56 protein-coding genes and 2 other annotated features (2 of these 58 running past the window's edge) are annotated in these 57,671 nt (G+C 38.5%); of the genes, 50 read left to right on the top strand and 6 right to left on the bottom strand.

The window, feature by feature from the left end; genetic code table 11:
• From SAZ04_RS01365 to SAZ04_RS01355, 3 genes are all read left to right on the top strand, one after another.
• A protein-coding gene (locus tag SAZ04_RS01365) for an acetate kinase (protein ID WP_332689854.1) crosses the window boundary here: on the top strand, nucleotides 1-1,114 show its 3' portion. 74 nt of this gene lie to the left of the window's left edge; the window shows 1,114 of its 1,188 coding nt (coding positions 75-1,188); its start codon lies off the left edge, out of view; its stop codon occupies nucleotides 1,112-1,114.
• Between the two features lie 131 nt (nucleotides 1,115-1,245).
• A complete protein-coding gene (locus SAZ04_RS01360; protein WP_332689851.1) occupies nucleotides 1,246-2,202 on the top strand; it encodes a 3'-5' exoribonuclease YhaM family protein in 957 nt (318 codons plus the stop codon).
• A 3-nt stretch (nucleotides 2,203-2,205) separates the two neighbouring features.
• Entirely contained in the window at nucleotides 2,206-3,039 is an 834-nt protein-coding gene (locus SAZ04_RS01355) for an EcsC family protein (RefSeq protein WP_332689848.1), read from the top strand.
• A 292-nt stretch (nucleotides 3,040-3,331) separates the two neighbouring features.
• Here the strand turns inward: SAZ04_RS01355 and SAZ04_RS01350 are convergent, their stop codons facing one another.
• Nucleotides 3,332-3,556: a hypothetical protein gene (locus SAZ04_RS01350; RefSeq protein ID WP_332689845.1), complete on the bottom strand. Its 225-nt coding sequence runs from the start codon at nucleotides 3,554-3,556 to the stop codon at nucleotides 3,332-3,334.
• A 338-nt stretch (nucleotides 3,557-3,894) separates the two neighbouring features.
• Between SAZ04_RS01350 and SAZ04_RS01345 the strand changes: the two genes are divergently transcribed.
• From SAZ04_RS01345 to SAZ04_RS01310, 8 genes are all read left to right on the top strand, one after another.
• Nucleotides 3,895-5,106, top strand: coding sequence for an argininosuccinate synthase (locus SAZ04_RS01345; RefSeq protein ID WP_332689842.1), 1,212 nt, complete (start codon nucleotides 3,895-3,897; stop codon nucleotides 5,104-5,106).
• Complete coding sequence (gene argH, locus SAZ04_RS01340) at nucleotides 5,106-6,494, top strand: argininosuccinate lyase (protein ID WP_332689839.1); 1,389 nt, start codon at nucleotides 5,106-5,108, stop codon at nucleotides 6,492-6,494. Before SAZ04_RS01345 ends, argH begins: the two co-directional genes overlap by 1 nt.
• A gap of 75 nt (nucleotides 6,495-6,569) precedes the next feature.
• On the top strand, nucleotides 6,570-6,716 hold the full coding sequence (locus SAZ04_RS01335) for a hypothetical protein (protein WP_332689836.1): 147 nt from the start codon (nucleotides 6,570-6,572) through the stop codon (nucleotides 6,714-6,716).
• Between the two features lie 149 nt (nucleotides 6,717-6,865).
• Complete coding sequence (locus SAZ04_RS01330; protein ID WP_332689944.1) at nucleotides 6,866-7,630, top strand: SDR family oxidoreductase; 765 nt, start codon at nucleotides 6,866-6,868, stop codon at nucleotides 7,628-7,630.
• An 87-nt stretch (nucleotides 7,631-7,717) separates the two neighbouring features.
• A complete protein-coding gene (locus SAZ04_RS01325) occupies nucleotides 7,718-8,098 on the top strand; it encodes a hypothetical protein (RefSeq protein ID WP_332689833.1) in 381 nt (126 codons plus the stop codon).
• A gap of 295 nt (nucleotides 8,099-8,393) precedes the next feature.
• A complete protein-coding gene (locus tag SAZ04_RS01320; RefSeq protein ID WP_332689830.1) occupies nucleotides 8,394-9,077 on the top strand; it encodes a metal-dependent hydrolase in 684 nt (227 codons plus the stop codon).
• Between the two features lie 191 nt (nucleotides 9,078-9,268).
• Nucleotides 9,269-9,508, top strand: coding sequence for a hypothetical protein (locus SAZ04_RS01315; protein WP_332689827.1), 240 nt, complete (start codon nucleotides 9,269-9,271; stop codon nucleotides 9,506-9,508).
• Between the two features lie 100 nt (nucleotides 9,509-9,608).
• Nucleotides 9,609-10,916 (top strand): CBS domain-containing protein, encoded by a 1,308-nt coding sequence (locus SAZ04_RS01310; RefSeq protein ID WP_332689824.1) that lies wholly within the window; start codon nucleotides 9,609-9,611, stop codon nucleotides 10,914-10,916.
• 107 nt (nucleotides 10,917-11,023) lie between these two features.
• Here the strand turns inward: SAZ04_RS01310 and SAZ04_RS01305 are convergent, their stop codons facing one another.
• Nucleotides 11,024-11,308: a YtpI family protein gene (locus SAZ04_RS01305; RefSeq protein ID WP_332689821.1), complete on the bottom strand. Its 285-nt coding sequence runs from the start codon at nucleotides 11,306-11,308 to the stop codon at nucleotides 11,024-11,026.
• A gap of 196 nt (nucleotides 11,309-11,504) precedes the next feature.
• Here SAZ04_RS01305 and SAZ04_RS01300 point away from each other — a divergent pair, with 196 nt between their 5' ends.
• Entirely contained in the window at nucleotides 11,505-12,428 is a 924-nt protein-coding gene (locus SAZ04_RS01300) for a DHH family phosphoesterase (protein ID WP_332689818.1), read from the top strand.
• A gap of 201 nt (nucleotides 12,429-12,629) precedes the next feature.
• Here the strand turns inward: SAZ04_RS01300 and ytrI are convergent, their stop codons facing one another.
• Both ytrI and ytrH read right to left on the bottom strand, forming a co-directional pair.
• Entirely contained in the window at nucleotides 12,630-13,133 is a 504-nt protein-coding gene (gene ytrI / locus SAZ04_RS01295) for a sporulation membrane protein YtrI (RefSeq protein WP_332689815.1), read from the bottom strand.
• Nucleotides 13,133-13,468, bottom strand: coding sequence for a sporulation membrane protein YtrH (ytrH, locus tag SAZ04_RS01290; RefSeq protein ID WP_332689812.1), 336 nt, complete (start codon nucleotides 13,466-13,468; stop codon nucleotides 13,133-13,135). The genes ytrI and ytrH overlap by 1 nt, the downstream gene beginning before the upstream one ends.
• Before the next feature lie 193 nt (nucleotides 13,469-13,661).
• Here ytrH and dnaE point away from each other — a divergent pair, with 193 nt between their 5' ends.
• The 33 genes from dnaE to SAZ04_RS01125 all read left to right on the top strand — a co-directional run bounded on the left by dnaE (nucleotide 13,662) and on the right by SAZ04_RS01125 (nucleotide 52,135).
• Nucleotides 13,662-17,003: a DNA polymerase III subunit alpha gene (gene dnaE, locus SAZ04_RS01285; RefSeq protein ID WP_332689809.1), complete on the top strand. Its 3,342-nt coding sequence runs from the start codon at nucleotides 13,662-13,664 to the stop codon at nucleotides 17,001-17,003.
• A gap of 200 nt (nucleotides 17,004-17,203) precedes the next feature.
• Nucleotides 17,204-18,445, top strand: coding sequence for an NADP-dependent malic enzyme (ystJ, locus tag SAZ04_RS01280; protein WP_332689805.1), 1,242 nt, complete (start codon nucleotides 17,204-17,206; stop codon nucleotides 18,443-18,445).
• Nucleotides 18,446-18,478: 33 nt separating this feature from the next.
• Nucleotides 18,479-19,144: a FadR/GntR family transcriptional regulator gene (locus SAZ04_RS01275; protein WP_332689802.1), complete on the top strand. Its 666-nt coding sequence runs from the start codon at nucleotides 18,479-18,481 to the stop codon at nucleotides 19,142-19,144.
• A gap of 71 nt (nucleotides 19,145-19,215) precedes the next feature.
• Nucleotides 19,216-20,061, top strand: a complete 846-nt coding sequence (gene accD / locus SAZ04_RS01270) for an acetyl-CoA carboxylase, carboxyltransferase subunit beta (protein WP_332689799.1) — start codon at nucleotides 19,216-19,218, stop codon at nucleotides 20,059-20,061.
• Nucleotides 20,062-20,076: 15 nt separating this feature from the next.
• A complete protein-coding gene (accA, locus tag SAZ04_RS01265) occupies nucleotides 20,077-21,060 on the top strand; it encodes an acetyl-CoA carboxylase carboxyl transferase subunit alpha (RefSeq protein WP_332689796.1) in 984 nt (327 codons plus the stop codon).
• A 191-nt stretch (nucleotides 21,061-21,251) separates the two neighbouring features.
• Nucleotides 21,252-22,211 carry a 6-phosphofructokinase gene (pfkA, locus tag SAZ04_RS01260; RefSeq protein ID WP_332689793.1) on the top strand — a complete coding sequence of 320 codons (960 nt, stop codon included), beginning with the start codon at nucleotides 21,252-21,254 and terminating at the stop codon, nucleotides 22,209-22,211.
• A 112-nt stretch (nucleotides 22,212-22,323) separates the two neighbouring features.
• The gene (gene pyk / locus SAZ04_RS01255) at nucleotides 22,324-24,078 is read left to right on the top strand and encodes a pyruvate kinase (protein WP_332689790.1); all 1,755 of its coding nucleotides are present in this window, start codon (nucleotides 22,324-22,326) and stop codon (nucleotides 24,076-24,078) included.
• A 138-nt stretch (nucleotides 24,079-24,216) separates the two neighbouring features.
• On the top strand, nucleotides 24,217-24,612 hold the full coding sequence (locus SAZ04_RS01250) for an FxsA family protein (RefSeq protein WP_332689941.1): 396 nt from the start codon (nucleotides 24,217-24,219) through the stop codon (nucleotides 24,610-24,612).
• Nucleotides 24,613-24,785: 173 nt separating this feature from the next.
• Nucleotides 24,786-25,259: a DUF441 domain-containing protein gene (locus SAZ04_RS01245; RefSeq protein ID WP_332689787.1), complete on the top strand. Its 474-nt coding sequence runs from the start codon at nucleotides 24,786-24,788 to the stop codon at nucleotides 25,257-25,259.
• Nucleotides 25,260-25,544: 285 nt separating this feature from the next.
• The gene (citZ, locus tag SAZ04_RS01240; RefSeq protein WP_332689784.1) at nucleotides 25,545-26,660 is read left to right on the top strand and encodes a citrate synthase; all 1,116 of its coding nucleotides are present in this window, start codon (nucleotides 25,545-25,547) and stop codon (nucleotides 26,658-26,660) included.
• A 113-nt stretch (nucleotides 26,661-26,773) separates the two neighbouring features.
• The gene (gene icd / locus SAZ04_RS01235) at nucleotides 26,774-28,042 is read left to right on the top strand and encodes an NADP-dependent isocitrate dehydrogenase (protein WP_332689781.1); all 1,269 of its coding nucleotides are present in this window, start codon (nucleotides 26,774-26,776) and stop codon (nucleotides 28,040-28,042) included.
• Nucleotides 28,043-28,342: 300 nt separating this feature from the next.
• Nucleotides 28,343-29,287 (top strand): malate dehydrogenase, encoded by a 945-nt coding sequence (mdh, locus tag SAZ04_RS01230; protein WP_332689778.1) that lies wholly within the window; start codon nucleotides 28,343-28,345, stop codon nucleotides 29,285-29,287.
• A 224-nt stretch (nucleotides 29,288-29,511) separates the two neighbouring features.
• Nucleotides 29,512-30,237: a response regulator transcription factor gene (locus SAZ04_RS01225; protein ID WP_332689775.1), complete on the top strand. Its 726-nt coding sequence runs from the start codon at nucleotides 29,512-29,514 to the stop codon at nucleotides 30,235-30,237.
• Nucleotides 30,230-32,005 (top strand): two-component system histidine kinase PnpS, encoded by a 1,776-nt coding sequence (gene pnpS / locus SAZ04_RS01220; RefSeq protein WP_332689772.1) that lies wholly within the window; start codon nucleotides 30,230-30,232, stop codon nucleotides 32,003-32,005. The genes SAZ04_RS01225 and pnpS overlap by 8 nt, the downstream gene beginning before the upstream one ends.
• A gap of 419 nt (nucleotides 32,006-32,424) precedes the next feature.
• The gene (gene hflK, locus SAZ04_RS01215; RefSeq protein ID WP_332689769.1) at nucleotides 32,425-33,378 is read left to right on the top strand and encodes an FtsH protease activity modulator HflK; all 954 of its coding nucleotides are present in this window, start codon (nucleotides 32,425-32,427) and stop codon (nucleotides 33,376-33,378) included.
• A complete protein-coding gene (hflC, locus tag SAZ04_RS01210; protein WP_332689766.1) occupies nucleotides 33,378-34,310 on the top strand; it encodes a protease modulator HflC in 933 nt (310 codons plus the stop codon). Before hflK ends, hflC begins: the two co-directional genes overlap by 1 nt.
• A gap of 123 nt (nucleotides 34,311-34,433) precedes the next feature.
• Nucleotides 34,434-37,058 carry a DNA polymerase I gene (polA, locus tag SAZ04_RS01205; protein ID WP_332689763.1) on the top strand — a complete coding sequence of 875 codons (2,625 nt, stop codon included), beginning with the start codon at nucleotides 34,434-34,436 and terminating at the stop codon, nucleotides 37,056-37,058.
• Between the two features lie 11 nt (nucleotides 37,059-37,069).
• Nucleotides 37,070-37,894 carry a DNA-formamidopyrimidine glycosylase gene (mutM, locus tag SAZ04_RS01200; protein WP_332689760.1) on the top strand — a complete coding sequence of 275 codons (825 nt, stop codon included), beginning with the start codon at nucleotides 37,070-37,072 and terminating at the stop codon, nucleotides 37,892-37,894.
• Between the two features lie 64 nt (nucleotides 37,895-37,958).
• Nucleotides 37,959-38,594: a sporulation membrane protein YtaF gene (ytaF, locus tag SAZ04_RS01195; RefSeq protein ID WP_332689757.1), complete on the top strand. Its 636-nt coding sequence runs from the start codon at nucleotides 37,959-37,961 to the stop codon at nucleotides 38,592-38,594.
• Nucleotides 38,595-38,619: 25 nt separating this feature from the next.
• The gene (coaE, locus tag SAZ04_RS01190) at nucleotides 38,620-39,216 is read left to right on the top strand and encodes a dephospho-CoA kinase (protein ID WP_332689754.1); all 597 of its coding nucleotides are present in this window, start codon (nucleotides 38,620-38,622) and stop codon (nucleotides 39,214-39,216) included.
• Nucleotides 39,217-39,391: 175 nt separating this feature from the next.
• Nucleotides 39,392-40,426, top strand: coding sequence for a glyceraldehyde-3-phosphate dehydrogenase (locus tag SAZ04_RS01185; RefSeq protein WP_332689751.1), 1,035 nt, complete (start codon nucleotides 39,392-39,394; stop codon nucleotides 40,424-40,426).
• A gap of 525 nt (nucleotides 40,427-40,951) precedes the next feature.
• Nucleotides 40,952-41,335 carry an adenosylmethionine decarboxylase gene (gene speD, locus SAZ04_RS01180; protein ID WP_332689748.1) on the top strand — a complete coding sequence of 128 codons (384 nt, stop codon included), beginning with the start codon at nucleotides 40,952-40,954 and terminating at the stop codon, nucleotides 41,333-41,335.
• A gap of 312 nt (nucleotides 41,336-41,647) precedes the next feature.
• Nucleotides 41,648-42,103 (top strand): transcriptional regulator NrdR, encoded by a 456-nt coding sequence (nrdR, locus tag SAZ04_RS01175; RefSeq protein ID WP_332689745.1) that lies wholly within the window; start codon nucleotides 41,648-41,650, stop codon nucleotides 42,101-42,103.
• A gap of 212 nt (nucleotides 42,104-42,315) precedes the next feature.
• A complete protein-coding gene (locus tag SAZ04_RS01170) occupies nucleotides 42,316-43,767 on the top strand; it encodes a replication initiation and membrane attachment family protein (protein ID WP_332689742.1) in 1,452 nt (483 codons plus the stop codon).
• Nucleotides 43,768-43,769: 2 nt separating this feature from the next.
• The gene (gene dnaI, locus SAZ04_RS01165; RefSeq protein ID WP_332689739.1) at nucleotides 43,770-44,696 is read left to right on the top strand and encodes a primosomal protein DnaI; all 927 of its coding nucleotides are present in this window, start codon (nucleotides 43,770-43,772) and stop codon (nucleotides 44,694-44,696) included.
• Between the two features lie 102 nt (nucleotides 44,697-44,798).
• Nucleotides 44,799-45,911 carry a cyclic dehypoxanthinyl futalosine synthase gene (mqnC, locus tag SAZ04_RS01160; protein ID WP_332689736.1) on the top strand — a complete coding sequence of 371 codons (1,113 nt, stop codon included), beginning with the start codon at nucleotides 44,799-44,801 and terminating at the stop codon, nucleotides 45,909-45,911.
• A gap of 317 nt (nucleotides 45,912-46,228) precedes the next feature.
• Nucleotides 46,229-47,089 carry a putative sporulation protein YtxC gene (gene ytxC / locus SAZ04_RS01155; RefSeq protein WP_332689733.1) on the top strand — a complete coding sequence of 287 codons (861 nt, stop codon included), beginning with the start codon at nucleotides 46,229-46,231 and terminating at the stop codon, nucleotides 47,087-47,089.
• Between the two features lie 419 nt (nucleotides 47,090-47,508).
• Nucleotides 47,509-49,440: a threonine--tRNA ligase gene (gene thrS, locus SAZ04_RS01150; protein ID WP_332689730.1), complete on the top strand. Its 1,932-nt coding sequence runs from the start codon at nucleotides 47,509-47,511 to the stop codon at nucleotides 49,438-49,440.
• A 179-nt stretch (nucleotides 49,441-49,619) separates the two neighbouring features.
• Nucleotides 49,620-49,742 (top strand) — a sequence feature (ribosomal protein L20 leader region).
• 106 nt (nucleotides 49,743-49,848) lie between these two features.
• A complete protein-coding gene (infC, locus tag SAZ04_RS01145) occupies nucleotides 49,849-50,352 on the top strand; it encodes a translation initiation factor IF-3 (protein ID WP_332689727.1) in 504 nt (167 codons plus the stop codon).
• Between the two features lie 39 nt (nucleotides 50,353-50,391).
• Entirely contained in the window at nucleotides 50,392-50,592 is a 201-nt protein-coding gene (gene rpmI / locus SAZ04_RS01140) for a 50S ribosomal protein L35 (RefSeq protein WP_332689724.1), read from the top strand.
• 36 nt (nucleotides 50,593-50,628) lie between these two features.
• On the top strand, nucleotides 50,629-50,988 hold the full coding sequence (gene rplT / locus SAZ04_RS01135) for a 50S ribosomal protein L20 (protein ID WP_332689721.1): 360 nt from the start codon (nucleotides 50,629-50,631) through the stop codon (nucleotides 50,986-50,988).
• A 213-nt stretch (nucleotides 50,989-51,201) separates the two neighbouring features.
• A complete protein-coding gene (locus tag SAZ04_RS01130; RefSeq protein ID WP_431308942.1) occupies nucleotides 51,202-51,525 on the top strand; it encodes a DUF1294 domain-containing protein in 324 nt (107 codons plus the stop codon).
• A 34-nt stretch (nucleotides 51,526-51,559) separates the two neighbouring features.
• Nucleotides 51,560-52,135 (top strand): TVP38/TMEM64 family protein, encoded by a 576-nt coding sequence (locus SAZ04_RS01125; RefSeq protein WP_332689715.1) that lies wholly within the window; start codon nucleotides 51,560-51,562, stop codon nucleotides 52,133-52,135.
• Between the two features lie 46 nt (nucleotides 52,136-52,181).
• Here SAZ04_RS01125 and SAZ04_RS01120 read toward each other — a convergent pair whose 3' ends face one another.
• Nucleotides 52,182-52,562 (bottom strand): sigma-w pathway protein ysdB, encoded by a 381-nt coding sequence (locus SAZ04_RS01120; RefSeq protein ID WP_332689712.1) that lies wholly within the window; start codon nucleotides 52,560-52,562, stop codon nucleotides 52,182-52,184.
• 170 nt (nucleotides 52,563-52,732) lie between these two features.
• On the opposite strand from SAZ04_RS01120, the gene SAZ04_RS01115 reads away from it, so the two are divergent.
• A complete protein-coding gene (locus SAZ04_RS01115; RefSeq protein WP_332689709.1) occupies nucleotides 52,733-53,221 on the top strand; it encodes a dUTP diphosphatase in 489 nt (162 codons plus the stop codon).
• 82 nt (nucleotides 53,222-53,303) lie between these two features.
• Nucleotides 53,304-54,395: a M42 family metallopeptidase gene (locus SAZ04_RS01110; RefSeq protein WP_332689706.1), complete on the top strand. Its 1,092-nt coding sequence runs from the start codon at nucleotides 53,304-53,306 to the stop codon at nucleotides 54,393-54,395.
• Nucleotides 54,396-54,626: 231 nt separating this feature from the next.
• On the opposite strand, the gene sspI is transcribed toward SAZ04_RS01110, so the two are convergent.
• Nucleotides 54,627-54,833, bottom strand: coding sequence for a small acid-soluble spore protein SspI (sspI, locus tag SAZ04_RS01105; protein WP_332689703.1), 207 nt, complete (start codon nucleotides 54,831-54,833; stop codon nucleotides 54,627-54,629).
• Between the two features lie 127 nt (nucleotides 54,834-54,960).
• On the opposite strand from sspI, the gene SAZ04_RS01100 reads away from it, so the two are divergent.
• The 3 genes from SAZ04_RS01100 to pheT all read left to right on the top strand — a co-directional run.
• A complete protein-coding gene (locus SAZ04_RS01100) occupies nucleotides 54,961-55,716 on the top strand; it encodes a TrmH family RNA methyltransferase (RefSeq protein ID WP_332689700.1) in 756 nt (251 codons plus the stop codon).
• A 62-nt stretch (nucleotides 55,717-55,778) separates the two neighbouring features.
• Nucleotides 55,779-56,005, top strand: a binding site (T-box leader).
• A gap of 185 nt (nucleotides 56,006-56,190) precedes the next feature.
• The gene (gene pheS / locus SAZ04_RS01095; protein WP_332689938.1) at nucleotides 56,191-57,225 is read left to right on the top strand and encodes a phenylalanine--tRNA ligase subunit alpha; all 1,035 of its coding nucleotides are present in this window, start codon (nucleotides 56,191-56,193) and stop codon (nucleotides 57,223-57,225) included.
• Between the two features lie 13 nt (nucleotides 57,226-57,238).
• Nucleotides 57,239-57,671, top strand: the 5' portion of a protein-coding gene (gene pheT / locus SAZ04_RS01090; RefSeq protein ID WP_332689697.1) for a phenylalanine--tRNA ligase subunit beta. The gene runs 1,994 nt beyond the window's last position; the window shows 433 of its 2,427 coding nt (coding positions 1-433); its start codon is at nucleotides 57,239-57,241; the stop codon falls past the right edge of the window.

Below are 57,671 nucleotides of genomic sequence, written 5' to 3'. Positions count from 1 at the left end.
AATAATAACAAAAGGTTTAGTGGAACGTATTGGATTAGGTGATGGAGTTTTCACAATTGAAGTTGAAGGTGAGAAAAATACAGAAACATTAGATATTCCTGATCATGCTTTTGCTGTAAAAAAGCTACTTGAAAAGTTAACAGATCTAGGAATTATTCAGTCATTAGATGAAATTGATGGAATTGGCCATCGTGTCGTTCACGGTGGGGAGAAATTCAATGATTCAGTTTTAATTACTGATGAGATATTAGCAGGAATTGAAGAGGTAACTGAGCTTGCTCCGTTGCACAACCCAGCGAATATTGTAGGAATCAAAGCTTTTAAAGAAGTATTACCTAATGTACCGGCGGTCGCTGTATTTGATACGGCGTTTCATCAAACAATGCCTGAAGCTTCTTTTTTATATAGCTTGCCTTATGAGTATTATGAAGATTTTGGAATTCGTAAATATGGTTTCCATGGTACATCACATAAGTACGTATCAGAACGTGCAGCCGAGTTATTAGGACGTCCGCTTGAGCAACTTCGTCTCCTATCTTGTCATTTAGGAAATGGGGCAAGTATTGCAGCAATTGAAGGTGGAAAATCAATTGATACATCAATGGGCTTCACTCCACTTGCGGGTGTAACAATGGGTACGCGCTCAGGTAATATTGACCCTGCATTAATTCCATACATTATGGAAAAGACGGGACAAAACGCAAAAGAAGTGTTAGATACTCTTAATAAGCGTAGTGGGTTATTAGGTGTATCAGGCTTTTCCAGTGACTTGCGAGATATTGTAGGAGAAGCAAAGGGCGGTAATGAACGTGCAGAGCTTGCTCTTGAAGTGTTCACTTCTCGAATTCATAAGTATATTGGCTCATACGCAGCACGTATGAGTGGGGTAGATGCGATTATCTTTACTGCGGGGATTGGTGAAAATAGTGACGTGATCCGTGAGCGTGTCTTAAAAGGTCTTGAATTTATGGGTGTTTATTGGGATCCAGCATTAAACCAAGTTCGTGGAAAAGAAGCGTTTATTAACTATCCACATTCTCCAGTTAAAGTTATTATCATTCCGACAAATGAAGAAGTGATGATTGCACGAGACACCGTTCGTCTATCTATGTAATATCATAAAGAAGCACTGCTCAAGCTGAGTAGTGCTTCTTTGCTTTTACAAGGTAAGCGCGCTATCATTAGACTGAAAACTTTCTATGTCGCATAGAATGAAGTAAGAAGCGATAAGAGGGGGGATTGTAATTGTTGCAATTGCAAGAGGGAGAAACGATTACAGATTTTTTTCTAATAAAGGAACGAGAGATAAAACAGGCTTCTAATGGGAGCGATTATGCAAATTTCATGTTGGAACGAAATTTAGAAGTCATTCCTGCAAGATTATGGGATGTCACAGCTGAACAAAAGGAGAAACTTACGCGTAAGGCGATTGTGAAAGTCGAGGGAAGTGTTCTTACATACCGGGGGAAGTTACAATTAACGATTCAAAGAATTCGCTTAGCTACTGAAGAAGATCAAGTAAATGTTTCTGAATTAATATCGAGAAAAGGTGTTCAGCGCGAGGCCTTATGGCAGGAGCTAAGGTTCATGATGGAAGAAGTACAATCAGAGACACTAAGAGCTATTATGAAGCAGCTTTTTAGTAAGCGTGTTTTAAGAGAACGCTTAACGACTATTCCCGCTTCTAAGAGTTATCATCATACGTATTATGCGGGCTTACTCGATCATATTGTTCATGTAACTCAAGCTGCATTGCAACTTCTTCCACTTTACCCAAAAGTGAATAAAGATATTGTCGTAACAACGTGTTTGGTTCATGATTTGGGTAAGACAGAGGTTTTTACAGAGGCAGTAGCTCCTGAATACTCGACAACAGGAGAATTAATGGGGCATATAACTCTTGGTCTAGAACTCGTTCATGATGCAGCGAAAGAAGCAGGAATTTCTAGTCATCATGACGAATTAATTGGCTTAAAGCATTGTATAGCAAGTCAGTTTGGTGAGGTTAGTCAAGGATTTGGAAGTACAGCCTCTCCTAAAACTGCAGAAGCCATTTTCTTTCAACATGTAAAACAGATGAATACGATGTTGCATGCGTTTGAAATCATGCAAGAGAGAACAACTGAAACGTGGACGTATTCGCCAATGTTTAAAAGAAGGATGTATACAAAGGGAAATGATCATTGTAGTAAAGAGGGATGATTTATGAATAACACAAATCAATTGAAAACTCGCTGGAACGAGATCAAAGAATGGGAAGAGGCTTTTTTTATTTCAGAGTCAACCGATATCATTAGCACGTATAGTCGGTTAACAGAACGCGCTTTTGACCAACTAGGTCAAAAGCGCAAACAGAAGTGGCTAACTATGATGGATACGTGTTTATTACATTTACAAGCGTGGCTTCAACATACGCGGTCATATGAAGAAACGAAGCGAAGAGTCATTTCTCACGCTAGAATGTTTGATCCTCATGTAGCGACAATTGATGATTTGCAAAGCCTTCCTTTAGAGCAATTAGATTACTTAGCGGAGCAGCTTATGGCCAAACAACGCCTACTGGCTTTAGGTCAAGGTGGATTGACAGGAATGGGAGGGGCATTCCTTCTCCTTTCTGATTTGCCCGCACTTGCCGTAATTCAATTACGTTCGTTGCAACATCTTGCTCTTGTATATGGCTACGATGTGAGGCGCCCGATTGAGATGATGAATATGTTAAAACTTTTTCATGTAGCAACGATTCCGAAATCATATCAAGCAGACGAATGGGACAAGTTAATAAGAGAGGTGGAAGAGCAAGATCGAGATCATGTTTTTTATCAAGGGGACGATTCGATCGTTGGCGACTCAATCTTTGAGCAATTAATAAAACAAATTGTAAAAAGTTTTGTTCTAACTATGTTACGAAAAAAAGTCATCCAAGGTGTACCGCTTGTCGGAATGGCTATTGGTGCAGGACTGAATTACCGTTTTTCTCAACAGGTGATTGATATTGGTCAACATTTTTATCAAAAACGTCGCTTATTAGAGGAAATGTAAGAAACCTGTACAAGTGATTGTTGAATAAAACAGGTGAGCAACGCTCATTTCTGTTAGAGGATGTGTCAAATGGTTCATACAACCTAAGATTCATCCTCTTTTGTTATAAAAGCGTGTTGAAAAAGTGCAACGGCTTAAAACCGAGGCACTAAAAATAAAAAACACCTTAAAAAGATCACGAGTGAGCGGCAATGACTCCGCACGTTGCTTAGAGGATCCTGAAAAAGGTAAAAACCAATCTTTTTTCAGGATCCTCTTTTAAAGAAACAGGCAACAAAATCACTTGTCATACTTATGATGGTACTAAGCTACTGTTGCTTGACACAGTGGGGGAAATGCGGAACCAAATCCAAAGGTCATTAATAATAGAAGCAAGCTCAGCCATTTCAAGGTTTAACTCACAAGAACGTTCAAAATCTTCTTCATTCGTTAATTGCTCATGCACTAATTCAATTTCATGTTCAATTTCTTTTACACGATCTGGAATAGTTCCTCTAATCGTTTCCCATTTCGCCACCAAGTACTCTTGTGTAGTACGTTCAAGTACATTCCAAGAGAGATCTAGAGTGGGGATGGGAAGTCTAAGACGGGGGTCATAAACAAATTCTATGCTCACTTAATTCACCTCAACATAGATGATAACGAATGAAGAGAAGATTGAAAACAAAAACAACATAAAAAAAGCAAAAAAATGACTTGCCAAAACCAAGCACCCCTGTTAAAGTAATGAATATTAATAAGAATTGTGTTTGGTTTTATGCAATGGTGCGTGAGTCATGACAGCACTCATTTTTTTGAATAATTATGTATAAAAATAATATTTGAAGTATTAATATTCATTGGAGGTAATGAGAAATGAGTAAAGAGAAAGTAGTATTAGCATATTCAGGTGGTTTGGATACATCAGTAGCAATTAAATGGTTAGCAGATAAAGGGTATGACGTAATTGCGGTAGGATTGGATGTTGGTGAAGGGAAAGATTTAGACTTTGTAAAACAAAAAGCATTAAATGTTGGTGCAATTGAATCATATTCGATTGATGCTAAAAAAGAGTTTGCTGAGGACTTTGTTTTACCAACATTGCAAGCACATACGATGTATGAAGAAAAGTATCCGTTAGTATCAGCACTTTCTCGTCCTCTTATTTCTAAGAAGTTAGTTGAAATAGCTGAACAAACAGGTGCTTCAGCTGTTGCGCATGGTTGTACTGGAAAAGGGAACGACCAAGTTCGTTTTGAAGTATCGATTCAAGCATTAAATCCGAATCTTAAAGTATTAGCTCCTGTTCGTGAGTGGGGTTGGTCTCGTGATGAGGAAATTGCTTACGCAGAACAAAACAATATTCCAATTCCAATTAATTTGGATAATCCTTACTCAGTTGACCAAAACTTATGGGGACGTGCAAACGAGTGCGGGATCCTTGAAGATCCATGGGCAACTCCACCAGAAGGTGCTTACGAATTAACAGCTGCTATTGAAAATACACCAGATCAAGCTGAGATTGTTGAAATTGGTTTTGAGCAAGGAGTACCGGTTACATTAAACGGGAAGTCTTATCAGCTAGATCAATTAATTTTAGAACTAAACCAAGTTGCTGGAAAACATGGGGTTGGACGTATTGACCATGTAGAAAACCGTCTTGTTGGTATTAAATCTCGTGAAGTATATGAGTGCCCGGGTGCGATGACGTTAATTAAGGCGCATAAAGAGCTTGAAGATATTACGTTAACGAAAGAAGTAGCTCATTTTAAGCCAGTTATTTCTAAGAAACTATCTGAAGTGATTTATGATGGTCTTTGGTTTTCACCAATCACAAAAGCACTACAAGCTTTCTTACAAGAAACGCAAAAAACAGTCACAGGTGTTGTACGTGTGAAACTCTTTAAAGGGCATGCGATCATCGAAGGACGTAAATCACCGTACTCTTTATATAATGAAAAACTTGCAACATATTCAACAGATGATGAATTTGATCACAATGCTGCAGTTGGTTTCATCTCTTTATGGGGCTTATCAACAAAAGTAAACAGCATGGTGAACAAAGAGAAGAAGGAGGTCACACAGTAGTGACAAAGCTCTGGGGGGGACGTTTTACAAAAACAGCAGAAGAGTGGGTCGATGCATTCGGTGCATCGATCGGCTTTGATCAAGCGCTTGTTGATGAAGACATTGAGGGAAGCCTCGCACATGTAACAATGCTCGGTAAATGTGGAATTTTGCCATCTGAAGAGGTAGAGCAAATTAAAGCAGGACTAACGAGATTGCGTGAAAAAGCTAAAAAAGGTGAGCTTGAATTTTCAGTTCAACAAGAAGATATTCATTTAAATCTCGAAAAAATGCTTATCGATGAAATCGGACCAGTTGGAGGCAAGCTTCACACGGGACGGAGCCGGAATGACCAAGTTGCAACAGATATGCATCTTTACCTACGCAATAATACGAATGAAATTATGGTTCTTGTCAAAAAGCTTCAACGAGCTTTGTATAATCAAGCAACCTCTCATGTAGAAACATTAATTCCTGGTTACACGCATCTACAAAGAGCTCAACCGGTCTCTTTTGCGCATCACCTTCTTGCTTATTTTTGGATGCTTGAGCGTGATTATGGTCGGTATGAGGATAGTTTGAAACGGTTAAACATCTCTCCTCTAGGAGCTGGCGCTTTAGCTGGAACGACATTTCCAATTGATCGCGCTTATGCTGCTGAATTACTAGGCTTTGATGATATATATAATAATAGCCTAGATGCAGTTAGTGACCGTGACTTTATTGTCGAGTTCTTAAGTGCATCGTCTGTTTTAATGATGCATTTGTCGCGTCTTTGTGAAGAATTGATCCTATGGTCGACTCAGGAGTTTCAATTTATTGAAATCGATGATTCATTTGCAACAGGTAGTAGCATTATGCCGCAAAAAAAGAATCCTGATATGGCAGAACTCATCCGTGGAAAAACAGGACGAGTGTACGGCAATTTGTTTTCGTTGCTAACAACACTTAAAGGCTTGCCTCTTGCTTATAACAAAGATATGCAAGAAGATAAGGAAGGCATGTTTGATACTGTAGAAACGGTTAAAGGGTCATTAAATATTTTTGCAGGTATGATTGAAACGATGACAGTAAAAGAAGCAACGATGGAAAAAGCGGTTCATCAAGACTTCTCAAATGCAACAGAGCTAGCAGATTATTTGGCAACAAAAGGAATGCCGTTCCGCCAAGCTCATGAAGTAGTTGGAAAACTGGTTCTTGTTGCGATTCAAAAAGGTGTCTTTCTTCTTGATTTACCATTTTCAGATTACAAAGAAGCAAGTGAGCTTTTTGAAGAAACTATTTTTGATGTTCTCCATCCTAAAACAGTAGTGGCACGTCGCAATAGTGCTGGTGGTACTGGATTTGAACAAGTGAAAGTTGCATTAGTAAAAGCAAATAACTGTTTGAATATTCAGACAAAAAGCTAATATATAACACATAAAACCAATCGTTGTGCCAATACTAAGTAGGCAATGGAATACTTAGAATGGGGGCACACGAAAATGAAAGAACACAAATTAACAAATATGACGTATGTTGCAGAAGGCGAAATGTCTGTTCATCAACAAATTATGGATTCCTATAGCCAAGGGACGCATGAAGAGCGTCACCAAGACGAAATGGAACATCAATACGACAAAATGAAATAATAAAAAAGAGACTGATATTCATATGGATCTAATTGAACCTGATAATTAATGGGTTACAGTAGATCGTTTATGAAGTCGTCTCTTTTTTTACTATCTTGTGAAAACATAGTATGATTTACAGATAAAGATGTACATATGGGTGAGGAGGAATAGACGTGCGTCATGCCTTCATAACGGCTGGAACGAAAGGGTTAGGAGTCCGAGTGACGGAAGCATTACTTGTAAAAGGCTATTCTGTTACTATTACATTTAAAAGTGACGTGGAAGCTGTAAAGACCTTACAAGAAAGGTGGCTGGAGCATGCTGATCACATGCAATTCGTTCGTGCTGATATAACAAAAAAAGAAGATATCCATTATGCTGTAGATTTAGCGTTGGCCAAATTTAAAAGAATTGATTTATTAATTAATAACGCTGGACCTTATGTATTTGATCGTAAAAAGCTTGTGGACTATGAAGAAGAAGAGTGGTACAACATGGTGGAAGGAAATTTAAGCTCTATCTACCATTTATTAAAAAAGATTGTTCCTATTATGAGAAAAGGACAATTCGGGCGTATTATTACATACGGGTTTCAAGGAGCAAATAGCGCACCGGGATGGATCTATCGCTCAGCTTATGCGGCTGCTAAGGTCGGTCTTGTGTCGTTGATGAAGACAGTCTCGATCGAAGAAGCAGAATATGGCATTACGGCCAATATGGTTTGTCCAGGAAATATATTAGGAACGATGAAAGAAGCAACGATTGAAGAAGCAAGACAACAGTCTGATTGCGATACGCCAATAGGACGGTCTGGAACAGGCGAGGACATCGCAAGAGCAATCCTTTTTTTATGTGAAGAAAATGCTGATATGGTAACGGGAACGGTTCTTGAGGTGACCGGTGGAGTCGATGTTATACACCGTTATCGGTAGCAATGATAAAGTAGTAAGAGGGATATAAAATAGCAAATCATGTATAATCTTCCATTTCTGTTGCATCATAAGAATGAGGTGATTCTTATGAAAAAATGGAGTATATTTCTTATCTTACTTTTCCTACTCGTAATCCCACCAGCTGCTATCGGCAGTGCAGCAGGAACTGAACTCATGACTGCTTTTTCTGTCCGAATAACAGTTGTAGAGAATGGTATGGAATACGAGTGGGAGTATGATAGTCCAAGTCATTATGAATATGAACATGGTGAGCATGTCATAAAGGGTGCAAAAGCAAAAGAAAAAGTAGAAAAAATTGTTCGCGAACTAATGCTACATGAAAAAGAAGATGTGAAAGATTTTGTGAGCAGGCTTCAAACATCGACCTACCCAGACATTGAACGTCTAGATATTCGTTATATGAACGGAGATGGTAAGTTGTTTACGTGGGTGTGGGAAGAAGAGTAGTGATTAGTTGTAAATTGATATTAGAAGAGGTTGTACAAAAAGGGAGGTTTACTCCTTTTTTGTACAACCTCTTTTTGAAAAGAGAAGAACTATAAAATTTGAGTGAAAGAAAAAGACTGCTTTGCGGTTTTTCTTAGACACACTTTTAATAAAATAAGTTGGTAATCGATTTTTGAAAGAAATACTCTCTTTCAAAGTGGAATAGGAAAAGAATCATAAAATAAGCAGGAATCTATCAGGTTAGCGGTTAAATAAATGATGATGGGGAAAAGAATTTTTAGAAGGAGTGAATCTAGTGAAAATTAGTTACCATGGACATTCAGTAGTTATGATAGAAACAAAGAAAACGAAGGTTATTATTGATCCCTTTATAACAGGAAATAGCCAGACGGATTTAGTTGCAAAAGACGTGAGTATTGATGTCATTCTATTGACGCATGGGCATAATGACCATGTCGGTGACACCGTTGAACTAGCCAAACGAAATGATGCTCTTGTTGTTGCACCATTTGAATTAGCTACATACTTAGGATGGCAGGGTGTAAAAACGCATCCAATGCATATTGGTGGTTCATACGTGTTTGAGTTTGGGATTGTAAAGTTAACACAAGCATTTCATGGCTCATCTTTTACCGTGGAGGAAGAACAAAAAATCATCTATACAGGAATGCCTGCAGGAATTTTGTTTACTGCTGAAGGAAAAACGGTCTTTCATGCAGGTGATACGGCTCTATTTAGTGACATGAAGCTTATTGGTGAGAGAAATACAATTGATGTAGCCTTTTTGCCAATTGGAGACAATTTCACGATGGGTCCAGAGGATGCAACGATCGCTGCTGAATGGCTTCAAGCAAAGCGAGTAGTTCCAGTTCATTACAATACGTTTCCAGTGATTGAGCAGGATCCAGTTGAATTTGCTGAGAACTTATCTGGGAAGAAAGGCGTCGCATTACAAGTAGGAGAATCGATTGATCTATAACGAATTTATGATGTCTAATTTTAAAAAGGGTGACTTAACGAGGCAATGTAGCCAGTTGGGTCACCTTTTTTGGGGTTTTGAGTTGGACTTATTTGGACGTTCAAATAGAAACTAGTCTAACAAGGCAGGGCTTGGTCTTTTTCTCTTTTTTGCAGCATACGCTTTACAAATGAATTGGGGAGGGGTATGAATTGAAGCAACGGTTGTTTATGTCCTTTTTGCTTTCAGCAGCGATGTTAATTTATGGGGCAGAATATTTACCATATGATGGTTCAGTCATTGACCAAATTTTTGCTTGGGCTTGGACGGTATTTGCATTGTTTGTGATTGGGGGAAATGGTCTCCATCTGTTATATCAAAAAAGACAGCAAAAACAGGTTGCTGTACCTATTCGTTACAGGCAAAAATCAAGAGAAAAACTGAGAGGATAAGTAAGAGAGCCTTGATAGTCCACATTTTCAAACGTATAATAACAGTAGTACAGAATACGAAAATCGGGTAAAACAGCCGAGTGAGGGTGTGGTGGCTATTATGGCTACAAAACATGAACAAATTTTACAACATATAACAGATTTGGATGTCGGACAAAAAATTTCCGTGCGGTTTATTGCAAAAGCTCTTGCGGTGAGTGAGGGAACAGCTTATCGTGCGATTAAAGAGGCAGAGAATCAAGGGCTTGTGAGCACGATTGAACGAGTAGGTACGGTCCGTATTGAAAAGAAAATAAAAGAAAATATCGAAAAGCTGACATATGCTGAAGTTGTCAATATTGTAGATGGACAAGTATTAGGTGGTCGTCAAGGGCTTCATAAGACGTTAAATCGCTTTGTCATTGGTGCGATGAAACTTGAAGCCATGATGCGTTATGTCGAAGCTGGCAACTTATTGATTGTCGGAAATCGTGACCAAGTGCATAAAGTTGGATTAGAAGCAGGGGCTTCTGTACTGATTACAGGTGGGTTTGGTACGAGTGCTGAAGTAATCGAGTTAGCTGATGAACTAGAATTACCGATTATTTCAACGAGCTATGATACATTTACTGTGGCGGCGATGATAAACCGTGCCATTTATGATCAACTGATTAAAAAAGAGATTGTGTTAGTTGATGATATTTTGATTCCATTTCAAGATACATTTTATATGACAACTCAAAACACGGTAGAAAAATGGCATGATCTAAATGAAAAAACAGGACATAGCCGATACCCTGTAATAGATGGGAATTTGAAAATACAAGGGATGGTTGCAGCCAAAGATGTATTAGGCGCTTCAAAACAAACACCTATTGAGAAGGTGATGACAAGTAAACCGATCACGGTACATGAACGAACATCTGTCGCAGCTGTTGCACATATAATGGTTTGGGAAGGAATTGAACTCCTGCCTGTTATTGATAATCAAAGAAAGCTTCTTGGTGTTATAAGTCGTCAAGATGTTTTGAAAGCCTTGCAAATGGTTCAGAGACAACCTCATATAGGTGACACGATTGAGGATATCGTTACAAGTCGAGTTGAAGATAAATCGAATGCAGATGAGTTAGAATTTGAATGCGAAGTAACACCGCAAATGACCAATCAGCTTGGAACAATCTCTTACGGTGTTATTACTACATTAGTTACAGAAATCGGTAGTAGGCTCATGCGTAAATACAAAAAAGGCGACCTTGTCGTGGAGAACATTACATTGTATTTTATCAAACCAGTACAAATCGAAAGTATTATCACAATTAGACCAAGAGTTCTTGAGATTGGACGCAAGCACGGGAAAATCGACGTCGAACTTTATCACAATGAGGAAATAGTTGGAAAAGCTATGATGATGGCTCAGTTGATAGAGTAGGTTTTCTAACCTCTCGATCATTTAAGCTCTTTCACTGGTAATAACTGCTAGAGGAACTTGTTTTCGTTTCTCTAGCAGTTATAAAGGGATCTAGGGGGACAAGCTCATTAATCATTTAATTGAGTGATATAGTGGCGTGATGCTCTATAGCCGTAGAAAACATTTGCGAAGCCAAGAATGGTGAAAGTGATACCGACTACAATATCAATCATGCTTCTTTGGTAAATGAGAAGGTTGGCTCCAAATGCAGTTAGAAAGAAACCAAGAGAAAGTGATGATTTTGTCTGATAGATTCGCTTTAATAATGCTTCTTTTGAACGCCATGATCTTATTTTGTTATAGATAAAAAAAACTGCAGAAATGACAATGATAATAGTAAGTAGTTTATCCATGAAGAAAAGCCTCCTTGCTTTTTTTAGAAACTATAAAAATTGAGTGAATTCAAAGAAGTATGAAAGTCTACTAAGAATAAGACCGCATTATGGTTTTTCTTAAACGATTTCTAGCTAGAAGCCATTGTATCTTGATTTGAATCTTTTTGCCAGTGGAGGATTAGTGAACAAAGATAAAAGGAGAGTGTAAATAACTGTGATCAAAAACATAATGGAGAAAATTGAACAATTCGAAACGGTTATACTTCATAGGCATGAACGACCAGACCCAGATGCACTAGGGTCACAGCTCGGATTCGCTCATATTATGAAAGAGTGCCTTCCTGAAAAGAACGTATATGTAGTAGGGGAAGAGGAACCGTCGTTAGCTTTTCTAGGTGAGATGGATACAATTTCTGATCATGAGTATAAAGAGGCAGTTGTCATCGTCTGTGATACTGCCAATACAGAAAGAATTGATGATAAACGCTATCGTCAAGGGAAGTACTTAATCAAAATAGATCACCATCCTGATGAAGAGCCTTACGGGGATCTGAATTGGGTTGATCCGTCTTTTAGTTCAACGAGTGAAATGATTGTAGAATTAGTGGAACAAGCTGGGTTACAGTTAGACTCTGAATCAGCGTTGCTTTTATATGCTGGTATTGTTGGTGATACAGGTCGTTTCAGGTATTCAAATACAACTGCAGATACGTTAAGAAGAGCAAGTTTGTTAGTTAAACAGTCGTTTGATCAGAATACCTTTTATTCTAATTTACATAAAAAAGATCTTAAGATCACTCGTCTCCAAGGGTATGTTCTTCAACATTTTTCAGTGATTGAGAACCGAGTAGGTGTGATGCGTTTAACAAAAGAAGACTTAGATCGTTTTCAGGTAACATCTACAGAATCATCACAACTAGTTAACACTTTTTCTGATGTAGAAGGACTAAAGGTGTGGGTGTTTTTTGTTGAAGATGAAGACAAAATACGAGTGAGGTTACGTTCGAAGGGGCCGGTGATTAATACAATTGCCGCAGAGCATAATGGTGGCGGACATCCAATGGCCGCAGGAGCTACTGCTTATAGTTGGCAAGAGACAGAAGACATTGTTCGAAAGCTAGTTACCGTAAGTAAATAACGACTAAGCAATAAGCGGAGTTGTTACAAATGAGGCTGACCTTTTTTAAAAGATAAACGATAAAATTTGAGTGAATTCAAAGAAGTATGAATGCTTACTCAAAGAAGGCGATGGCTCCACACAATGCGCGTCGGACGACTGTTACCCACTTTTCGTCCGACTTTACAAAATGCAGCGGTTCCGTTCATGGTTTCGTGACAATTAACCACCGGGAATGACTTTCACATAAATATGGAGAGTGGTAAATAAATGACTTTCTTCCACTTCTAACTGATACCGTTTATCGCCAACTAGAAATACTTTGTTTTCAATTGTACTGATCAAGAGATCTCTCATATTGTGAACAGTCTCAATATCTTTTCTTTTAATATCCTGTAATTCGTTTAATGCCTGTTGTTTTAAATCAAGTAAGGTTAATTGGTTTAGTTTAAGTTTTCTGACATTCGTAAATTGAATATCAATTTCTTGGACCGTTAATTTTTTTTGATTTTCCTCATTTAATTTATCTTGTTCACTTAAAAGTGCTTCAATGTCACCTCTTAAGTCATAAATCGTAGCTTCCTGTTCTGAAATTCGAAACACCAAACCTTCATATACTTGTCCATATTGATAAACGAAAAAGACCCATCCAATCAGGACTCCAAGAATCATCCCAGCAAAAAAACGCTTAACAGTTGGTCGTTCATAGATTGGAGGAACCCTCATTAGGCTAGTGCCTCCCCGACAATCCATTGGATAAGCAAAGTTCCAGCCTGTGCCCCGCATAAGGCAGCGAAGATCATAAAACCAGTTTTAAAAATATCATCATGAGTTCCATAGAAAAGTCCTCTTTCGATACTTGTTATCGCATCAAATGTTCCACCTATTGCAGCGACAATCGCCCAAATCTTTAAGCTTCCCGCTAAATCGTGCATAACAGATAAGGGGGGTTTGCCAATTAAGAAAGCACCGATGCCACCAATGATGGCCCCACCTATAATGACACCAAACGCAACAAAGAAATCAATAATCAACGTAGCAAGAAGTTCACGACTAAGCATATGGTTACACCAACTTTCATTCAATCGGATAAAAAGAGAATTGATTGTCTCTATCATTTATAAGACAAACATGAAGAAATTATGACAACTAATCGAAGTACGAAATGAGCAGCTCGTACCCAATGGTTATAAAAATGTACTATACTAGAGAAACAAAACTAGAGAAACAAACAGTGAATGTGAGGCGAGTGTTATGGAGATTGTTCATAGTCATGTATATAGTGAGTACAGTCTTCTATCATCAACCAATCGAATAGAGGCGCTTGTAAAAAAGGCAAAAGAGTTTGGCTTTCAGGCGCTTGCTCTTTGTGATCATCATGTTATGTACGGAGCGGTGCCTTTTTATCAAGCTTGTATAAAATATGAGATCAAACCGATATTCGGGTTGCAAGTAACGATTCAAATTAGTGAGAATGACTTTTCCCTTATTAGAGTCTATGCTAAAAATGAAATTGGATATGTGAATTTATTAAAACTAGCAACAAAAATTGGCCATAAACCAGGCAAACAAGCCTTTTTAACAAAAGGAGAGGTGACACCTTTATTATCAGATGTACTCGTTGTGATTCCTTATTTGAGGGGACCAATCGAAGCAGATCTCTTACAAAATCAGTTTCAAAAAGCGTTAAATTGGTTGAAGGTATGGAAGGGGGAGACTACAGATTCAGATTGGTTTTTAGAAATCCAACGGCTACACGATCAGGCGACCAAAAAGCAAGAGGCTATTAAGACGTTCTCAAAAGCAAGTGACATTGCCATGTTAGCGTCACATCCGTGTCGTTTTTTAGAAAAGCAAGATGCCACCGCATATCAGGTCGTTCGAGCGATACGTGAAGGGGTAAAAGCCGAAGATTATCCGCTTGAAAAAGAAGAAAGATCGTTTTATCTTCTTAATTCAAGTGAAATGAAGGAGAAATTTGGAGCGGAAGAACAGGCATTAGCTAATACGAACCGCTTTGCTTCTTTATGTGAGGTTCAGCTGGAACTAGGTCAACAGAAACTACCTAAATTTTCTGGCGTTCAAAATACGAACAACCTACTGCGTTCTTTGTGTGAAGAGGGGTGCAAGTTTCGTTATGGAACTAGAGGACAAGCAATAGAGGATCGATTAAACAAAGAACTATCTGTTATTGAACGAATGGGGTTTAGTGATTATTTTCTTATCGTTTGGGATTTTATGAAATTTGCTAGGGAGCAAGGGATTTTAACGGGGCCTGGAAGAGGGTCGGCCGCAGGCTCAATCGTGGCATATGTGCTACAAATTACCGATGTTGATCCACTCCACTACGATTTACTATTTGAACGTTTTTTAAATCATGAACGAGTTTCCATGCCTGATATTGATATTGATTTTCCTGACCATCGCCGCGACGAGGTCATTGAATATGTTCAAAATAAATATGGAAAAGACCATGTAGCCCAAATTCTTACATTTGGAACTCTTGCAGCTAGAGCAGTTGTAAGGGACGTGGGGAAAGTATTAGGTGTTGACAGTTACGTTATAGGTAAATTAGCAAAACAAATTCCACCAAGTCCAGGTATGACACTTGGAAAAGCGGTAGCAAGTAGCAATCAACTCGAGAAAATGATAACGGAATCAGAAGATCTTGCTGAATTATGGAACATCGCTAAACAATTAGAAGGGTTGCCACGTCATGCGTCAACCCATGCTGCGGGTGTCGTGATTAGTGCGGAACCGCTAACTGAGCTAATGGCACTACAAGCAGGTCAATCGACAATTTCACTTACGCAAGCAACGATGGATGTAGTTGAAAAAGTAGGCCTCCTTAAATTTGATTTTCTTGGGTTGCGGAATTTGACGCTGTTGGAGAATATCGCGAGTTTAATAAAACAGCAATATGGGAGACAGATTGATTTTACGAAGATTCCTTTAGACAATAAACAAACATTCCAATTACTTGGCCAAGGAGATACGACAGGAGTATTTCAGCTTGAATCGGATGGGATGAGGCAAGCTCTAAAAAGTTTACAACCAACTGAATTTGAAGACATTGTTGCAGTTAATGCACTTTATCGACCAGGTCCGATGAAATATATTCCGATGTATAGTGAAGGGAAACATGGGACAACAGAGGTTGTATTCCCTCATCCCGATCTAGAACCGATTTTAAAAAGGACTTATGGAGTCATTATTTATCAAGAGCAAATCATGGAGGTTGCCTCTTTACTTGCAGGGTTTACTCTTGCACAAGCAGATATACTTAGACGTGCCATAAGTAAGAAAAAGAAAGATGAACTAGAAAAGCAACGAGAAGCATTTGTTAGTGGAGCACGTTCAAAAGGGTATTCACAACAAGTTGCAGAAGAAGTTTATGAATTAATTGAACAATTTGCTGACTACGGATTTAATCGAAGTCATGCAGTAGCGTATAGCATGATTAGTTATCAATTAGCTTATGTAAAGGCGAATTACCCATTGGCCTTTTATACGGCGCTGTTATCAGGTGTTTGGAATAATGATGATAAATTATCCCACCACATCCGTGAATGTAAGAAAGCGGGTTATGTTGTGCTACCTCCGTCTGTTTCAAAGAGCGATATCCTTTTTTCAATTGAGAATGCAGCAATTCGCTTTGGGTTGCTGCCGATTGCACATGTTGGCTTTCATGCAGCGAAATTAATTGTACAAGAAAGAGAAAAGAAGCGTTATACAGATTTATTTAGTTTTGCGGTGCGTATTGATCAGAAGAGTGTTACCAAAAAGGCAATAGAAAATCTAATAAAGGCAGGAGCAATGGATGAATTTCACCCTGAACGAGCAACGTTGTTATATTCAGTTGAGGAAGCCCTTCGTTTTGCTGCTGAAGTAAATTCCTTTCAAGATGAGACAGAAGGGTTATTCACTCTTGATATTCAAGCACCGGATTACAAAGAAATCGAGCCGCTTTCTATTCAAGAAAAACTAGATTATGAGAAAGAGGCTTTAGGGTTTTATTTATCCGGGCACCCAATTGAAACTTACAAACAAAAGCTTGATGCTAATGAGCGCCTTCCGTTTCAAAAAGCTAAAGAGAGCAAAGGAAACGTAAGGGTAGCAGGGTTACTAACCCAAGTAAGAAGAATTAAAACAAAAAAAGGGGAATCAATGGCATTTGCTTTCGCAACAGATGAGTCAGGAAGTAGTGAATTGGTTATTTTTCCGAGGACATGGAATAAGGTAAAGGATATTGTCATGGAAGGCGAGCTTATTTTGGTTGAAGGGCGTTATGATCATTCACGTGATCGAAGTCAATTGATTGTAGAAAAAATCGTTCTCTTAAAAACATTGACGTCAAAAGAAGAAAAGGGTAAACTTTTTCTTCGAATTAGTTCAGCTTCTCAAAACTTTGATATATTAGAAAAAGTTAAAGATCTTCTTTTATCAAAAAGAGGTACTGTTCCTGTTATTTTGTATTATGAACATACAAAACAAATGAAGTATTTAACAGATGAATATAGAGTTACTCCTGACCAAGCGTTTCTATTGAAGTTGGAAGAGATGTTGGGAGAGGAAAATGTCATTTTAAAAGGATAATTGAAATATAGTCATGTCCAAAAAGTGGGGCAATGACCTGACTCATTGCTTGGGTTGTGATAAAGAGAAAAACAACTCATTATGAAATAATATTTTCTACTTTTAGACTTGGCTAAAAGAGGATTATTCTATATAATTAAGTTGTTTTAAGTGGCCAGACCAGTTGAGGTTATACTAGTAGAAAAAAGGAGAGTGTCGTTGTGGCAACAACAAGAGAAGAAGCCTTACATATCCATCGTGTAAACCAAGGGAAGCTTGAATCGAAAGCAAAGGTCGCTGTAAGAAATGCAAAAGACTTAAGTTTGGCTTATTCTCCAGGAGTGGCAGAACCATGTAAAGAGATTTTTGAAGACATTGAGTCTGTTTACGAATATACGATGAAAGGCAATATGGTTGCTGTAGTTAGTAATGGGACAGCCGTTCTTGGTCTTGGGAATATAGGACCGGAAGCTTCTTTACCTGTTATGGAAGGGAAGGCGGTTCTATTTAAATCATTTGCTGGTGTTGATGCTTTTCCAATTTGTTTACGTACAAATGACGTTGAAAAAATAATTGAAACTGTAAAACTGATGGAACCAACTTTTGGTGGTGTTAACTTAGAGGATATTGCTGCGCCAGAGTGCTTTGAAATTGAAGAACGTTTGAAAAAAGAAGCAAATATTCCAGTGTTTCATGATGATCAGCATGGAACAGCGATCGTTACACTTGCCGGGTTAATTAATGCTTTAAAAATCTCTGGGAAGAAACTGTCTGAGATCAAAGTCGTTGCTAATGGAGCTGGCTCAGCCGGAATTGCGATTATCAAACTTATGCAACGAATGGGTGTTAGAGATATTATTTTGTGCGATTCCAAAGGGGCTATTTTCGAAGGACGCGCGTATGGAATGAATGATATGAAGGCGGAAGTCGCTAAGTTTACGAATCTTGATCAACTAGAAGGTAGTTTAGCAGATGTTATAAAAGGAACAGATGTATTTATTGGAGTGTCGGTTTCAGGGGCCTTAACAAAAGAAATGATTGAGAGCATGAATCCTGACCCAATTATTTTTGCAATGGCGAATCCGACACCTGAAATTATGCCAGAAGTAGCAAAAGAAGCAGGTGCCAGTGTCATTGGAACCGGGCGTTCTGATTTCCCGAATCAAGTGAATAATGTGCTAGCTTTCCCAGGTATATTCCGCGGGGCACTAGACGTCAGAGCGACACACATTAACGAAGAAATGAAAGTCTCTGCAGTTTATGCTATTGCTGATCTGGTTGCAAAAGAAAATCTTTCTCCTGATTATGTCATACCAGGACCTTTTGATCCACGTGTTGCTCCTGCCGTTGCAGCGGCAGTAGCAAAAACGGCAATGGAGACTGGAGTTGCCAGGAAAAAGGTCGATCCAGAAGAAATTGCTAAAAAAACAAGAAAACTTGCCATCATTGGGGATGAAGAGTAATTAAATTGTTTATAACTGAGGTGAGGGTGACGTATGTCATCAGTACAACCAAAAGTCTATTTAGAAGTCATCAAACAAATTAATCAAATGATTAATGAAGATCAATTAGTAAGTGGTGACAAGCTACCTTCGGAGAGAGAACTGAGCGACCGACTCGATGTTGGTCGCTCCTCTGTTCGAGAAGCTCTGCGCGCTCTAGAGTTATTAGATTTTATCGAAACAAGGCGTGGAGAAGGGACTTACATTAAGTCTTTTGGTAGTTACAGATTAGTCGAGATTCTGTTATCATTTCTTCTTAAAGATGAGAATACCAGGAAGGAATTAACGGAAACAAGGCGAATAATAGAGCTTGAAGCACTTAGGTTGGCGTGTGAACGTATTACAAATGAGTCCGTCAGGCAGCTTGGCCAATTCATTAGTCGTGCAAAAGAAGAGTGGTCACATGGAGATTTACCAGTCGAGGAAGATTATCTGTTTCATAAAACAATCGTAGAATCTTGTCACAATCGTTTACTACTTAACTTGTGGGTATCACTGGTTGAATACAATAAAGTTGCTATTTCCCGTTCTCTTCAAAGAGAGGGACGGATGCCCGTCTCTCTCAGTGAACATGAGGAAATCTATTATGCTTTGCAGAATCGTGATTGTGAGAGGGCAACAATGGCAATGAAACAACATTTAGAGAATAGTCGTTTTTAGCTTATACTATTTAGCAAATCATGACCATAAGATGAACTAATGGACAAAGCTTAAGCGAGTGAGGTGGAAAAATGCTTAAGGATTTTTTGAAGAAAAAAAAGAGGTATGCTACGATTCCTTCAGAACGAGCGAAGCAAGAAGTACCTGAAGGACTCATGACAAAGTGCCCATCGTGTAGAACGATCATGTACACAAAAGAGTTAAAAAAGAATTTATATGTCTGTGCTTCTTGTGGGCACCATCATCGAATGACTGCTTACGAGCGGTTGGATAGTTTGTATGACGCGGGGTCGTTTGTAGAATTTGACAAAGATATGATTAGTAAAAATCCATTGAATTTCCCAACCTATGAAGAGAAGTTAGAATCAGATCGCAAGAAAACGGGTCTCAATGAAGCGATCGTTACTGGAAAGGGGACGATAAATGGCTTTGGAGCTGTTATTGCTGTAATGGATCCAAGGTTCCGTATGGGAAGCATGGGTTCTGTTGTGGGTGAAAAGATTACAAGGGCTGTGGAATATGCTATTGAGATGAATGTTCCTTTTATTTTATTCTCTGCATCAGGTGGAGCTAGAATGCAAGAGGGTGTCTTAAGTTTAATGCAGATGGCTAAGACAAGCGCAGCTTTGCAAAAACTGAGTCGCCACGGTGGTTTATTTATTTCAATCATGACTCATCCAACAACCGGTGGCGTGTCAGCTAGCTTTGCTTCATTAGGTGACTATAATTTTGCAGAACCAAAAGCACTAATTGGCTTTGCTGGTCGACGTATTATCGAGCAAACGATTCGTCAAGAGTTACCAGAAGATTTTCAGACGGCAGAGTTTCTTTTGAAGCACGGTCAGCTTGATCAAGTGGTTTCTCGCCTTGAAATGAAAGAAACGTTAACAACAATATTAGATATTCACGCTTCGTAAAGGAGGTGTACTTACATGGCAAGTGAATTAGGTTTTGAAAAACCGATCTTAGAATTGAAAAATAAAATTTCAGAGCTTCGTACATTTACGGAAGAAAAAGAGATAGATTTAACTGACGAAATCCTGAAGCTTGAAAACCGCCTGCAACAACTTGAACGTGACATATATGGTAATTTACAACCATGGGAACGAGTGCAAATAGCAAGGCATAATGAGCGTCCAACAACACTTGATTATATTGAGCAGTTATTTACCGATTTTTTAGAAATGCATGGTGATAGGTTATATGGAGACGACGCGGCGATCGTTGGTGGTATTGCGAAATACAAAGGACGTTCCGTTACCGTTATTGGCCATCAACGAGGAAAAGACACGAAGGAAAATATTCGTCGAAACTTTGGTATGCCACACCCTGAAGGGTACCGGAAAGCTCTAAGATTAATGAAGCAGGCTGAAAAGTTTAACAGACCAATTATTTGTTTCATTGATACAAAAGGAGCTTATCCAGGGAAGGCTGCAGAAGAAAGAGGGCAAAGTGAAGCGATCGCTAGAAATTTACTAGAGATGGCTGGTCTTACTGTTCCTGTTATTTGCATTGTGATTGGTGAAGGAGGAAGTGGTGGAGCATTAGCTCTTGGTGTTGGAAATCATCTTCATATGTTAGAGAACTCGACATACTCTGTCATCTCACCTGAAGGAGCTGCTGCTTTGCTTTGGAAAGATGCTTCTCTTGCTCAAAAAGCGGCAGAGTCAATGAAAATTACAGCACCTGATTTAAAAGGACTTGGTATTATTGATGAAATTATTCGTGAAGTGAAAGGTGGTGCTCATCGAGATTTAACTCAACAAGGAAAAAACATCGATCATGTGATAAATGAATCGCTTGTTCAACTGTCAGAGTTAACTGCAGATGAGCTCATTGAACAGCGCTATCAAAAATATAAAAAAATTGGACAATTTACGCATGTAAACGATGTCATTGCTGTAACTAAAGGATAAGTGCCTCCCTTCCCTAGGGAAGCACTTTTTGTTTTGGTAGTAACTGGATTGAATTTGCTAAAGTAAAGTGGTATTTTTAAAAATAGAGATAAAAATTTAAGTAGGAACATATTGAGGGTAAAAGTACACATGCTAAATACGCATTGGACTTTTTAACATATTTTTCAAAATTACTTTTAAGGAGGAAGAACATGAAGAGAATTGGGGTATTGACAAGTGGTGGCGATTCGCCAGGAATGAACGCAGCAATTCGTGCCGTTGTTCGTAAAGCAATTTATCATGAGCTTGAAGTATACGGCATTTCCTATGGTTATGCTGGCTTAATCGAAGGTGACATTAAGAAGATGGAGTTAGGATCAGTTGGCGATATTATTCATCGCGGAGGAACCATTCTGTATACTGCGCGTTGTGAAGAGTTTAAAACGCTTGAAGGTCAGCGAAAAGGGATAGAGCAATTAAAGAAATTTGGTATTGAAGGACTTGTTGTTATTGGTGGCGATGGTTCTTATCGTGGTGCACAGAAATTGACTGAGCATGGCTTTCCAACAATTGGTGTACCTGGGACAATCGACAATGACATACCGGGTACAGACTTCACAATTGGCTTTGACACAGCGCTGAATACGGTAATTGATGCAATCGATAAGATTCGTGATACAGCAACATCACATGAACGTACATATGTTATTGAAGTAATGGGGCGTCATGCTGGTGACCTTGCACTTTGGTCAGGTCTCGCTGATGGCGCAGAAACCATTGTTGTTCCTGAGGCAGACTATGATATGTCAGAAATTATTGGTCGTCTTAAACGTGGTCAAGAGCGTGGCAAGAAACATAGTATTATTGTTGTCGCTGAAGGTGTTGGTAGTGGTTTTGATTTCGGTGATAGAATTAAGGAAGAAATGAATTTGGAAACTAGAGTGACCGTTTTAGGTCATATTCAACGTGGTGGTTCTCCGACAGGATCTGACCGAGTATTGGCAAGTCGCTTAGGAGCGAAAGCTGTTGACCTGCTGATAGAAGGCAAAGCTGGAGTAACGGTAGGAATTGAGAAAAATGAACTTGTTTATCATGATATTAACGAAGCTTTATCTCGTAAGCATACGATTGATATGGATATGTACAAGCTTTCTCAACAACTATCAATTTAAGAACATATTTTGAATGGTTTATAAACAAGTTTAAAATAATGAATAAAAGCCTTTTCTTTATGAGAAAGCTCAATCATAATTAAAATAAATAACTATCCTGTAGGAGGAAAATATGCGTAAAACGAAAATAGTATGTACCATTGGTCCAGCAAGTGAGACGATTGAAAAGCTTGAAGCTCTTATTGAAGCGGGAATGAACGTTGCACGATTAAACTTTTCACACGGAGATTTTGAAGAGCATGGTGCGAGAATCCGTAATATCCGAGAGGCTGCTGAAAAAACAGGAAAAACAGTAGCAATCTTACTCGATACAAAAGGACCTGAGATTCGTACACAAACGTTAGAAAATGGAGTGGCAGAATTAAAAGTCGGAGATGATCTAATTCTTTCTATGACAGAAGTCGTTGGAACGAACAAAAAGATCTCAGTTACATATCCTGGTCTTATTCACGATGTCGCACCTGGTTCAAAGATTTTACTTGATGATGGATTGATTGGGCTAGAAGTGACGGAAGTCGGTGATGGTGAGCTTGTCACGAAAGTATTAAATAGTGGTACACTAAAAAATAAAAAAGGTGTAAATGTCCCGAATGTAAGCGTGAATCTACCTGGTATTACAGAGAAGGATGCTGAGGATATTAAGTTTGGGATCGACCAAGGTGTAGACTTTATTGCAGCTTCATTTGTACGTAGAGCAACGGATGTTCTTGAAATTCGTGAACTCCTTGATAACCATGGTGGAAACGAGATTCAAATTATTCCTAAGATTGAGAACCAAGAGGGCGTTGATAATATTGACGAAATTCTTGAAGTATCAGACGGGTTAATGGTGGCTCGTGGTGACCTTGGTGTAGAGATCCCAGCTGAGGAAGTTCCTCTTGTTCAAAAAGTATTAATTAAAAAATGTAACGCAGTTGCAAAACCGGTTATTACGGCAACACAAATGCTTGATTCTATGCAACGTAACCCAAGACCAACTAGAGCAGAAGCAAGTGATGTTGCGAATGCAATCTTTGATGGAACGGACGCGATCATGCTTTCTGGTGAAACGGCTGCAGGTGATTATCCTGTTGAATCTGTGCAAACGATGCACAATATCGCAACACGTACAGAGCAGGCGTTAAATTATAGCGCGATGCTCAGGAAGAAAACAAGAGAAGAAGTAACATCAATTACAACAGCAATTGGTCAATCGGTTGCACATACAGCTTATAATCTTTCAGCTGCAGTTATACTATCAGCAACAGAAAGTGGGTATACAGCACGCGTTGTTTCCAAATACCGTCCGAAATCACCTATCATTGCGGTAGCGAGTAATCCAAAGGTAATTCGAAAGCTCAACCTAGTTTGGGGCGTTACACCAATTCTTGGAAAAGAAGCGTCGTCAACTGACGAAATGTTTGAATCAACGATTAATACGGCACTTGAATCTGGTTCTATATCACAAGGGGACCTAGTTGTAATTACAGCAGGTGTACCAGTAGGTGAATCAGGTACAACTAACATCATGAAAGTACATGTAATCGGAGAAGTAATCGCAAAAGGTCAAGGGATCGGTCGTCGTTCAGCAGCTGGACGAGTTGTTGTTGCTAAAACGGCTCAAGAGGCTAATGAAAAGACAACTGAAGGATCGATTTTAGTAACGTATAGCACAGATAAAGATATGATTCCCGCCTTTGAAAAAGCGGCTGCAGTCATAACAGAAGAGGGTGGATTAACGTCTCACGCTGCTGTTGTCGGACTAAACTTAAGCACGCCAGTTATTGTAGGCGTTGAAGGTGCTTTGACTTTGTTTGAAGATGGAGAAGAGATTACGGTAGATAGTGCTCGAGGCGACATTTACAGAGGTCACACTAGTGTACTATAATGAGTAGGAAGGAGAAGGGAGTTCCCTTCTCTTTTTTCCTTATAAGAGATTGCTCAAAAAGGGTTGTTCTATACCCGTTTTGAAAAGTCACTATCACATGTGTATTCAAGGGAAAGGTCAAAAGTAAAGGAGCATATGATGTTTCGCATATTACTATTGCTAATAATCATCGTACCTGCGCTAGAAATCGCTGTGCTTATTCTATCTGGAAATGTTATAGGAGTTTGGCCAACGATCCTGCTCATTATTTTAACAGGCGTATTAGGCGCATGGCTTGCTAAGAAAGAAGGTCTTCAAGCACTACGGTTAGCCCAGCTTCAAACGCAACAAGGACAATTACCTAGTGGAATTCTTCTTGATGGAATTTGTATTTTAATAGGTGGAGTCGTTTTACTAACGCCAGGGTTTATTACCGATGCTATAGGATTTTTCTTGTTAATTCCTGTAACTAGAACCATTGCTAAAGGATTTCTATTAAAGTTATTTCACCAAATGATTAAGAATGGGAATTTTGTGATTATGACAAGAAAATAGTCTTTATATAAGACATACAGCATGACGATTTTGTATATTTCGTAAAAGGGAGAATTACAATAGCTAGATGTTCATGATGTAACGATGATTTTTACGCTATGAAGCTTACTAATCGTCCCTGATGGATCAATGGGAATAGTAACTACAGGTGAGCGAGGAAGAAAGGTGGTTACTTGTTTTCACAAGCTTCCGTTTTTATGTTGATTTTATTACTTGTAGCCATTGTTGCAAAAAACCAATCGCTACTTGTGGCCGTTGTCTTTCTACTTGTTATTAAGTGGATAGGGTTAGGGGAAAAACTATTTCCTCTCGTTCAGCAAAAAGGGATAAATATAGGCGTTACAATTATAACGATTGCCGTTTTAACACCTATCGTGACAGGAGAGATTGGGTTTAAGCAATTAGGAGAAGCAGTGAGATCTTCCTATGCTTGGGTAGCCCTTGGTGCAGGGGTATTAGTAGCAATTATTGCTGCAAGTGGGATTGATTTATTAAAGTCGGATCCGCATATTACAACGGCATTAGTCTTTGGTACCATTCTTTCTGTCGCTGTATTTAATGGTGTAGCTGTAGGTCCTTTAATTGGAGCTGGGATAGCCTATTTTTTTATGAGGATCATTCATTTTTTTACTCATCTTGGAGGATGAGTGATGGTTATTATTGAATCGATTAACAAAAATAGGTCGATTCAATATATAACTTGACTATTTTTGCAAATACTAGGAGAGGTGTTGTTTGTGCCGAAATACATAAAAGTTTTAGAATTTAAGAATAACTTTTGGAGAAAACGTTCACAAAAGTGTAATAAGTAGTTTATAATGAAACTTGTGAGCATTCTTCTTACATAGCATCGCTATTTTTAAAAGATGTGGAAATGTAAGCATTTACTAGTTTTATGGAAATATAGATCAACCAGAAAAGGAGAGGTTAACGTGAGTACAACTCGTGGTCTAGAAGGTATTGTAGCAACGCAATCAAGTGTTAGTTCCATTATTGAAAGTGTCCTTACTTACCAAGGATACAATATTGATGATTTAGCAGATAATGCGAGTTTTGAAGAGGTTATTTATCTTCTTTGGAATGGATCATTACCTAAAGCAGATGAACTAAGTAAATTTACACAAGAACTTGCAAATCATGCTGAAGTACCAAAAGAGATTATTGACCAAATGAAAGCTTATCCAATTGAAAAGGTCCATCCAATGGCTGCGCTTCGGACAGCAATTTCAACTCTGGCATTATTTGATGATGAGGCAGATATTATGGATGAGGCCGCTAATCGTCTAAAAGCTCTTAAAATTCAAGCGCAAATTCCAACAATAGTGACAGCGTTTTCAAGAGTGCGTGAGGGTTTAGAGCCTGTTGCACCTCGTAAAGATTTAGGGTTTGCTGCAAACTTCCTTTATATGTTAACAGGAAATGAGCCGGATAAAATTGCGGTAAATGCATTTAATAAAGCGCTTGTACTACATGCTGATCATGAGTTAAATGCTTCTACGTTTACTGCGCGTGTTTGTGTAGCAACATTATCCGATGTATACTCTGGTATGACAGCAGCAATTGGTGCTCTAAAAGGTCCATTACACGGCGGAGCGAACGAAGCTGTTATGAACATGTTAATCGAAATTGAAGAAGTTGAGAACGTTGAACCATTCATTCGGAAAGCATTAGACAACAAAGAAAAAATCATGGGCTTTGGACATCGTGTTTACAAAGATGGTGACCCTCGTGCGAAACATCTTCGTGAAATGTCTAAGCGTCTTACTGAAATTACTGGTGAAACAAAATGGTATGAGATGTCAACAAAGATTAATGAGATGGTTACAGGAGAAAAGGGACTGCTTCCAAATGTAGATTTCTATTCTGCAAGTGTATACCACAGTTTAGGCATTAAGAATGATTTATTTACCCCAATCTTTGCGGTGAGCCGTACTTCTGGTTGGTTGGCGCATATTTTAGAGCAATATAGCAACAACAGACTAATTCGTCCACGTGCTGAATATATCGGACCGAGTAAACGTTCGTATGTACCTTTAGAACAACGCTAATAGCGTACCTGGGAGCAATAGCTTCCCTGTACATAGATTGACATTTCTCGAAAATCGTAGCAACATAAAAGAGTCTTAGCTTGTACTGTAATCAATTTAGGAGGTAATGAATTATGTCAAAAGGTGAAGTAATTAAAGTAAACAATGGTGTTCTTGATGTACCAAACAATCCAATCGTTCCTTACATTGAAGGAGATGGAATTGGACCAGATATCTGGGCAGCTGCATCACGTGTATTAGATGCTGCAGTGGAAAAGGCATATAATGGCGAGAAGAAAATTGAGTGGAAAGAGATTCTTGCTGGAGAAAAAGCATTTAATGAAACTGGTGAGTGGCTTCCGGAAGCAACTCTAGATGCAGTTCGTGAATATATGATTGCAATTAAAGGACCTCTTACAACTCCAATTGGTGGCGGTATTCGTTCTTTAAATGTTGCACTTCGTCAAGAGCTTGATTTGTATGTATGCTTACGTCCGGTACGTTATTTCCAAGGTGTACCTTCACCTGTAAAACGCCCTGAAGATACAGATATGGTTATTTTCCGTGAAAATTCAGAAGATATCTATGCTGGTATTGAGTACAAAGAAGGATCAGATGAAGTGAAAAAGTTGATTGAATTTTTACAAAATGAAATGGGAGCTTCTAAGATCCGTTTCCCTGAAACTTCTGGTATTGGTATTAAGCCTGTTTCTCAGGAAGGAACAGACCGACTAGTTCGTGCGGCTATCCAATATGCAATTGACGAAGGTCGTAAGAGTGTAACATTAGTACACAAAGGTAACATCATGAAGTTTACTGAAGGAGCGTTCAAAAACTGGGGATATGAAGTGGCTGAGCGTGAATTTGGCGATAAAGTATTTACTTGGGCTCAATATGACAAGTTAGTAGAAACAGAAGGAAAAGAAGTTGCTGATAAGGCACAAGCAGATGCTGAAGCTGCTGGCAAAATCATTGTAAAAGATTCAATTGCTGATATCTTCTTACAACAAATCTTAACTCGTCCGAAAGAGTTTGATGTTGTTGCAACAATGAATTTAAATGGTGATTATATTTCTGATGCTCTTGCAGCTCAAGTTGGTGGTATTGGTATTGCTCCAGGAGCAAACATTAACTACGATACAGGGCATGCGATCTTTGAAGCTACTCACGGTACTGCACCTAAGTATGCTGGTCTTGATAAAGTGAACCCATCTTCTGTTCTTCTTTCTGGAGAATTATTGCTTCGTCACTTAGGCTGGTTCGAAGCTGCTGACCTAATTATGTCTTCTATGGATAAAACAATTGCAAGTAAAGTAGTAACGTATGATTTTGCTCGTCTAATGGACGGAGCAACTGAAGTTTCTTGTTCAGGATTTGCTGAAGAACTAATTAAAAACCTATAAGAGTTAATACCCAAAGGTCGATTTTTACCTTTGGGTATTAACGAAGCAATGAGTGAAGCCGCCGTAATGTTTTAAGCCTTTTGAGCGAACTTCTCAAAAGGCGCACGGCGAGCAGAGCCATTGCAACCTATGTACGCATTATTTAATTCCAAAGGTGGTCTTTACCTTTGGGTGTTAAATCGAAGCCATCGCAAACTATGATCGCACTATTTAAGTCAAAGGTCGATTTTTACCTTTTTTGAACATAATCTTTAATTCAAATTCACTTAAATATTAAGTAATACGGGGAGTGAGTGTTTCATGGCAATTAAGCGTAGAAAGATTTCCGTTATCGGTGGAGGTTTCACTGGAGCTACAACAGCTCTAATGGTCGCTCAAAAAGAACTTGGGGATGTTGTCCTTCTAGATATTCCACAAATGGATGGTCCAACTAAAGGTAAAGCATTAGACATGCTTGAATCAACACCAGTAGCTGGAATTGATTCAAATATTGTCGGTACTTCTAATTACGAAGATACGAAGGATTCTGATGTTGTTGTAATTACAGCTGGTATTGCACGGAAGCCAGGTATGAGCCGTGATGATCTAGTAAATACAAATGCAGGTATTATGAAGGCAGTTACGAGAGAAGTTGTTAAATATTCTCCAAACTGTTATATCATCGTGTTAACAAACCCTGCAGATGCGATGACGTACACAGTATTTAAAGAATCTGGTTTCCAGAAAAATCGTGTTATTGGTCAATCTGGTGTACTTGACACAGCTCGTTTCCGTACATTCGTAGCTCAAGAACTAAACCTATCTGTTGAAGATATTACTGGTTTCGTTCTAGGTGGACATGGTGATGACATGGTACCACTTATTCGCTACTCAGCTGCTGGTGGTGTTCCACTTGAGAAGCTTATTTCTCAAGATCGCCTAGAGGCAATCGTTGAACGTACGCGTAAAGGTGGCGGGGAGATCGTTGGACTACTTGGTAACGGAAGTGCTTACTACGCTCCAGCTGCATCACTAACTCAAATGGTTGAAGCGATTATTAAAGATAAGAAACGTATTATCCCAACCATTGCTTATTTAGAAGGTGAATATGGTTACGAGGACCTTTATGTGGGTGTTCCGACAATCCTTGGTGGCGATGGAATTGAAAAGATTATCGAACTTGATTTAACAGAAGAGGAAAAGGCAGCCTTAGCTAAATCTGTTGAATCTGTACGTGGTGTTATGTCAGCTTTACCGACAACTTAATGGAATGAGATGAACCTCTTGCTTTTGTAGCAAGAGGTTCTTTATCTTAGAGAAATAACAATGAAAGCAAGTCAGTACGTATTTTGAAATTAAAAGTCCGAAAAAGCCGATTCTTTTGCTATACTATAGGTAGATAAAAAGAGAAAAATCTTTATTAAAGGGGACGTTAGTAAGGATGAACCGTTACATTTACCCGTTCTTTGAAGCGAGTTGGAGGATGAATCATGTTACAACGTTTATTAATTGTCGATGATGAAGAATCAATAGTTACTCTTTTGCAGTTTAATCTTGAACAATCTGGTTATGAAGTCACAACGGCTATGGATGGAGCTACTGCTCTAGACTTGGCGACGAACCAATCATTTGACTTACTAATACTTGATTTAATGTTACCGGAAATGGATGGTTTAGATGTATGCAAACAGCTTCGTCAAAATAAAGTGTCAACACCAATTTTGATGCTAACAGCAAAAGATGAGGAGTTTGATAAAGTATTGGGGTTAGAGCTTGGAGCAGATGATTATATGACGAAACCATTTAGTCCACGTGAGGTAGTAGCAAGGGTTCGAGCTATTCTAAGACGAGTCCAACCAGTTTCAGCGGAAAGCTCATCTAGTCAAGAAGAAGGGAAAGAGAACGTAATAAAGTTTGGAGATGTTGAGATTCATCCTGAAAATTATGAGGTAATGTTCAAGCAAACAGCACTGGAATTAACGCCAAAAGAATTTGAACTCCTTTTGTATTTAGCTAATAATAAAGGACGTGTGTTAACACGTGATCAATTATTAAATGCTGTGTGGAATTATGAATTTGTTGGGGATACAAGAATTGTAGATGTTCATATAAGTCATCTTCGTGAAAAAATAGAAACGAATACTAAAAAGCCTGTATATATTAAAACGATTCGCGGTCTCGGTTACAAATTAGAGGAACCCCAACTTGATGTATAAGTTGCGTTTTAAAATAATTATTGCCGTCTTGTCAATTACTCTGATTGTATTGACAGGAATAGGTTTTGTTATTGGTCAACTTTATGAAAATTTTTATTTTAATAACCTTACGGAGCGAGTAGAGAAAGAAGCTCATTTAGTTTCATATAAGCTTGTCGAACAAGCTCTAATACCAGAAAGGGCACAAAGTTTGGCAGTAGAAGTTTCAGAAATGCTTGAAGCTCGAGTCACGATTATTTTACTAGATGGAACGGTAATAGGCGAGTCAGCAGCAGACCCAGCAACAATGGACAACCATATTATTAGACCAGAAATTGCAGCGATCGAAAGAGGCGAAGAAGGAACTTCCATCCGCTACAGTGAGACGGTTCAAGATGAACTACTGTATTATGCTGTTGAAATAATGGATGAAAATAATAATAGTGTAGGTTATCTTCGTCTAGGTTTATCGACTCAAACATTAGAAGATATGACAGAGATGATTTGGTGGATATTAGCTGTTAGTTTTGCTGTTGCCTTGGTCATAATTGTAACGATCACGTATCGTGTTACGAACGAAATGATTCGCCCGATAGAAAATGCAACAGTAGTCGCGAACGAACTGGCAGAAGGGAATTTTCAAGCTAGAACGGCAGAAGGAAAGCGTGATGAGATAGGGCAATTAACGAGATCGATTAATATTCTTGCATTTAATCTTGAACAATTGACGAAACGACATCAGGCTCAAAAAGAACGAATGGAAACGTTAATTGATAACATGGGCAGCGGCCTTATATTAATCAATACAAAGGGAGATATTTCTCTTATTAATCGTACTTGTCGTGAAATTTTTGAAAAAGATACGGATCGTTGGTTAAATCAACTTTATCATGATGTGATAAAGCATAAAGAACTGATTAAAATTGTACAAACGATATTTATTACTGAAAAAAAACAACGGGTGCAAATTCATTTCCCTGTTCACTTAGAGATTCGACATTTTGAGGTTTATGGTGCACCGGTAATGAGTAATAGGGACAAGTTAAAAGGAATTGTTCTTGTTCTCCATGATATAACGGAGCTGAAAAAATTAGAACAAGTACGGACTGACTTTGTTGCTAATGTGTCACATGAGTTAAAAACGCCAGTGACTTCAATCAAAGGTTTTACAGAAACACTGCTTGATGGTGCCATGAACACAGAACCTTTACGCGAGAAGTTCTTAACCATTATCGCAAAAGAAAGCGAGCGCCTGCAAAACTTAATTCAAGATTTACTTGATTTATCACGTATAGAGCAATCCTATTTTAAACTTAATTGGCAAAAGACGAATCTTAAGCTGACGATTGAAGAGGTAATCGAGCTTTTGAGAAAGAAAGCAAAGGAAAAGCAGATTGAACTTGAAGTGATGATTGAAGGGGACGTCACTCTTGAAGGGGATGCTGAGCGGTTAAAACAAATTGCCATTAATCTTATTAATAACGGAATTATGTACACTCCTGTTGGGGGAGATATCCGCGTTTTCCTTAAGGGGGAAGAGGAGCAGGTTCAACTACAAATTGCTGATACAGGTGTTGGGATTAGTGATAAGGAATTGCCACGAATTTTTGAGCGCTTTTACCGGGTCGATCGGGCAAGAAGCAGAAACTCAGGAGGAACAGGACTGGGACTTGCAATTGTCAAACATTTAGTTGAGGCACATCATGGGAAAATTACAGTTGTGAGTGAGGTAGGGAAAGGAACAACCTTTACCATTTCATTTAAAAGAAATCGGCTTGACTATGAATAGAATAAATGCGGCTCCACTCATTGCTTCGAAGTTAATCAAAAGGAAAAATCACCCTTTTTGATTAACCTCGTTTACAAAAAATTTACATTACGTTCAAACAGTCTTAACCTTGTTTATTTATAATGAAGTCGAACGGTTTTCATCATTACTGTAAGTATTTTAGGTTCTGCCCTAATATGCTTGGAGTACATCCCCTTGAAGGACGTGAGCGCCCCCTTATGCTCACGTCTATTTTTGTATGCATAAAAAACAATGGACCATGACTAAGCGAGAAGAATCAAGTATTTCTATTGTGAAAACCCACATTCACCTTGAAATTTGTACTATAATGAGAAAGAATGAGATTCTTTAAAAAAATATGAAACCGTTTCTAAAAAAGAATCGTAAAGAGAGTAGAACATCTAGGAAGGGATGATACAATGACGATTAAGCAATTACTTGTTGGCTTTGTGTCCTTAATAGGAGTTGCCATTCTAGCCTTGTTTCTTGCAACGGGATGGTACATAGTCGATGAATCTGAACAAGCGGCACTAATCAAATTTGGAAAAGTAGAAGATACGATAACTGAGCCGGGATTAAAATTCAAGATGCCTTGGCCAGTTCAAAGAGTCGAAATCTTATCACGTGGAACGTATAATCTTCAAGTAGGGTACCATGAGGAAGATGGAGAAGTCGTTGAATTCACGAATGAAGCGAAAATGATTACAGGAGATGAAAACATCCTGTTTGCAGATTTGGCTGTTCAATGGCGAATTATTGATCCAGAATTATATCTCTATAGTACACAAGATGCTCGAACCGTATTATATAATGCTACTTCTGCAGCGTTACGTGGTGTTATTGGAAGTACGGGGATTGATGATGCATTAACAGATCAAAGACCTGAAATTGAGGCGCAAGTTTTTGAAAATTTAGTAGAGCTGTTAGAAGTCTATCAAATTGGTGTTAGTATACAAGATGTTAAGTTACAGGATGTTGAACTGCCAACGGATGAAGTTCGTCGTGCATTTACCGAAGTGACGGATGCACGTGAGGAGCGTTTAACGAAAATCAATGAAGCAACAAGATACCGTAATCAACAAGTGAACGAAGCTGAAGGGGAAAAAGATGCAATTATTTCTCGTGCAGAAGGAACGCGTGCAGAACGAATAGAACGTGCACGTGGGGATGTTGCGAAATTCGATGCGCTTTATGAAGAATATATTGTGAATCGAGATGTGACCCGCCAACGTCTCGTTCTTGAAACGCTAGAGAATGTGTTACCGAATACAGAGATTTACATTATGGATAGTAATAACGATACAGTAAGCTACTTACCGATTAGACCACTAGAGCGTAGTCAAAACGCGGCTAATGAAGGAGAGAGTAACTAATGAGCGATGAGAACATTGTTGATATAAATGAGCGTCGTCCTAGTGAGGAATGGAGAAAGTTTGTGAAACTAGGAGCGATAGCTGCTATTCTATTAGCACTTTTAACAACGATTATTAGTAATCTCTTTATCGTTGAGCAAGGTCAATACAAAGTTGTTAGGCAGTTTGGTGAGGTTGTTCGAATTGAGGATAAACCAGGACTTAGTTACAAAATCCCATTTATCCAATCTGTTACAACTTTACCCAAATATCAAATGATTTATGACATCCCTCCAGCTGAAATTAATACGAGAGATAAAAAGCGTATGCTTGCTGATCATTATGCGATTTGGAGAATTGAAGACCCACAACTTATGATTGCTAATGCAAGAACAGAACAACACGCTGAAGCGATAATGGGCGAATTAATATTCTCTGCAATCCGAGCTGAGTTAGGACAATTGGATTTTGATGAAATTATAAATGAAGAGAAATCTTCGCGAGGAAGTTTTAATGAGTTGGTTCGCGATCGAGTTAATGAGGCACTTGAGCGTAACCAATACGGAATTGTGTTAACGGATGTTCGGATGAAGCGAACAGATTTACCACAGGAAAATGAGCAAGCAGTTTATAGCAGAATGATTTCTGAACGTCATGCAACTGCACAAGAGTATTTATCGCAAGGGGATGCGGAAGCCAATCGCATTCAGTCAAATACGGACCGTGAAGTAACAGAAATGATTGCGACAGCTAATGCAGATGCGAATGAAATTGAAGGGGAAGGGGAAGCGGAGGCTGCCCGAATCTACAATGAATCATTTGGTAGGGATACGGAGTTTTACCAGCTGTATCGAACCCTCGAATCATACGAAAAAACAATTGGAGATGAGACTGTCATCGTCCTTCCATCTAATTCGCCATACGCGCGTATTTTAATGGGGTATACTGATTAAATAAGCAAGGGAGCCCAAAAGGTCAAAAAACAACCTTTGGGGGCTCCCTTTTTTTTCTTATTTTTCGTCGCTATGCTACAATAAAAGCAAGGAATAATTTGGATGAAGAGAGGAGCCTTTTAGTTGAAAAAGCTCGTATTAATAGATGGGAATAGCATTGCATATCGTGCCTTTTTTGCTTTGCCGTTGTTGAATAATGACAAGGGCGTTTATACAAATGCAGTGTATGGTTTTACGACCATGCTACTTAAAATTATTGAGGAAGAAAAACCAACTCATATGCTTGTGGCATTCGATGCAGGAAAAACAACATTCCGCCATAAAACATATGATGAATACAAAGGCGGACGGCAAAAAACACCACCTGAATTATCGGAACAGTTTCCATTGGTTCGAGAAATGCTTGATGCCTTTAATATTTCTCGTTATGAAGCTGAAAATTATGAAGCTGATGATATTATCGGAACGTTAGCGAAGAATGCTGCGGAACAGGACTTTGAAGTAAAGGTATATTCTGGAGATAAAGATTTGCTTCAGCTTGTATCTGACAAAGTGACTGTCATTTTAACAAAGAAAGGCATTACAAATGTGGAAGCGTATAATGAAGCGCTAATTGCTGAAAAATATGGCATTACGCCTAAGCAAATCATTGATATGAAAGGTTTAATGGGGGATAGTTCTGATAATATTCCAGGTGTGCCTGGTGTTGGGGAAAAGACCGCACTTAAGCTATTAAAAGAATTCGGTTCAGTGGAAACTGTTTTGGATTCAATTGATCAAGTATCTGGTAAAAAAATGAAAGAAAAATTAGAGGAAAACCGTGAACAAGCAATCATGAGTAAAGAGCTTGCAACGATCTATCTTGAAGTGCCATTTGAAACAGAACTAGATGATTTAAGCTTTGGTGATTATGACCAGTCAAAAGTGGTAGCTATTATGAAAGAACTTGAATTTACATCGCTTGTTACGAAGTTTGATACAGAGAGTGCTGAAGAAGCGGAACTAGAAGATATTACATATGAAGTGTTAGAAACTATTGAGGAACGACATCTTACCGAAGAAGCTGCGCTCATTGTTGAAGTGTTAAGTGAAAATTATCATCAAGCAAATATTGAGGGGGTTGCGCTCGTTAACGAGAAAGGTAGATTCTTTATTCAAACGGATCACGCTCTAAACTCCCAAGCCTTCGTTGATTGGTTAAAAGATGAATCAACAAAGATTTCAGTGTTTGATGCTAAACGTGCTGTTGTTGCATTAGGTTGGAAAGGGATTTTATTAAATGGGGTAACTTTTGATTTGCAGATGGCTTCTTATTTACTTGACCCATCATTGTCTTCTCATGAAATAAGCGATGTGACTAAACGCAAATCAAAAGGACAAGTTCAGGAAGATGAAGTGGTTTACGGGAAAGGTGCGAAACAAAAAGTTCCAGAGCAAGAGAAGGTAGCTGAGCATTTAGTCCGAAAAGCAGATGCCCTGTACCAATTAAAACCAGTCCTAGAGAAAGAACTAAAAGACAATGCGCAAGAAGAGTTATTTCGTGAGCTGGAAATGCCACTTTCTATTATTTTAGGACGGATGGAAACGACAGGGGTGAAAGTAGACAAGGAACAGCTTGAGCAAATGGGGGTAGATCTTGAAGGGCGTTTACGTGATTTGGAACTGAAGATTCACGAGCTAGCTGGAAGCACATTCAATATTAATTCTCCGAAACAACTTGGGGAGGTATTATTTGAAAAGCTGGAGCTGCCCCCTATAAAAAAAACAAAAACGGGTTATTCCACTTCTGCTGATGTGCTTGAGAAATTGGCTGAGGAACACGAAATTGTTGAGTATATCTTGCATTACAGACAACTCGGGAAACTGAACTCAACCTATATAGAGGGATTATTAAAAGTAACAAAAGAAAAAACGAATAAAATCCATACAAGGTATAATCAAGCATTAACGCAAACAGGACGCTTGAGTTCGACTGATCCAAACTTACAAAACATCCCGATTCGATTAGAAGAAGGGCGGAAAATTCGAAAAGCATTTATCCCATCTGAAGCAGGATGGAAAATGGTTGCAGCCGATTATTCGCAAATTGAACTACGTGTCCTAGCTCATATTTCTGGTGATGAAAAGTTGATAGAAGCATTTCAGACAGATATGGATATTCATACGAAAACAGCAATGGATGTGTTTCATGTAAGTAAAGAAGAGGTAACCTCAAATATGCGTCGTAGTGCAAAGGCGGTAAACTTTGGGATTGTTTATGGTATAAGTGATTTTGGTTTGTCACAAAGTCTCGGGATTACTAGAAAAGAAGCGGCACAATTTATTGAGCGATATTTAGCAAGTTATCCAAAGGTTAAAGATTATATGGACAATACTATTGAAGAAGCTCGGGAAAAAGGCTATGTTTCAACGCTTTTACAGCGCAGACGTTATTTGCCGGATCTCACTAGTCGAAATTTTAATAAACGTAGTTTTGCAGAACGAACCGCGATGAATACCCCAATTCAAGGTACTGCTGCAGATATTATTAAAAAAGCTATGGTGGAAATGTCTCAAAGGTTGAATGAAGAGAACTTAAAAAGCCGTATGATCTTACAAGTCCACGACGAATTAATCTTTGAGGTGCCAGAGGAAGAAATGGAGAGAATGATGAAGCTTGTACCTGAAGTGATGGAGCAAGCAGTTAACTTAGATGTACCGTTAAAAGCGGATGTATCATTTGGTGAGACTTGGTACGATGCGAAATAAGGAGAGAGAACATGCCTGAATTACCTGAGGTTGAAACGGTTAGCAGAACGTTACGGCAATTAGTTATAGGAAAAACGATTGCTTCGGTTGATGTATTGTGGGCTAATATTATAAAAAGACCTGATGATGTCGAGCAATTTAAGCTAGAATTAATCGGACAAACGATTCATGAAGTAAATCGTCGCGGGAAATTTCTCATTTTTGTATTAGACGATGTGACGATGGTTTCGCACTTGCGAATGGAAGGGCGTTATGGGCTCTTTCAAAAAGGTGAGGAGCTAATTGCTCATACTCATGTCGTCTTCTCCTTTACCGATGGAACCGAGCTGCGATATCAAGATGTTCGAAAGTTTGGAACGATGCATATTTTTAAAAAAGGAACAGAAGAACAGACGATGCCTTTATCTCAACTTGGGGTTGAACCGTTTTCTGATTCTTATACAATTGAACTTATGCAACAATCGTTTCAAAAAACAACACGAAACATTAAGGTCGTTCTGTTAGACCAAAAAACAGTCGTCGGTCTAGGGAACATCTATGTTGATGAGGCTCTCTTTAAAGCGGGCATTCATCCTGAGCGAGCTGCGTCCTCTTTGACAGTAGATGAATTAACACGATTACATCAAGCCATTGTAACCACACTACAGCGTGCAGTTGAACTTGGTGGAAGTTCGATTAAGTCATATGTGAACGGTCAAGGTGAAATGGGAATGTTTCAGCAACAATTAACGGTTTACGGACGAAAGGGCGAACCTTGTACAAAGTGCGGGCGAGAAATTACAAAAACTGTAGTAGGAGGACGGGGAACGCACTTCTGCATCAACTGTCAAAAATAAAGTACCATTGGATAGGCTCCTGCCATATACTATCTTATGTTTGAAATGGAAGGAGCTTATCAAGATGGTTGAGATTCTCTCCTTATTGGCTATCGCACTTGCTGTAAGTCTTGACAGCTTTGGTGTTGGCTTAACATATGGATTACGAAAAATGATGTTGCCTTGGCGATCACTGCTATTTATTGCAGGTTGTTCTGCAACATCCATTTTGGTTGCGATGTTTTTTGGTACCATTATTCAAACGTATTTGTCTCCAAGTGTGGCAGAATCACTAGGTGGGATCATTCTAATTTTGATAGGGGCATGGGCTTTGTACCAAGTGTATCGTCCTGCCAAAAATACGGTGAAGACAGAGGATGACGAGATCATCCTTAATTTTGAAATTAGAGTCTTAGGTGTTGTGATCCGCATTTTACGAAAGCCTATGGTAGCAGATATTGATAACTCAGGAACAATTACGGGGCGTGAGGCTTTTTTACTTGGAGTGGCTCTATCGTTAGATGCATTCGGGGCAGGTATTGGAGCCGCATTAATTGGCTTTTCTCCAATTTTGATGGCTATTAGTGTTGCGACGATGAGTGCATTATTTGTTACATTAGGAATGAAGAGTGGCAATCGCTTTGCAGATTCAGGTTGGGTCAAGAAGTTTTCTTTTATTCCAGGTCTTTTATTAATGGTGATAGGAATATTCAGTCTGTAGAGGTTGTTTTAAAGGAAGTGATAACATGTTCATTGGATTAACGGGAGGAATTGCTAGTGGAAAGTCGACTGTAAGCAAGATGATACAGTCTAAGGGTATTCCTGTCATTGATGCTGATAAAATTGCACGTGAAGTTGTGGAGCCAGGTACAAAGGCTCTACGGGCAATTATTGATCATTTTGGGGAGGATGTTGTAAACCAAGATGGAACGTTAGCTCGAAAAAAATTAGGTTCTATTATTTTTGAACATCCGAAGGAACGTGAAGTATTAAATCAAATTGTCCACCCAGCTGTGCGAAATCGGATGAACGAATTAAAGACGCAGTTGCTAGATGAGGGTGCAAGAACGATTGTATATGATATTCCACTATTATTTGAAAGCAATTTGTTTCACTTAGTTGAGAAAGTATTACTTGTGTATGTGGATGAAGAAATACAGTTATCTAGGCTTATTGAACGAGATCAAGCAGGGATAGAAGATGCAAAACAGCGGATTGCTTCACAAATGTTATTGCGAGATAAACGGTCAAAAGCAGATGCCGTTATTGATAATTCATTTACTCTAGAAGAAACGAAAAAGCAACTTGATTCTATTTTAAATAAGTGGTCTATTGAAAAGTGATCTATATAATTCTGATTTTTAACTTATTTCAGTTGAAAAGAAGAATTACTATAGGCGCTTTTTTTATTTTTGCCTTTTTCAGAGAAAAACAATGTCCTTAAACGCGAAATATGTTATACTATTAATGAGAAAAAGGATAATAAGTATATCTTTTATTGTGGGAGGGGTTATTCTAATGAAGGCGAAAGTTGCAATAAATGGTTTTGGTCGTATTGGACGTATGGTATTTAGAAAAGCAATGCAAGAAGGAAAGGTCGACATTGTTGCGATCAATGCAAGCTACCCTGCTGAGACATTAGCTCATTTAATCAAGTATGACAGTATACATGGTGCATTTGATCTAGCAGTTGAGGCAAAAAAGAATGCTCTTTTCATAGATGGGAAGGAAGTATTGCTTTTCCAATCACGAGACCCTAAGGAACTCCCATGGGCAAAGTTAGGGATCGATATTGTAATTGAAGCAACAGGAAAATTCAAATCAAAAGAGACAGCGAGTTATCACCTTGAAGCAGGTGCTAAAAAAGTTGTGATCACAGCTCCGGGCAAAGGGGAAGACTTAACGATTGTAATGGGTGTAAATGATGGCGATTACATCAATGAAGAACATCATATTCTTTCTAATGCTTCATGCACGACAAATTGTCTAGCTCCAGTGGCAAAAGTAATTGATGAACAGTTTGGTATTGAAAGTGGTTTAATGACAACCGTTCATGCTTATACAAATGATCAAAAAAATATTGATAATCCACATAAAGATTTACGAAGAGCAAGAGCATGCGGGCAATCGATCATTCCAACTTCGACAGGAGCAGCTAAAGCAATCGCAAAAGTACTTCCGCAACTAGAAGGAAAGTTAAATGGAATGGCTTTACGGGTACCAACACCGAATGTCTCACTCGTTGACTTTGTTGTCAATGTGAAAAAGGATGTTACAGCAGAAGAGATTAACCGTGCGCTTGAATTGGCTTCTAATCATTCGTTAAAAGGAGTTCTTGGTTTTACACGTGAGCCACTTGTATCAATCGATTTTAATGGGAATGAACATTCTTCAATCATTGACGGGTTATCTACAATGGTCATGAATAATCGACAAGTCAAAGTACTAGCATGGTACGATAATGAGTGGGGCTATTCTTGTCGAGTGGTTGACATGATGAATCTTATAGCTAATAAGTTATATGACACGAGTAAAATTCACTCAGCTTCGTAAACGAATTTAAAGAAGATAAAGACATGTGAAGCGTGAGATGACTCTCACGCTTTTTATATGTTGAACATTATTTAAAACAAAACGAAAAGCAATGGTAGTCTTTGAATAGTGTTTGTTGCGTTGTGACTCTAAAACCTATTTTTGTTCGTTCGATAACAAAAGTTTGGTTACAACAGAAGAAGGGTAAAAGTTCGTAGATGCAAAAAACTGTGAAAATAAATAAAATGAAATTTAAAACTTTTTTAGTACGGTGTAGGTAAGAGTACCATTGAACGACCTTATACTTGCGCACTTAAGAAAAAGGCTATGATCCTTTATATAAGTTGTCCAAAAAAGTTTCTAGGAACTGTTGCAATCAAATTGTAAACAAAGTATACTGATTTTCGTGAACTTCAATTAAAGCAAATCAGGATTTGTTTTTTTGCAGTAAGGGTTAGGACCTCTTGGACTAACTTTCCCCCGTGTAATAAAACTTTCCTACATGCTTGAGAAGGCATGAATTTTTTGTAAAGGGGGATTCAACTTATGGACACTATGGGTCGTCACGTAATTTCAGAATTATGGGGATGTAACGTGGAGAAGTTGAATAATATGAACTTTATTGAACAAGTATTTGTTGATGCTGCGTTAAAGTCAGGAGCTGAGGTACGAGAGGTTGCTTTTCACAAGTTTGCTCCTCATGGAGTAAGCGGGGTTGTGATTATCTCAGAATCTCATTTAACGATTCACAGCTTCCCTGAACACGGCTATGCAAGTATTGATGTTTATACTTGTGGTGACCTAGATCCGAATATTGCTGCCAATTACATCGCAGAACAATTAAGTGCTACATCAAGCGAAGTTATTGAAGTACCTAGAGGTATGGGACCAGTGGAAATTCAGAATTCAAAAGTTCAAGCGTATAACTAAAAATTTAGAGGTTGACTATACAAGTATCTATTTTTTGGCATTTATTATTATGAGACCAAGGTTTTATATAAAAATGTTGATAGAACCAGATGCTTAAAGGTCAGCCTCTTTTTGTGTCATTTTTTTGTATATTTTCACTTTAAAAAATGTCAGTATGATATGATATACATATACGAAAACGGATGAAGGACTGACAAAAAGAGTTCGTGCACCTTCCAATAGGTGAGTATCTTGTCAGACCTCTTTCTATATCATAAAATAAATGTAAGGAAAATGAACGAATGAGTACGTTACGAAAGTGGAGATGATCTAATGATATGTCCTGCTTGTTATCACAATGGAACTCGAGTACTTGATTCAAGACCTAGCCATGAGGGACGTTCTATTCGTCGTAGGAGAGAATGTGAAGAATGTAGTCATCGCTTTACGACGTTTGAAATGGTAGAAGAAATTCCTTTAATTGTCGTAAAGAAAGATGGTACTCGTCAAGAATTTACTCGAGAAAAGATTCTACGTGGATTAATTCGAGCATGTGAAAAGAGACCTGTTCCATTAGAAACCCTTGAAAAAATTGTGAATGGGGTTGAGCGAGAGCTACGTGGATTAGGGAAAAATGAAGTAAATAGTCAAGATGTTGGTGAGCTTGTAATGGAAAGGCTAGCAGATATTGATGATGTTGCATATGTAAGGTTTGCTTCTGTTTATCGTCAATTTAAGGATATTAATGTATTTATAAAAGAATTAACGGAACTAATGAATAAGAATTAGTAAATAATAGAGCTTAAGCGATCATCGCTGCAAGCTCTTTTTACATGAAGAAATGATTAAAAAAGGGTTGTGTTTACCTTTGAGAGTAACTAACAATGAGTGTAGCAAACATGATTTAAGCTAGCTCAGCGTTGTTTTTTCTTAGAGAAGTAAGAGCCATTTTAACTCAAACTTGATTAGAGAAAGAAAAGGGATTGTGGAGGTGAGGAGTAGTGACATGGCATTGGAAAGAATTGCTACCTGTTGATCGTTTTTCTGTTCGGACAAGTAATCATATAACAGATATTGACCGTATTACATTAACTTTGCTATATCAACCACTTACAGGTGCTATGGCTCATAGCCTGTATGTGACAATGCTGTCACAGTTAGAACATGATCAATACTGGAGTAGTGAACAAACGCATAGACAACTGATGTTACTCTTAGGTGTTCCACTTGAGGTCATATATGAGGAACGGAAAAAGCTTGAAGGTATCGGACTATTAAAAACGTTTAAACGTAAGGATGAAAGTGGAGGAGCAAGTTATTTATATGAATTGCAAGCTCCTATGACTCCGAAAGAATTTTTCGAAAATGATGTTCTTAGTGTGTATCTTTTTAACCGACTTGGGAAAACGCACTATCGTCAATTGCGCGAACGCTTTACGCTTGATAAGCTTGATCTCGAACAGTATCAAGAAATGACATATGCCTTTGACGAAGTGTACGTATCATTGCATCATTCAGAGATGGTATCAAACCTCCAATCAGAAACAGGAAATGCTTTAAAGATGGAGCGTGATCAAGAACTGATTCGAACGAATGATCCAAATGAATTTATTTTTCAACAATTTGATTTTGACCTTCTCGAAAAAAGCTTATCGACGTTTATTGTGCCTGCAGACGTTTTAACAGTTGACGTAAGAAAAACGATAAGTAGGCTTGCGTTTGTGTACAAGATCGAACCGCTTGAAATGAGTAGTATCGTCCAACAAGCCCTACTACATGATGATAAGTTAGATCTAAATGAATTAAGAAAAAAAACACAAGAGTGGTATAAAGTTGAACATGGGAACGAACCACCAGGTTTAGGGTTGCAAAAGCAACCCGTGAAATATCAGACGATGATTGGAAAAGAACCTGAGACAGAAGAGGAACGTACGGTTAAGTTCTATGAGACAACTGCTCCTCTAACACTACTTGAAATCCGCTCAGAAGGTTCTAAGGTTCCTGTAGCGGATGTGAAGATTATTGAGTCGTTACTTATTGATCATCAGTTGCTTCCTGGAGTTGCAAATGTCTTGCTTGAATTTATGCTCTATAGCCAAGATATGAAATTATCAAAGGCTTTAATTGATAAGATTGCTGGTCACTGGTCTAGGAAAAAAGTAAAGACGGTGAAGGAAGCCATGCAACTAGCTCAGCAGGAGCAGCGGAAGTCAAAAGAAATAGCTAATAAAGGAAAAGCTCCTTCAAAGAAGGGAACAGGGCTACGAAAACAACAACAGAAGCGAGATAAACTGCCAAAATGGTTGGTAGCAGATAAAGAAAACAATATAGTTGAAGGGCCTTCACAAAAACAAGCAGAATCGCAAAAAATAGATCCTAATCATACTGAAAAGAGTTTTGAACAAATGCTCGAGGAACTGCGAAAAAGCAAAGTAGAGAAAGGGGAGGGATAAGCATGGAATCCATTCAATCAGCGTTAAAACAATGGACGAAAGATAATAAGCTTGAACAACGATTACATGACGCTAGAAAAGCATTATTAGCTGATCCGTTAGTAAATAAAGCTCTTGAAAATGTATCTGCAACCGACGAGATTCTTGATCAAGGCTTAATTAAATTATATGAATTTCAAAACGAGCGTCAAAATTGTGAGAACTGTCCTGGTTTAGTAGCTTGTCCGAATATGATGAAAGGGTACCATCCAGAAATCATCCTTACAAGAAGAGTAATCGATCTAGAGTATCATTCTTGTTCATTAAAGAAAAAGGAAGAAGATGCCCGTAAACAACGTCAGCTCATTAAATCGCTATATGTTCCAAAGGACATACTAGATGCTAAATTCGAGAAGTTAGATCGGGATCAGGATCGTGAAGAGGCTAGTCGCAAAGCATTAGCCTTTGCTGTAAATGCAATGCCTGGAAGTGATGGACAAGGACTGTATTTTTATGGTCGTTTTGGTGTAGGGAAAACACATCTTATGGGTGCCGTTGCAAATGAGTTACGTGATCGAAATATTGAATCCTATATTGTGTACACACCAGATTTCTTTAGAGAAATGAAGCAATCAATAGGAGATGGTACATTTCAAGAAAAAATAGATATGGTGAAACGAGCGCAAGTCCTTATTCTAGATGACATTGGCGCAGAAACAATTTCGGGCTGGATAAGGGATGATGTATTAGGAGCTATTTTGCAACATCGTATGCTTGAAAAGCTGCCGACCCTGTTTACATCTAATTATGATTACGATGAACTTGAAGAGCACTTAGCTTATTCGGAACGTGGTGGGATTGAAGAATTAAAAGCAAAACGAATTATGGAGAGAATTAAGCACTTTACGACGTTTGTGACAGTTGAAGGAGCAAATCGTCGCTCAAGGTAGTGTTTTTGAAGTTTCTTCCAAAAGCAGAGAGATTACTTTGCGCATAGAGATTACTATGATAGGATGAAAGTATCATATATTGATTATTGTGGAGGGTACAACATGAGCATTGATGCTATATTAGAACGTGCGGTAAATGGTGAACGATTGTCAATGGATGATGCCGTTGCTCTATATGAAAGTGATGAAGTTGAAAAAATGGGGGAAGCTGCCAATAAAATTATGTTGAAATGGCATCCTGAACCGATTACAACATTTGTTATTGGTCGTAATGTAAACTACACGAATTTTTGTGATACGTATTGCCGTTTTTGCGCGTTTTATCGTGCTCCAGGACATAAAGAAGGGTATGTTCTGAAAGATGAAGAAATCTTTCAGAAAATAGAAGAAACACTTGCCGTTAATGGTACCGAGATTTTAATGCAAGGTGGAACGAATCCAGACTTGCCACTTAGTTATTATACAGATTTACTTAGAGAAATTAAAAAGCGTTATCCGACTATTTGGATGCACTCTTTTTCCCCGGCGGAGATTTGGAAGATTGCTGAAGTTTCCGGACTATCTGTTGAGGAAGTATTGCGTGATTTGCACGCGGCTGGTCTAGATAGTATGCCTGGTGGTGGTGCTGAGATTCTAACTGAAGAAACGCGTCTTCGTGTCAGTCGGTTGAAAATTACATGGGAGCAATGGATTGAATCTATGAAAGCAGCAAAACGTGTCGGTATGCATGGATCAGCTACGATGGTTATTGGATTTGGTGAATCATTTGAAGAACGCGCCACTCATTTGCAGCGAGTTCGTGATGCACAAGATGAAACAGAATGTTTTTCAGCTTATATTTCATGGTTATTCCAACCTGAAAATACAGGAATGTATAAAACAAAGAAGCTTACATCTCGTGATTATTTAAAAAATGTTGCGATCTCAAGACTTTTTCTAGATAACATTCCAAACTTCCAGTCATCATGGGTGACAATGGGGCCTGAGGTTGGGAAGTTATCACTTCAGTACGGTTGTAATGATTTTGGCAGTACGATGATGGAGGAAAATGTTGTCTCTGCTGCAGGAACGACTCATAAAGTAAACACAAATGAAATTCTACGTTTGATTCGTGAAGCTGGTAAGATACCTGCACAACGTGATACAAAATACGGGATCTTGCGCGTATTCGATGGTGAAGAAACAGCAGAGAAAGATTTTATCATGCAAAACTAAGTCCGTGATTAGTTAGGGTCTGACCTCATAGTAGGGGCAGACCCTTTTTGTGTTGATTAAAGATAGCTGTTGCGACAGGAATTCGTAGAGTAGAGGCCAAAATCAGAGCAGGGAAGACTGGAATCGGAACAAAAAAGAATGGGAAAGAGCTTGTGATCAAGAACTCACTCAAAGATTACTAGTGTCTTAGTTGAAAATTCATTTTCTAATCATGTTTTTTGAAACCGAACATAGGATGAAAGTAGAGCCTGTCTGAAATGGACGACGAGAATGATATGCCCATAGAGGTGTTTGTTATATGTAAGGGGGAGTAGGCGTTGATAGCAATCCATTTTGAACAAGAACATGATTGCAAACAGTTGTTTTCTCAGCTGACCCAGTATATGCAAAAGTACGCTGCGTACGGCTTAGGTGGAGTCGTGAGGGCAGAAGGCGATGATACGATTATTCTCAACTATGAACACAAGTATATTAATTTCTATGATTCGTTTCATCCTTTGCTGTCGTCGGTTTTAACTGATTATGTTATTAGTACGAAAGAAGATGAGTGGTTATTAGATATTATTGAAAATATGTTTTATTTTACGGATGAACAAGAGCAGGCGCAGATTTTAACAGTTGCACGTTCGATTTTAGAAGGGGACCGTAATGATTTACCCCAAATGAAACCATTTTTCAATCGTCGAGAATTTATTTATCATGCTTTTTCTAAACATTTAGAAGAGGAGACGACGTTTTATTACGAACCATTTCTCACATTTCGATTGCGTGATTATGGGGAAATGCTGATTGACTGTGTGGAGATTGCTATTGATGAGTATATGCTTGAACAAGAGTATCAAAATATGATTGAGGACTTTCGTCAATTTGTTCAATCGAAACGTTCGAAGCTTGATATGGTATATGTTGTTCACGATGGATCGTTTACTTTTTATGATGACCATTTCCGAAGAATGACTCGAGAAGAACTGCTCTTTCATTTACAAGATGATTTGGTGTTTGAACAAGAAGTCGATGTTGAGGATATGGTCATAAGTCCACTTGTTAGTATGGTGCCTAACCGTGTACATGTCTTTTCAGATGACCCAGATCATGGGGTCATTCTATCGATTCAAGCTATTTTTCAAGAGAGAATGAAACTGTTTCCACTAAAAGCATATGAACAGGAATGGAGTTAACTTTCGATTGCCTCTTGATTTTCCGAACAAGCCTCCCTATAATACTACATATCATAGTCAAACAAATAAGAGTATTGATGAGGACACGAGGCGCTCGTATCGGTTGTCAGAGAGGGGAGCATATGCTGAGAGCTTCCTAACTAGAATGGCGTTCTTACCACCTCTGAACTGCGGCAGGGAAACATTCGCATGGACTATCTGACGCCGGTCGACAGCCGTTATGTTGTATCTTGAGGAGACCGATTCATATGAGTCAGTCTTGAACAAGGGTGGAACCACGAACTACACTCGTCCCTTCTGTATAGAGGGATGGGTGTTTTTTTATATGAGGTTGTTTCCTTAAAAGAACAATCTCGAAGTAATGAGCGCAGCCATTGCAAATTTTGCTAAATCGTATCTAGAAAGAAGGAGTGGACAGTATGGTCGATCTAAAAATTACATTTCCAGATGGAGCAGTCAAGGAGTTTCCAAGTGGAACAACAACAGAAGACATTGCAGCATCAATTAGTCCAGGATTAAAAAAGAAGGCAATTGCTGGTAAATTAAATGATACATTGCTTGATCTACGCACGCCAATTACGGAAGATGGGACAATTGCGATTGTTATGCCTGATTCTGAAGAAGCTTTAGAAATCGTTCGTCACAGTACAGCTCACGTAATGGCTCAAGCGATTAAGCGTCTTTATAAAAATGTTAAATTAGGGGTAGGACCTGTGATTGAAGGTGGATTCTATTACGACATTGATTCAGAAGAGTCGCTTACACCAGAAGACCTGCCAAAGATTGAAAAAGAAATGAAACGTATCATCTCTGAAAACCTTGAAGTAAAACGTATGGAAGTTTCTCGTGAAGAGGCAATCAATCAATACAAAGAACTAGGGGACGAGTATAAGCTTGAGTTAATTGAAGCTATCCCAGAAGGAGAAATGTTAACGATTTATGAGCAAGGTGAATTCTTTGATTTATGTCGCGGAGTTCATATTCCTTCAACTAACAAAATTAAGGAATTCAAGCTTTTAAGCTTAGCAGGTGCTTATTGGCGTGGAGATAGCAAAAATAAAATGCTACAACGTATATACGGAACTGCCTTCTTTAATAAAGATGATTTAAAAGAGCATCTTCATCTGCTTGAAGAAGCAAAGGAACGTGACCACCGTAAGCTTGGAAAAGAGCTTGGCATTTTTGCTCTTTCGCAAAAAGTAGGACAAGGTCTGCCTCTTTGGTTACCCAAAGGAGCAACAGTTCGTCGGATTATTGAACGTTACATAGTTGATAAAGAAGAAAGACTTGGTTATCAACATGTGTACACTCCTATCTTAGGTAGCTCTGAACTATACAAAACATCAGGACACTGGGATCATTATAAAGACGATATGTTCCCTGTTATGGAACGTGATAATGAAGAGTTTGTTCTACGTCCGATGAACTGTCCACATCATATGATGGTGTATAAGCAAGACATGCGGAGTTATCGTCAATTGCCGCTTCGAATTGCAGAACTTGGCATGATGCATCGATATGAAATGTCTGGAGCGGTATCTGGACTTCAACGTGTACGCGGTATGACGCTAAATGATGCTCATATTTTCTGTCGTCCTGATCAAATTAAAGATGAATTTTTACGTGTCGTTCGTCTTATTCAAGAGGTTTATAATGACTTTGGAATTGATAAATATAAGTTCCGTCTGTCTTATCGTGATCCTGAAGATACAGAAAAGTATTTTGATGATGATGAAATGTGGAATAAGGCTCAAAGCATGCTTAAGGATGCGATGAATGAACTCGAGGGCATTGAGTACTTTGAAGCAGAAGGCGAGGCAGCATTCTACGGTCCAAAGCTTGACGTGCAAGTTAAAACGGCTCTTGGGAAAGAGGAAACTCTTTCAACTGTACAATTAGACTTCTTATTACCTGAACGTTTTGACTTAACATACGTTGGTGAAGATGGACAGCAACATCGTCCAGTTGTTGTTCACCGTGGAGTTGTTTCAACAATGGAGCGTTTTGTCGCGTTCTTGCTTGAAGAATATAAAGGGGCATTTCCAACATGGTTAGCGCCGATTCAAGCGCAAATTATTCCTGTTTCAAATGATGTTCATCTAGATTACGCTAAGAAGGTACAAGAGAGTTTACAACAGGTTGGTGTACGGGTAGAAATTGATGAACGTGATGAAAAATTAGGCTATAAAATCCGTGAAGCGCAAATGCAGAAGATCCCTTATATGCTTGTACTCGGGGACAAAGAAAGGGAAGCTTCAACTGTTAATATTCGAAAATATGGAGAGCAAGATTCAGTATCTGTTTCTTTAGATGAATTTGTAGAGCAGATGAAGTTAGAAGCACGCAAATAAAATAGCAACCATAAAGAGGGAACTCAAAAAGGTGAAAACTAACCTTTTTGAGTTCCCTCTTAAAATAGTCATTGCAATCATAGACATTTGCGGTTAGAATAATGAAGTCGGCCACTAAAGAGTTGACGCCTTTCACTGGTTATGATATAGTCATTTAGTAAACAATTTAACATTGGAAACAAAGCAAGCAGAAGCGCCCGCTTCTCACCTGATTGACGCATTAGCAGTTTACAGGTATAATCAGTTTCATTTTAACAAATGGACAAAGTGTGGGCGTATTGCGCCTACACTTTTTTTGTACTTGAATGAAGCATAAAAGCTATTTTTATTAAACGTGGAAATGGCCATGCGATAATTTTGCTTTGATTCGTTAAAATCCTTTGGAGGTGGCTCATTATTAGTAAAGACATGTTGGTCAATGAAGGGATTCGTGCACGTGAAGTACGTCTTATTGGAGCAAACGGCGATCAAGTCGGCGTTAAGTCTAAACAAGAAGCACTTGAAATGGCACAAAACGTCAACCTTGACTTAGTATGTGTTGCTCCAACTGCGAAACCGCCTGTGTGTCGTATCATGGACTACGGAAAATTCCGTTATGAGCAACAAAAGAAAGATAAAGAAGCTCGTAAGAAACAAAAGATTATCAACGTGAAAGAGGTTCGTCTGAGCCCGAACATCGAGGATAATGACTTTAATACGAAGCTTCGTAATGCTCGAAAATTCCTTGAAAAAGGAGATAAAGTAAAAGCAGCGATCCGCTTTCGTGGACGTGCCATTACTCACTCTCAAATTGGACGGAAAGTATTAGAGCGTCTTGCAAAAGACTGTGAAGATATTGCATCGGTTGAATCAATGCCTAAGATGGAAGGACGTAGCATGTTCCTTATCTTAGCTCCTAAAGCTGAGAAGTAATATCTTTAGCTCGAACAAGATTAAAGGAGGACCTGAGTTATGCCAAAAATGAAAACTCACCGTGGAGCTGCTAAGCGTTTCAAGAAGACTGGATCTGGAAAGCTTAAGCGTTCACACGCATTTACTAGTCACTTATTCGGTAACAAGTCAACAAAACAAAAGCGTAAGCTACGCAAAGCTGGAATGGTTCATTCTGGTGACTTCAAACGCATTCGTCAAATGTTAACGTACAAAAAATAATTGATTTCGTTTTGAAAGAAAAAGGAGGGAACTTCGATGCCAAGAGTAAAAGGCGGTTATGTCGCTCGTCGTCGTCGCAAGAAGGTATTAAAGTTAGCTAAAGGGTATTACGGTTCTAAACATACATTATTTAAATCAGCGCAAGGACAGGTAATGAAGTCTTTACTATACGCTTACCGCGACCGTCGCAACAAGAAACGTGACTTCCGGAAGCTATGGATTACTCGTATCAATGCAGCTGCACGTATAAACGGTCTTTCTTACAGCCGTTTCATGCACGGTTTAAAGCTTGCTGATATCAATGTTAATCGTAAAATGCTTGCAGAACTTGCAATCACTGACGAAAAGTCATTTGCACAACTTGCTGAAAAAGCAAAAGCAAGCCTAAATGCATAAAATAAAAAGCGCGACTTATGTCGCGTTTTTTTTATTTGGAAAAGGTGCTTTACAACTGCTCGTAGGTCTTTCATGCAGCTTTCTCAATACAATAATAAAAGAAGTTCTCGAACTCACGCCACTTCAAAGTAAGTTTGTGCTATTCTAAAAGCACAGATATAGAAACTGTTTGTGAATGTACATTTGCCAAGAAGCAACCTACTTAAGAATCGAATGCAACAGGTAAAGGTGGGTTACGCCCCAAATAGTGTTAGCGATTACAGTTGGGAGGTGTCAATTATAATCCTAATTATCTACTTTATTATCATAAATCTACTAGCTTTTTTTATAATGAGAATGGACAAGACACGAGCAAAACGACGTGAGAGAAGAGTACCGGAACGAACCTTATTTATGTTAGCGATATTCGGTGGGAGTCTGGGGATATTTGCTGGAATGAAATCATTTCGACATAAAACAAAGCATAAAAGCTTTGCAATAGGGATCCCGTTTATTTTTTTAACTCAATTAGCTGTAGTCGTCTTCATCTTACCGTAGATCTAAGCATAGATTAGAGAGAGGGGGACTTGAAATGGAGGAGTTATTAGAACGTTCATTCCAATTTATTGAACAAAGTGGTTGGTTTGCTCCGTTATTTTTTGTTTTGCTCCACGTCTTTAGACAAGTACTTTTCATCCCAGTTTTGCTTATTTGCTTACTAGGAGGCTACTTGTTCGGAACGATTTACGGATCGCTTTATTCAATTATTGGTCTTACTGCTCTAAGTGTTGTCTTTTATGGACTAATTCATATTCTTCCTAGCATGAAAGATAAACTTACTGCGCTGAAACAACGATTTTTAAAAGACAAACATCAGTTGACGTTGCCGCAAATGATGATTATGAGGCTGATGCCATTTATTCATTTTCATCTAGTTTCATTATATTTAATTGAATCGACAAGGAATGTAAAAGACTATACGAAATATTCGTTTCTTGTAAGCATCCCTCCAGCTGTTGTCTATACAGCATTTGGAGACATGATTCATGAACTACCACTAGCTGGTACGGTTGTCTTTGCAGTATTTTTAGCTGTTTTGTTTCTCTTCTTCCGAAAGAAACGAACAAATATTAGATGGAATGACTTTTTCTCACCCAAAAATTCATAAAAGAGGTAGTTCAAAAAGGGTGAATTTTCCCTTTTTGAACTACCTCTTATTTTCGAAATAACTCTTTTATTGGACTTTTCCATTCGAGTTTAGCGTTCGGATAGCGTAAATGGATATCATCTGCAATAAATTGAAAGTCTTCCTTGCTCAAACCAGTTAACTGATCTGTATGCTTCGCCCATACATAAATCGAAACAATTTCAAAAGACTGCTCCGTTGTCCCTAAATACTTTTCTCCCTCGAACATGACTCCTTTGTATGTCATAAGAAAATTTTTACGTACATCTTTGTCATCATCATAGAAATAAAATTGTTTGCGATCATGAGCTTGTTCTAATTTACGCCGAGGATGGAATAAGTATTTAAAAGCCGTGTAAGCAAGTACAATAAGAGCGACTAATAGTAATAATCGAAATAAAATCACCATAATATTGAAGCCTCCTTATGAGGTAACTAGTGTTCGATTTAGTTAACTTGATTTTGACATAGTTTTATAAAAAAAGTAAAGCTTCCTACTATGTATTACGAATAAGTCATCGTTTGGTTGCGTGTTTTCATAAAAAAATTGTTATAATTACTATGTAAAGGAGTGACCAAATGGATATTCAAGGATTATTTGCGATTCAGAAACAGCTAAATGACCGAATTGTACAAGAGCATCAACTAAATGAACAAGATTTATTTAAAGAAAAACTGCTTGCTTTTCTAGTGGAAGTAGGAGAACTTGCTAATGAAACGAGATGCTTCAAATACTGGAGTCGGAAATCTTCATCAGAACGTACTGTTATTTTGGAAGAGTATGTAGATGGTTTGCATTTTGTGTTAACGCTAGGGTTATCACTCGGTTTTGAGAATATCAAGCTGAAAGAAAATGACAGCTATCAACAGTCGGTAACAGAGCAGTTTCTTACAATTATGCAACAAACACATCAACTTGATTTAAATCGTACGTTAGACAAGTATCAACAATTGGCTGATTCATTTTTCGTATTAGGACAACTGCTTGGTTTTTCTCATAAAGAAATAGAAAGATCATATCTACAGAAAAATAAAGTGAATCATCAACGCCAAGATGCAGGATACTAATAGAATTAGTCAGTTCATTTGAGTGGTGAAATCATTTTTTGTATACTAAAAGTAAGGAAGATATTGGAGGAGGGCATACATAATGACAAAACTTGATGAACGTTTACAAATGTTAAAAGACTTAACAGATGCTAATGGGGTTCCAGGGAATGAACGCGAAGCTCGTGAGGTTATGTCGAAATACATTTCACCATTTGCTGATGAAGTAACAACAGATAAGCTAGGAAGTCTTGTTGCGAGGAAAACGGGGACGGCTGACGGTCCTAAAATCATGGTTGCTGGTCACTTAGATGAAATAGGCTTTATGGTAACAAGTATTGATGAAAAAGGGTTCTTACGCTTCCAAACAGTTGGTGGTTGGTGGGAGCAAGTAATGCTTGCTCAACGTGTGACAATTATGACGAAAAAAGGTAATGTCCCAGGTGTAATTGGGTCAAAACCACCTCATATTCTAGCTCCTGAAGCACGTAAAAAGCCGGTTGATAAAAAAGATATGTTTATTGATATTGGCGCTACAAGCAAAGAAGAAGCAGTTGAATTTGGAGTGCGTCCTGGTGACTCCGTTGTTCCTGTTTGTGAGTTTACCGTGATGAAAAATGAAAAACTTTTAATGGCTAAAGCGTGGGATAACCGTATTGGTTGTGCCATTGCAATTGATGTATTACGTGAGTTACAAGGAGTCGATCATCCGAACACAGTTTATGGAGTTGGAACGGTTCAAGAAGAGGTAGGCCTTCGCGGAGCACGTACGTCTGCTCATTTGATTCAACCAGATATTGGATTTGGAGTCGATGTAGGAATTGCAGGCGATACACCTGGTATTACCGAGAAAGAAGCACTTGCCAAAATGGGAGAGGGACCACAAATCGTTCTATACGATGCATCGATGATTTCCCATAAAGGATTACGTGAGTTTGTCACAGACACTGCAGATGAACATAATATCCCTTACCAATTTGATTCAATGGCAGGAGGGGGAACAGACTCCGGTGCTATACACTTAACAGCAAATGGAGTACCAGCATTATCAATCACGGTTGCAACACGGTACATTCATACTCATGCAGCAATGTTACATCGTGATGATTATGAAAATACAGTAAAGCTGATTGTCGAAGTGATTAAAAAACTCGACAAAGAAACAGTTGAAAAGATTACGTTTGATCTATCTTGATAGTTGGTATCATGTAATGAAAAAAGATAACTCAGACTTATCTGAGTTATCTTTTTTATGAGCTTCACTTAAAAACGTAACGTCCCCTGTATCTTTCATGTTGGCCATACAAAGTTTTGTATTAATAGCTGATTCATCGTATAAAAAAGAATGAATGCACGCGATTTAAAGAGTTCAGGACTAACAAAAAAAGCATGACTAGCGCTTTCCCACTAATCATGCATTCTTTAATTATTGTAAACCTTGACTAATTTGCTGGCAAACTTCATCTTTTTGTTGTTCATTCGCATTCTTCCAGAACACTTCAAACATAACACCTAAACCAGGAAGCATCTTTTCTTCGCCTCTTTGAACGGCATCAACAATCGTTGCTTCCACTTCTTGTTCTGAATTTCCTTGAATGTTGGACATAATCGCCCCACGTAAATTAAATCCCATATTGAAACACTCCTTTTTTGAAGGTAATAATGAATCTATTTATAGTATGCATCAGCATGGACTAGATTATGACGAAAAAAATGGGTATGATGGATGAAATGAGAAAGAAGTGTCAAAGGAGTAGAACATGAAACGAATTGACTCAGTAAAAAATGAACATGTAAAACGTTGGAAAAAATTACATACAAAAAAAGGCAGAGAGACATCGAGTCGATTTCTTATTGAAGGCTATCATCTTGTAGAAGAAGCGATCAAGGCAAAGATGGTCGTAGAATATATATTAATGACAGAAGAGGTCGTTCTACCATCTACATTATCTGTACAAGATCAAGACGTCATTCTTATTAGCGACCAAGTAATGAAGGAACTTTCTGAAACTGAGACTCCCCAAGGAATTGTAGCTATTTGTGTAATCCCTACTGTACCTAAAGTGGACAGCTTAGAAGGTCGATACTTGTTATTGGATCGGATTCAAGATCCAGGAAATCTCGGGACGATGATTCGTACGGCAGATGCTGCAGGGATGACGGGGGTTATTCTAGGTGAAGGAAGTGTCGATGTATTCAATAGCAAAGCGATTCGTGCCTCTCAAGGGTCCATTTTTAACCTTCCAGTCGTAAAAGGTGATTTAGAGACATGGATTGAAACATTTAAACAAGCTTCAATTCCTGTATTTGGAACGTCCCTTGAAGGAGCAAGCTCCTACTCGGCCATTGAGCCACAAGCTCAATTTGCTTTGATTATGGGAAATGAAGGCGAAGGTGTAGCCAAATCATTACTTGAAATTACGGATCAAAATATTTACATTCCGATTCACGGTCATGCTGAATCATTAAATGTTGCTGTAGCAGCGGGGATTTTACTGTATTATTTAAGAGGATAAGCAGAAAGAAGGTTGCATCACGAAACTATATTCACTATAATAAATAAATCAACCGTATATAGTGAAATGCAAAGAAAGAGAGTAGTATGCCTTTAGCCACCATTCAGGGAGAAAATGCCTTAGACTGAAAGCATTTTTATGGAAGGAAAGACAGAATTCACTCTGGAGCAGACACTGGACCACAAGTGAACCTTGTGAAGGTGTTCCGGTTTCGACCGTTACAGCAATGAAGATAATGAGGGCACCCCCCTCATTAATAAGGGTGGTACCACGAGTCTTCGTCCCTTTTGCGGGAGCGAAGGCTCTTTATTTTGGTTATAGAGTTTGTTCAAAACGGTTGCTTTTTACCGTTTTGAACAAACTCAGACCGCAATGAGCGGAACAGCTAGCAACCAATATGGATAAACGAATATGGAGTCAAAAAGGTCGGTTATTACCTTTTTGACAAGCTCTTAAACTAAAGGAGGAAAAATGATGCGTGATCGATTAGAAGCTTTGCGCGATGAAGCATTAGCGAAGGTAGCTGTTGCTGAAGATGTGCGGGCATTGCAAGAAGTGAGAGTCGCTTATTTAGGAAAAAAGGGTCCTATTACCGAAGTGTTACGTGGGATGGGGAAACTTTCAGCTGAAGAACGTCCTATTATTGGACAAATGGCTAATGACGTTCGAGATGCAATTAAAGAACAAGTAGATCAAAAAGAAGTTGAGCTTGAGCAAGCAGCTATTGAATTGCAACTTGCAAGGGAAAGTATAGATGTGACATTGCCAGGTCGCCCAATACAAGGTGGTTCAATTCATCCGTTAACACAAGTAGTTGAGGAAGTAGAAAAGGCGTTTTTAGGACTGGGTTTTTCTGTTGCGGAAGGTCCAGAAGTTGAAGTGGACTATTATAATTTTGAGGCGTTAAACCTACCGAAGGACCACCCAGCACGAGACATGCAAGATTCCTTCTATTTTACTGATGAACTTCTCTTGCGTACGCACACGTCACCTGTTCAAGCAAGAACGATGGAGTTACATAAAGGAAAAGGTCCAGTTAAAGTCATCTGTCCTGGTAAAGTATTTCGCCGTGATGATGATGATGCCACACACTCCCACCAATTTATGCAAATTGAAGGTCTATTCGTTGATGAAAATGTACGTATGAGTGATTTAAAAGGAGTTCTTGAACAGTTTGCAAAATCATTCTTTGGAGAAGATCGTGAAATTCGCTTACGTCCAAGTTTTTTCCCATTCACAGAACCGTCTGTAGAAGTCGATGTCTCTTGTGGAATGTGCGGAGGAAAAGGCTGTCGTATTTGTAAACAATCAGGATGGATTGAAGTGCTTGGTGCAGGTATGGTTCACCCACGTGTACTTGAGATGAGTGGGTTTGACTCAACAAAATATAGTGGCTTTGCATTCGGGATGGGTGTAGAGCGTTTAGCAATGTTAAAATACGACATTGATGATATTCGTCATTTCTATACAAATGATATGCGTTTTCTCGCGCAATTCAAACGGGTGTAAAGGAGGAGTCTAAATGTTAGTCTCATATAAATGGTTACAAGATTATATTGATATAGAAGATCTTACAGCTCGTGATATAGCAGAAAAAATGACTCGTGGTGGAATCGAAATTGATTTTGTTCATCAATTAAACCAAGGTGTATCAGGTGTTGTTGTCGGATTCGTAAAAGAATGTCAGCAACATCCAAATGCAGATAAATTAAATGTTTGCCAAGTGGACATAGGTGAAGAAGAACTTGTACAAATCGTCTGTGGTGCGTCAAATATCTCGAGTGGTCAACATGTAGTGGTGGCAAAAGTAGGCGCCGTTCTTCCAGGGAATTTCAAAATTAAAAAAGCAAAGCTTCGTGGTGAAGTTTCTCAAGGAATGATTTGCTCCTTACAAGAGCTTGGAATCGAGAGTAAACTCGTACAAAGAGAATTCACTGAAGGTATTTATGTCTTCA

Origin of the sequence: Halalkalibacter lacteus, from assembly GCF_036663595.1 — a bacterium.
In the GTDB taxonomy this organism is placed as follows: domain Bacteria; phylum Bacillota; class Bacilli; order Bacillales; family Bacillaceae_D; genus Halalkalibacter; species Halalkalibacter lacteus.
The sequence above is the reverse complement of the archived record's forward strand: the minus strand, read 5'-3'. Positions and strand labels throughout refer to the sequence as shown.

Coding starts and splice junctions, on each gene's coding strand:
- SAZ04_RS01355 (WP_332689848.1), top strand. CDS start 2,206: ATGAATAACACAAATCAATTGAAAACTCGCTGGAACGAGATCAAAGAA.
- SAZ04_RS01345 (WP_332689842.1), top strand. CDS start 3,895: ATGAGTAAAGAGAAAGTAGTATTAGCATATTCAGGTGGTTTGGATACA.
- SAZ04_RS01335 (WP_332689836.1), top strand. CDS start 6,570: ATGAAAGAACACAAATTAACAAATATGACGTATGTTGCAGAAGGCGAA.
- SAZ04_RS01325 (WP_332689833.1), top strand. CDS start 7,718: ATGAAAAAATGGAGTATATTTCTTATCTTACTTTTCCTACTCGTAATC.
- SAZ04_RS01310 (WP_332689824.1), top strand. CDS start 9,609: ATGGCTACAAAACATGAACAAATTTTACAACATATAACAGATTTGGAT.
- SAZ04_RS01305 (WP_332689821.1), bottom strand. CDS start 11,308: ATGGATAAACTACTTACTATTATCATTGTCATTTCTGCAGTTTTTTTT.
- ytrI (WP_332689815.1), bottom strand. CDS start 13,133: ATGAGGGTTCCTCCAATCTATGAACGACCAACTGTTAAGCGTTTTTTT.
- ytrH (WP_332689812.1), bottom strand. CDS start 13,468: ATGCTTAGTCGTGAACTTCTTGCTACGTTGATTATTGATTTCTTTGTT.
- dnaE (WP_332689809.1), top strand. CDS start 13,662: ATGGAGATTGTTCATAGTCATGTATATAGTGAGTACAGTCTTCTATCA.
- SAZ04_RS01275 (WP_332689802.1), top strand. CDS start 18,479: ATGTCATCAGTACAACCAAAAGTCTATTTAGAAGTCATCAAACAAATT.
- accD (WP_332689799.1), top strand. CDS start 19,216: ATGCTTAAGGATTTTTTGAAGAAAAAAAAGAGGTATGCTACGATTCCT.
- accA (WP_332689796.1), top strand. CDS start 20,077: ATGGCAAGTGAATTAGGTTTTGAAAAACCGATCTTAGAATTGAAAAAT.
- pfkA (WP_332689793.1), top strand. CDS start 21,252: ATGAAGAGAATTGGGGTATTGACAAGTGGTGGCGATTCGCCAGGAATG.
- pyk (WP_332689790.1), top strand. CDS start 22,324: ATGCGTAAAACGAAAATAGTATGTACCATTGGTCCAGCAAGTGAGACG.
- SAZ04_RS01250 (WP_332689941.1), top strand. CDS start 24,217: ATGTTTCGCATATTACTATTGCTAATAATCATCGTACCTGCGCTAGAA.
- icd (WP_332689781.1), top strand. CDS start 26,774: ATGTCAAAAGGTGAAGTAATTAAAGTAAACAATGGTGTTCTTGATGTA.
- mdh (WP_332689778.1), top strand. CDS start 28,343: ATGGCAATTAAGCGTAGAAAGATTTCCGTTATCGGTGGAGGTTTCACT.
- SAZ04_RS01225 (WP_332689775.1), top strand. CDS start 29,512: ATGTTACAACGTTTATTAATTGTCGATGATGAAGAATCAATAGTTACT.
- pnpS (WP_332689772.1), top strand. CDS start 30,230: ATGTATAAGTTGCGTTTTAAAATAATTATTGCCGTCTTGTCAATTACT.
- hflK (WP_332689769.1), top strand. CDS start 32,425: ATGACGATTAAGCAATTACTTGTTGGCTTTGTGTCCTTAATAGGAGTT.
- hflC (WP_332689766.1), top strand. CDS start 33,378: ATGAGCGATGAGAACATTGTTGATATAAATGAGCGTCGTCCTAGTGAG.
- mutM (WP_332689760.1), top strand. CDS start 37,070: ATGCCTGAATTACCTGAGGTTGAAACGGTTAGCAGAACGTTACGGCAA.
- ytaF (WP_332689757.1), top strand. CDS start 37,959: ATGGTTGAGATTCTCTCCTTATTGGCTATCGCACTTGCTGTAAGTCTT.
- coaE (WP_332689754.1), top strand. CDS start 38,620: ATGTTCATTGGATTAACGGGAGGAATTGCTAGTGGAAAGTCGACTGTA.
- SAZ04_RS01185 (WP_332689751.1), top strand. CDS start 39,392: ATGAAGGCGAAAGTTGCAATAAATGGTTTTGGTCGTATTGGACGTATG.
- speD (WP_332689748.1), top strand. CDS start 40,952: ATGGACACTATGGGTCGTCACGTAATTTCAGAATTATGGGGATGTAAC.
- nrdR (WP_332689745.1), top strand. CDS start 41,648: ATGATATGTCCTGCTTGTTATCACAATGGAACTCGAGTACTTGATTCA.
- dnaI (WP_332689739.1), top strand. CDS start 43,770: ATGGAATCCATTCAATCAGCGTTAAAACAATGGACGAAAGATAATAAG.
- mqnC (WP_332689736.1), top strand. CDS start 44,799: ATGAGCATTGATGCTATATTAGAACGTGCGGTAAATGGTGAACGATTG.
- thrS (WP_332689730.1), top strand. CDS start 47,509: ATGGTCGATCTAAAAATTACATTTCCAGATGGAGCAGTCAAGGAGTTT.
- infC (WP_332689727.1), top strand. CDS start 49,849: ATGTTGGTCAATGAAGGGATTCGTGCACGTGAAGTACGTCTTATTGGA.
- rpmI (WP_332689724.1), top strand. CDS start 50,392: ATGCCAAAAATGAAAACTCACCGTGGAGCTGCTAAGCGTTTCAAGAAG.
- rplT (WP_332689721.1), top strand. CDS start 50,629: ATGCCAAGAGTAAAAGGCGGTTATGTCGCTCGTCGTCGTCGCAAGAAG.
- SAZ04_RS01130 (WP_431308942.1), top strand. CDS start 51,202: ATGCAACAGGTAAAGGTGGGTTACGCCCCAAATAGTGTTAGCGATTAC.
- SAZ04_RS01125 (WP_332689715.1), top strand. CDS start 51,560: ATGGAGGAGTTATTAGAACGTTCATTCCAATTTATTGAACAAAGTGGT.
- SAZ04_RS01120 (WP_332689712.1), bottom strand. CDS start 52,562: ATGGTGATTTTATTTCGATTATTACTATTAGTCGCTCTTATTGTACTT.
- SAZ04_RS01115 (WP_332689709.1), top strand. CDS start 52,733: ATGGATATTCAAGGATTATTTGCGATTCAGAAACAGCTAAATGACCGA.
- SAZ04_RS01110 (WP_332689706.1), top strand. CDS start 53,304: ATGACAAAACTTGATGAACGTTTACAAATGTTAAAAGACTTAACAGAT.
- sspI (WP_332689703.1), bottom strand. CDS start 54,833: ATGGGATTTAATTTACGTGGGGCGATTATGTCCAACATTCAAGGAAAT.
- SAZ04_RS01100 (WP_332689700.1), top strand. CDS start 54,961: ATGAAACGAATTGACTCAGTAAAAAATGAACATGTAAAACGTTGGAAA.
- pheS (WP_332689938.1), top strand. CDS start 56,191: ATGCGTGATCGATTAGAAGCTTTGCGCGATGAAGCATTAGCGAAGGTA.